General features: G+C 69.4%; 50 protein-coding genes and 2 pseudogenes (2 of these 52 only partly in view). 22 read left to right on the top strand and 30 right to left on the bottom strand.

The annotated features are described in order from the left end of the window. Positions 1–605, bottom strand: partial view of a response regulator transcription factor gene (locus FHR38_RS09050; RefSeq protein ID WP_184534256.1) — the 5' portion only. 52 nt of this gene lie to the left of the window's left edge; 605 of the gene's 657 nt are visible here — the first part of the coding sequence; it begins with the start codon at positions 603–605; its stop codon lies off the left edge, out of view. Between the two features lie 127 nt (positions 606–732). Here FHR38_RS09050 and FHR38_RS09055 point away from each other — a divergent pair, with 127 nt between their 5' ends. Genes FHR38_RS09055 through FHR38_RS09070 form a run of 4 tightly spaced genes read left to right on the top strand, consistent with a single transcriptional unit; the run spans position 733 to position 4284 of the window. Further along, positions 733–1290 carry a hypothetical protein gene (locus tag FHR38_RS09055; protein WP_184534257.1) on the top strand — a complete coding sequence of 186 codons (558 nt, stop codon included), beginning with the start codon at positions 733–735 and terminating at the stop codon, positions 1288–1290. Next, positions 1287–2369, top strand: coding sequence for a peptidoglycan-binding protein (locus FHR38_RS09060; protein ID WP_221448963.1), 1083 nt, complete (start codon positions 1287–1289; stop codon positions 2367–2369). The genes FHR38_RS09055 and FHR38_RS09060 overlap by 4 nt, the downstream gene beginning before the upstream one ends. Positions 2370–2374: 5 nt before the next feature. After that, positions 2375–3028 carry an ABC transporter ATP-binding protein gene (locus tag FHR38_RS09065; protein WP_312882531.1) on the top strand — a complete coding sequence of 218 codons (654 nt, stop codon included), beginning with the start codon at positions 2375–2377 and terminating at the stop codon, positions 3026–3028. A 32-nt stretch (positions 3029–3060) separates the two neighbouring features. Beyond that, entirely contained in the window at positions 3061–4284 is a 1224-nt protein-coding gene (locus tag FHR38_RS09070; protein ID WP_221449542.1) for an ABC transporter permease, read from the top strand. Positions 4285–4362: 78 nt separating this feature from the next. Here the strand turns inward: FHR38_RS09070 and FHR38_RS09075 are convergent, their stop codons facing one another. The 3 genes from FHR38_RS09075 to FHR38_RS09085 all read right to left on the bottom strand — a co-directional run bounded on the left by FHR38_RS09075 (position 4363) and on the right by FHR38_RS09085 (position 6935). Further along, entirely contained in the window at positions 4363–4761 is a 399-nt protein-coding gene (locus FHR38_RS09075; protein ID WP_184534259.1) for a VOC family protein, read from the bottom strand. A 185-nt stretch (positions 4762–4946) separates the two neighbouring features. Next, the gene (gene mdh / locus FHR38_RS09080; protein WP_184534260.1) at positions 4947–5897 is read right to left on the bottom strand and encodes a malate dehydrogenase; all 951 of its coding nucleotides are present in this window, start codon (positions 5895–5897) and stop codon (positions 4947–4949) included. Positions 5898–6071: 174 nt separating this feature from the next. Next, positions 6072–6935 (bottom strand): bifunctional methylenetetrahydrofolate dehydrogenase/methenyltetrahydrofolate cyclohydrolase, encoded by an 864-nt coding sequence (locus FHR38_RS09085; protein ID WP_184534261.1) that lies wholly within the window; start codon positions 6933–6935, stop codon positions 6072–6074. A gap of 179 nt (positions 6936–7114) precedes the next feature. Here FHR38_RS09085 and FHR38_RS09090 point away from each other — a divergent pair, with 179 nt between their 5' ends. Next, entirely contained in the window at positions 7115–7648 is a 534-nt protein-coding gene (locus tag FHR38_RS09090) for a hypothetical protein (protein WP_184534262.1), read from the top strand. A gap of 49 nt (positions 7649–7697) precedes the next feature. Here FHR38_RS09090 and purH read toward each other — a convergent pair whose 3' ends face one another. Together purH and purN are read right to left on the bottom strand one after the other, a co-directional pair. Beyond that, positions 7698–9278: a bifunctional phosphoribosylaminoimidazolecarboxamide formyltransferase/IMP cyclohydrolase gene (purH, locus tag FHR38_RS09095; RefSeq protein ID WP_312881994.1), complete on the bottom strand. Its 1581-nt coding sequence runs from the start codon at positions 9276–9278 to the stop codon at positions 7698–7700. Beyond that, complete coding sequence (gene purN, locus FHR38_RS09100; RefSeq protein WP_184534264.1) at positions 9275–9895, bottom strand: phosphoribosylglycinamide formyltransferase; 621 nt, start codon at positions 9893–9895, stop codon at positions 9275–9277. The genes purH and purN overlap by 4 nt, the downstream gene beginning before the upstream one ends. A gap of 229 nt (positions 9896–10124) precedes the next feature. On the opposite strand from purN, the gene FHR38_RS09105 reads away from it, so the two are divergent. Together FHR38_RS09105 and FHR38_RS09110 are read left to right on the top strand one after the other, a co-directional pair. Continuing rightward, complete coding sequence (locus FHR38_RS09105) at positions 10125–10418, top strand: CD225/dispanin family protein (RefSeq protein ID WP_184534265.1); 294 nt, start codon at positions 10125–10127, stop codon at positions 10416–10418. Between the two features lie 30 nt (positions 10419–10448). Beyond that, the gene (locus FHR38_RS09110) at positions 10449–11048 is read left to right on the top strand and encodes a DUF4190 domain-containing protein (RefSeq protein WP_184534266.1); all 600 of its coding nucleotides are present in this window, start codon (positions 10449–10451) and stop codon (positions 11046–11048) included. Between the two features lie 54 nt (positions 11049–11102). Here FHR38_RS09110 and FHR38_RS09115 read toward each other — a convergent pair whose 3' ends face one another. From FHR38_RS09115 to icmB, 5 genes are all read right to left on the bottom strand, one after another. Continuing rightward, positions 11103–12422 (bottom strand): cell division protein PerM, encoded by a 1320-nt coding sequence (locus FHR38_RS09115; RefSeq protein WP_184534267.1) that lies wholly within the window; start codon positions 12420–12422, stop codon positions 11103–11105. A gap of 210 nt (positions 12423–12632) precedes the next feature. Next, positions 12633–13520, bottom strand: coding sequence for a succinate--CoA ligase subunit alpha (gene sucD / locus FHR38_RS09120; RefSeq protein ID WP_184534268.1), 888 nt, complete (start codon positions 13518–13520; stop codon positions 12633–12635). 1 nt (position 13521) lies between these two features. Then, on the bottom strand, positions 13522–14700 hold the full coding sequence (gene sucC / locus FHR38_RS09125) for an ADP-forming succinate--CoA ligase subunit beta (protein WP_184534269.1): 1179 nt from the start codon (positions 14698–14700) through the stop codon (positions 13522–13524). A gap of 215 nt (positions 14701–14915) precedes the next feature. Next, complete coding sequence (locus FHR38_RS09130) at positions 14916–15734, bottom strand: hypothetical protein (RefSeq protein WP_184534270.1); 819 nt, start codon at positions 15732–15734, stop codon at positions 14916–14918. A 325-nt stretch (positions 15735–16059) separates the two neighbouring features. Next, positions 16060–16464: a coenzyme B12-dependent isobutyryl CoA mutase small subunit gene (gene icmB / locus FHR38_RS09135; RefSeq protein ID WP_184534271.1), complete on the bottom strand. Its 405-nt coding sequence runs from the start codon at positions 16462–16464 to the stop codon at positions 16060–16062. A gap of 201 nt (positions 16465–16665) precedes the next feature. On the opposite strand from icmB, the gene FHR38_RS09140 reads away from it, so the two are divergent. From FHR38_RS09140 to FHR38_RS32825, 3 genes are all read left to right on the top strand, one after another. Continuing rightward, positions 16666–16965 (top strand): hypothetical protein, encoded by a 300-nt coding sequence (locus FHR38_RS09140; protein WP_184534272.1) that lies wholly within the window; start codon positions 16666–16668, stop codon positions 16963–16965. Between the two features lie 157 nt (positions 16966–17122). Beyond that, entirely contained in the window at positions 17123–17851 is a 729-nt protein-coding gene (locus tag FHR38_RS09145) for a M23 family metallopeptidase (RefSeq protein WP_184534273.1), read from the top strand. A gap of 358 nt (positions 17852–18209) precedes the next feature. After that, the gene (locus FHR38_RS32825; RefSeq protein ID WP_184539428.1) at positions 18210–18959 is read left to right on the top strand and encodes a M23 family metallopeptidase; all 750 of its coding nucleotides are present in this window, start codon (positions 18210–18212) and stop codon (positions 18957–18959) included. Positions 18960–19048: 89 nt separating this feature from the next. Here FHR38_RS32825 and pcrA read toward each other — a convergent pair whose 3' ends face one another. After that, positions 19049–21469 (bottom strand): DNA helicase PcrA, encoded by a 2421-nt coding sequence (gene pcrA, locus FHR38_RS09155; RefSeq protein ID WP_184534274.1) that lies wholly within the window; start codon positions 21467–21469, stop codon positions 19049–19051. Between the two features lie 163 nt (positions 21470–21632). Here pcrA and FHR38_RS09160 point away from each other — a divergent pair, with 163 nt between their 5' ends. Next, positions 21633–23474, top strand: coding sequence for a bifunctional metallophosphatase/5'-nucleotidase (locus FHR38_RS09160; protein WP_184534275.1), 1842 nt, complete (start codon positions 21633–21635; stop codon positions 23472–23474). Positions 23475–23733: 259 nt separating this feature from the next. After that, on the top strand, positions 23734–24135 hold the full coding sequence (locus tag FHR38_RS09165) for a chorismate mutase (RefSeq protein WP_312881997.1): 402 nt from the start codon (positions 23734–23736) through the stop codon (positions 24133–24135). Positions 24136–24275: 140 nt separating this feature from the next. Here FHR38_RS09165 and FHR38_RS09170 read toward each other — a convergent pair whose 3' ends face one another. From FHR38_RS09170 to FHR38_RS09190, 5 genes are all read right to left on the bottom strand, one after another. Continuing rightward, entirely contained in the window at positions 24276–25289 is a 1014-nt protein-coding gene (locus FHR38_RS09170) for an ABC transporter ATP-binding protein (protein WP_184534276.1), read from the bottom strand. Further along, positions 25282–26310 (bottom strand): ABC transporter ATP-binding protein, encoded by a 1029-nt coding sequence (locus tag FHR38_RS09175; RefSeq protein WP_312882532.1) that lies wholly within the window; start codon positions 26308–26310, stop codon positions 25282–25284. Before FHR38_RS09175 ends, FHR38_RS09170 begins: the two co-directional genes overlap by 8 nt. A 17-nt stretch (positions 26311–26327) precedes the next feature. Continuing rightward, on the bottom strand, positions 26328–27311 hold the full coding sequence (locus FHR38_RS09180; protein WP_184534278.1) for an ABC transporter permease: 984 nt from the start codon (positions 27309–27311) through the stop codon (positions 26328–26330). Beyond that, entirely contained in the window at positions 27304–28230 is a 927-nt protein-coding gene (locus FHR38_RS09185; protein ID WP_184534279.1) for an ABC transporter permease, read from the bottom strand. Before FHR38_RS09185 ends, FHR38_RS09180 begins: the two co-directional genes overlap by 8 nt. A 148-nt stretch (positions 28231–28378) precedes the next feature. Then, positions 28379–30016, bottom strand: coding sequence for a peptide ABC transporter substrate-binding protein (locus FHR38_RS09190; protein WP_184534280.1), 1638 nt, complete (start codon positions 30014–30016; stop codon positions 28379–28381). A gap of 449 nt (positions 30017–30465) precedes the next feature. On the opposite strand from FHR38_RS09190, the gene FHR38_RS09195 reads away from it, so the two are divergent. After that, complete coding sequence (locus tag FHR38_RS09195; RefSeq protein ID WP_184534281.1) at positions 30466–31200, top strand: PIG-L deacetylase family protein; 735 nt, start codon at positions 30466–30468, stop codon at positions 31198–31200. 119 nt (positions 31201–31319) lie between these two features. On the opposite strand, the gene FHR38_RS09200 is transcribed toward FHR38_RS09195, so the two are convergent. Continuing rightward, positions 31320–32003: a response regulator gene (locus tag FHR38_RS09200; protein WP_184534282.1), complete on the bottom strand. Its 684-nt coding sequence runs from the start codon at positions 32001–32003 to the stop codon at positions 31320–31322. Further along, the gene (locus tag FHR38_RS09205) at positions 31996–33240 is read right to left on the bottom strand and encodes a PspC domain-containing protein (RefSeq protein ID WP_312882533.1); all 1245 of its coding nucleotides are present in this window, start codon (positions 33238–33240) and stop codon (positions 31996–31998) included. Before FHR38_RS09205 ends, FHR38_RS09200 begins: the two co-directional genes overlap by 8 nt. A 225-nt stretch (positions 33241–33465) precedes the next feature. Here FHR38_RS09205 and FHR38_RS09210 point away from each other — a divergent pair, with 225 nt between their 5' ends. The 3 genes and pseudogenes from FHR38_RS09210 to FHR38_RS09220 all read left to right on the top strand — a co-directional run bounded on the left by FHR38_RS09210 (position 33466) and on the right by FHR38_RS09220 (position 36848). Further along, the gene (locus FHR38_RS09210; RefSeq protein ID WP_184534284.1) at positions 33466–35103 is read left to right on the top strand and encodes a PspC domain-containing protein; all 1638 of its coding nucleotides are present in this window, start codon (positions 33466–33468) and stop codon (positions 35101–35103) included. Further along, positions 35100–35351 (top strand): annotated as a pseudogene (locus tag FHR38_RS33185) (hypothetical protein); the annotation flags it as partial. The gene FHR38_RS09210 and the pseudogene FHR38_RS33185, both read left to right, overlap by 4 nt. A 243-nt stretch (positions 35352–35594) precedes the next feature. Next, positions 35595–36848: a phosphatidylserine decarboxylase gene (locus tag FHR38_RS09220; protein ID WP_184534285.1), complete on the top strand. Its 1254-nt coding sequence runs from the start codon at positions 35595–35597 to the stop codon at positions 36846–36848. A gap of 193 nt (positions 36849–37041) precedes the next feature. Here FHR38_RS09220 and FHR38_RS09225 read toward each other — a convergent pair whose 3' ends face one another. From FHR38_RS09225 to FHR38_RS09235, 3 genes are all read right to left on the bottom strand, one after another. Beyond that, a complete protein-coding gene (locus FHR38_RS09225) occupies positions 37042–38073 on the bottom strand; it encodes a CDP-alcohol phosphatidyltransferase family protein (RefSeq protein WP_312882534.1) in 1032 nt (343 codons plus the stop codon). A 267-nt stretch (positions 38074–38340) separates the two neighbouring features. Next, positions 38341–39297 carry an NUDIX hydrolase gene (locus FHR38_RS09230; RefSeq protein WP_184539434.1) on the bottom strand — a complete coding sequence of 319 codons (957 nt, stop codon included), beginning with the start codon at positions 39295–39297 and terminating at the stop codon, positions 38341–38343. A gap of 148 nt (positions 39298–39445) precedes the next feature. Further along, the gene (locus FHR38_RS09235; protein WP_184534286.1) at positions 39446–40393 is read right to left on the bottom strand and encodes an NUDIX domain-containing protein; all 948 of its coding nucleotides are present in this window, start codon (positions 40391–40393) and stop codon (positions 39446–39448) included. A 234-nt stretch (positions 40394–40627) separates the two neighbouring features. Here FHR38_RS09235 and FHR38_RS09240 point away from each other — a divergent pair, with 234 nt between their 5' ends. Then, a complete protein-coding gene (locus tag FHR38_RS09240) occupies positions 40628–41002 on the top strand; it encodes a PspC domain-containing protein (RefSeq protein ID WP_184534287.1) in 375 nt (124 codons plus the stop codon). A 15-nt stretch (positions 41003–41017) separates the two neighbouring features. Here FHR38_RS09240 and guaA read toward each other — a convergent pair whose 3' ends face one another. Further along, the gene (gene guaA, locus FHR38_RS09245) at positions 41018–42571 is read right to left on the bottom strand and encodes a glutamine-hydrolyzing GMP synthase (RefSeq protein WP_184534288.1); all 1554 of its coding nucleotides are present in this window, start codon (positions 42569–42571) and stop codon (positions 41018–41020) included. A gap of 265 nt (positions 42572–42836) precedes the next feature. Between guaA and FHR38_RS09250 the strand changes: the two genes are divergently transcribed. Beyond that, a complete protein-coding gene (locus FHR38_RS09250; RefSeq protein ID WP_184534289.1) occupies positions 42837–43991 on the top strand; it encodes an LCP family protein in 1155 nt (384 codons plus the stop codon). Positions 43992–44051: 60 nt separating this feature from the next. Here FHR38_RS09250 and FHR38_RS09255 read toward each other — a convergent pair whose 3' ends face one another. Then, positions 44052–45725: an FAD-dependent oxidoreductase gene (locus FHR38_RS09255; RefSeq protein WP_184534290.1), complete on the bottom strand. Its 1674-nt coding sequence runs from the start codon at positions 45723–45725 to the stop codon at positions 44052–44054. A gap of 33 nt (positions 45726–45758) precedes the next feature. Beyond that, positions 45759–47195, bottom strand: a complete 1437-nt coding sequence (locus FHR38_RS09260) for a M1 family metallopeptidase (protein WP_184534291.1) — start codon at positions 47193–47195, stop codon at positions 45759–45761. A 141-nt stretch (positions 47196–47336) separates the two neighbouring features. On the opposite strand from FHR38_RS09260, the gene FHR38_RS09265 reads away from it, so the two are divergent. Both FHR38_RS09265 and FHR38_RS09270 read left to right on the top strand, forming a co-directional pair. Next, positions 47337–47945, top strand: a complete 609-nt coding sequence (locus FHR38_RS09265; RefSeq protein WP_246446394.1) for an NUDIX domain-containing protein — start codon at positions 47337–47339, stop codon at positions 47943–47945. Positions 47946–48025: 80 nt separating this feature from the next. Then, entirely contained in the window at positions 48026–50497 is a 2472-nt protein-coding gene (locus tag FHR38_RS09270; protein WP_184534292.1) for a low temperature requirement protein A, read from the top strand. A 29-nt stretch (positions 50498–50526) separates the two neighbouring features. Here FHR38_RS09270 and FHR38_RS09275 read toward each other — a convergent pair whose 3' ends face one another. The 3 genes from FHR38_RS09275 to guaB all read right to left on the bottom strand — a co-directional run bounded on the left by FHR38_RS09275 (position 50527) and on the right by guaB (position 54283). Beyond that, positions 50527–51384: a hypothetical protein gene (locus FHR38_RS09275; RefSeq protein ID WP_184534293.1), complete on the bottom strand. Its 858-nt coding sequence runs from the start codon at positions 51382–51384 to the stop codon at positions 50527–50529. Positions 51385–51576: 192 nt separating this feature from the next. Then, on the bottom strand, positions 51577–52695 hold the full coding sequence (locus tag FHR38_RS09280; RefSeq protein WP_184534294.1) for a GuaB3 family IMP dehydrogenase-related protein: 1119 nt from the start codon (positions 52693–52695) through the stop codon (positions 51577–51579). 31 nt (positions 52696–52726) lie between these two features. Continuing rightward, positions 52727–54283 (bottom strand): IMP dehydrogenase, encoded by a 1557-nt coding sequence (gene guaB, locus FHR38_RS09285; protein WP_446685669.1) that lies wholly within the window; start codon positions 54281–54283, stop codon positions 52727–52729. 214 nt (positions 54284–54497) lie between these two features. On the opposite strand from guaB, the gene FHR38_RS09290 reads away from it, so the two are divergent. Then, a complete protein-coding gene (locus FHR38_RS09290) occupies positions 54498–54899 on the top strand; it encodes a DUF5319 domain-containing protein (protein ID WP_184534295.1) in 402 nt (133 codons plus the stop codon). A gap of 49 nt (positions 54900–54948) precedes the next feature. Here FHR38_RS09290 and FHR38_RS33545 read toward each other — a convergent pair. Then, positions 54949–55137 (bottom strand): annotated as a pseudogene (locus FHR38_RS33545) (response regulator transcription factor); the annotation flags it as partial. A gap of 1325 nt (positions 55138–56462) precedes the next feature. On the opposite strand from FHR38_RS33545, the gene FHR38_RS09305 reads away from it, so the two are divergent. Next, positions 56463–56858: a WhiB family transcriptional regulator gene (locus FHR38_RS09305; RefSeq protein ID WP_184534296.1), complete on the top strand. Its 396-nt coding sequence runs from the start codon at positions 56463–56465 to the stop codon at positions 56856–56858. A gap of 132 nt (positions 56859–56990) precedes the next feature. Here FHR38_RS09305 and groL read toward each other — a convergent pair whose 3' ends face one another. After that, positions 56991–57671: the end of a chaperonin GroEL gene (groL, locus tag FHR38_RS09310; RefSeq protein WP_184534297.1), read on the bottom strand. It continues 966 nt past the right edge of the window; 681 of the gene's 1647 nt are visible here — the last part of the coding sequence; its start codon lies off the right edge, out of view; the stop codon is at positions 56991–56993.

Raw genomic sequence — 57671 nt, forward strand, 5'->3', positions numbered from 1 at the left:
CCGAGTTTGCGCCGCAGCTTGAGGATCGCCATCCGTACCGCGTGGGTGAACGGGTCGGCGTGTTCGTCCCAGGCCTTCTCCAGCAGTTGTTCGGCGGAGACCGCGGCCCCCTCGGCCCGTAACAGCTCGGCGAGGACGGCGAACTCCTTCCGGGACAACGGCACGTACCGGCCATCCCGGTAGACCTCACGGCGATGCGGGTCGAGCCGGATTCCGGCGCGGTGCAGGACCGGCGGCGCGGCCGGTCGGGCACGCCGCCCCAGGGCCACCACCCGGGCGGCCAACTCCCGGAATGCGAAGGGCTTGGGCAGGTAATCGTCCGCGCCCAGGGCCAGCCCGGCGACCCGGTCGTCGATGTCGGCGGCGGCGGTCAACATCAGCACCCGGGTTGACGAGCCGGTCTCGACGATCTCCCGGCAGACCCGATCGCCGGGGACGACCGGCAGGTCACGGTCGAGCACCACCACGTCGTAGTCGTTGACCCCGATCCGCTCCAGGGCGGAGCCACCATCGTGCACCACGTCGACCGCGTGCGCGTCACCCCGCAGCCACCGAGCCACCGCGTCGGCGAGCAACGGCTCGTCCTCGACCACCAGTATTCGCATTCCCCCATGGTGACCGACAGTCACGTCACTTCGGCGTCAAGGTTTTCGATGACGGCCGGGAAACACGTCACCCCCGCTAATAGGGGTACGGCCGGGAGGCACCCGGCCGGCGATGAGGAGACGATCGATGCGTTTCAGGAGAGCGCTCGTACTCGGTCTGCTGACCCTGGTGGCGGTGGCGGGCTGCGGCGGCAACGACGACGGCGACGGGGTGGCCACCGCCGGTGGCCAGGCCAGCGCCAGCGCCAGTGCCGGCGCGAAGGCCGGAACCGGCCCCGAGAACGAGCGGGAGAACGCCCTCAAGTTCTCGCAGTGCGTACGGGAGAACGGAGTGCCGAACTTCCCGGACCCGGAGCTCAAGGAGAACGGGGACATCTCCCTGAGCCTGCCGGAAGGGGCGGACCCGGCCAAGGTCAAGGCGGCCGAGGAGAAGTGCAAGCAGTACCAGCCCAACGGTGGTGAGCCGAGAAAGGCGGACCCACAGGTGCTGGAGCAGCTACGACAGTATTCCAAGTGCATGCGGGAGAACGGTGTTCTCCACTTCCCCGATCCAACCGACCAGGGCCTGCAAATCGACAACAACGTGGTGAACCCCGAAGACCCGAAGGTCAAGGCCGCCGAGCGGGCATGCAACAAGCACATACCGCCACCGCCCCCGGGCTCGCTGAACCGGAGTGACGGATGACCGGCGTCACCGGACGACGGCGACGGAGGGCGCGAGTGGTGGCCGTGGCGGCGGCCGTGGCCACCATCGGTGCCGCCGTCGCGGTGGCCACGGGGTTCGGCTGGCCGGAGAGCGAGAACGCTGATCCGACGCGCGGCGGTCTCCCCCCGGCGACCGCCGAGGTCACCCGGCAGACCATCGTCGAGACGCGGACCGAGAGTGGCGAGCTGGGCTACGGCGACCCGATCAAGGTGTACGGGCGACTCCCCGGAACCGTCACGGCGCTACCGGCCGTCGGTGCGAAGCTCGACCGTGGACAGGTGCTCTACCGGGTCAACGACACGCCGGTGGTGCTCCTGCAGGGCACGATTCCGGCCTACCGCACCCTTTCCACCGGCGTACGGGGTGCCGATGTCAAGCAGTTCGAAAAGAACCTCCACGCGTTGGGCTACCGGGGGTTCACCGTGGACGAGACGTACTCCAGCTCGACCGCCAGCGCGGTCCGGAAGTGGCAGGGCGATCTTGGCCTGCGGAGGACCGGCACGGTGGAATCGGGGCGGGTCGCCTACGCGACCGGGGCGGTACGGGTGGACAGCCTGACGGCCGCGGTCGGCGAGGCGAGCCAGCCGGGCCAGGCGGTGCTCGCCTACACCGGGACGACCCAGGTGGTCACCGTGGAGCTGGAGATGTCCGACCAGCGGTTGGCCCGTAAGGGCGTCGGGGTGGAGGTCACCCTGCCCGATGGCAAGGCCGTGCCCGGGAAGGTCAGCCGAATCCTGACGACGATCACACCAGCCGAGGGGCAGAACGCCGCGAAGACGACACTGCGGGTCACCGTCTCGGTCGACGATCAGCAGGCACTGGCCGCTCTCGCCCAGGCGACGGTGACGGTGGGCTTCACCGCCGCCCGGCAGGAGAACGTGCTGACCGTACCGGTGGCCGCGCTGCTCGCCCTGGCCGAGGGCGGATACGGGCTACAGGTGGTGGAGGAGTCGGCGACCCGGATTATCGCGGTGCAGACCGGACTGTTCGCTGGTGGTCGGGTCGAGGTCTCTGGCTCGGAGCTGACCGAGGGCATGACGGTGGGGATGCCGGCGTGAGCGCGGTGGTGGAGTTGGCGGAGGTAGGTAAGACCTACCCCGGCGGGGTCGTCGCACTGCGGGAGGTCACCCTCGCCATCGGGTACGGCGAACTCGTGGCCATCGTGGGCCCGTCCGGCTCGGGCAAGTCCACCATGCTGCATCTGCTCGGCACGCTGGACCGCCCCTCGTCCGGGGTGGTACGCGTCGACGGTCACGACGTCGCCGCCCTCTCCGACCGGCAACTGTCCGCGCTGCGGGCCCGCCGGATCGGCTTCGTGTTCCAGCAGTTCCACCTGACGCCGGGGCAGCCGGCCCTGGACACCGTCGCGGACGGGTTGCTCTACACCGGCGTACCGATGCGGGAGCGCCGACGGCGGGCGGAGGCCGCGCTGATCCGCGTCGGTCTCGGTAACCGGGTCGACCATCGACCGCATGAGCTCTCCGGTGGGGAACGGCAGCGGGTGGCCATCGCCCGGGCGGTCTCCGGTGAGCCGGCGCTGTTGTTGGCCGACGAGCCGACCGGAAACCTCGACTCCGCGTCTGGGGGTGCCGTGGTGCGGCTGCTCCGAGAGCTGCATGAGAGCGGCACCACGGTACTGGTCATCACCCACGATCGGGACCTCGCGGCGAGCCTGCCGCGCCAGATCTCGATGCGCGACGGGCAGGTGGTCCCGTGACCGGGTCACCACCACAGGTCGTTCCGGACGACCTGCCGCCACCGGCCAGGTCGAACGCGCGGGATCTCTCGCCAGCCCGGCTTCGCCCCCGGGACGTGCTGCGGGTCGGTGGTGCCGGGCTCCGCACCCGGCCCCTGCGGGCAGTCCTCTCCGCCCTGGGCATCGCGATCGGCATCGCCGCGATGATCTCGGTGGTGGGGATCTCGACGTCCAGTCGGGCCGATCTGGACCGGCAACTCGCCGCGCTCGGCACCAACCTGCTGACCGTGGCACCGGGTAGCTCCCTCTCCGGCGGGAACGCCACACTACCCGCCGAATCCGTTCCGATGATCTCTCGAATCGGGCCGGTGACCGAGGTCGCCGCGACCGGCAAACTACCCGAGACCCACGTCTACCGCCACAACCGGATCCCCGCCGCGGAGAGCGGCGGGATCTCGGTACTGGCCGCGCATCTCGACCTACCGGCCACGGTTGCCGCCTCCATCGCACACGGCACCTGGCTGAACGAGGCGACCGCCCGGTATCCGGCCGTGGTGCTCGGCAACGCCACCGCCCGACGGTTGGGCATCGGGGCCGCCGGAACGGATGTCCAGGTCTACGTCGGCGGCAGGTGGTTCACTGTCGTGGGCATCCTCGATCAGGTGCCGCTGGCCCCCGAACTCGACTCGGCCGCCCTGGTGGGGTGGCCGGCCGCGACGGCGTACCTGGACTTCGACGGCCACGCCACGACCATCTACACCCGCGCCGCCGATGCCGATGTGACGGCGGTACGCGACGTCCTGGCCGCGACCGCCAACCCGCAGGCACCCAACCAGGTCAAGGTGTCCCGCCCCTCGGACGCGCTGACCGCGCGGCAGGCCGCCGACCGTTCCTTCGCCGGGCTCCTCCTCGGGCTCGGTGCGGTGGCCCTGCTGGTGGGCGGGGTGGGGGTGGCGAACACGATGGTCATCTCGGTGCTGGAACGCCGTTCGGAGATCGGGTTGCGCCGATCGCTCGGTGCCACTCGTGGCCAGGTCCGGGTCCAGTTCCTGGCCGAGTCGCTGCTGCTCTCCGCCCTCGGGGGTATCGGTGGCGTGGCCGTCGGCATCGTGGTGACCGCCGGGTACGCCAGCACCCGGTCGATGCCGACGGTGGTACCCGGGTGGGCGATGGTCGGTGGGTTGGGGGCCACCCTGCTCATCGGCGCGGTCGCGGGCCTCTACCCGGCGATCCGCGCCGCTCGGCTCTCCCCCACCGAGGCCCTCGCCACGCCGTAGCGGTGTCGTGATGGGAGGGCGGTCGAGGACGGCCATATCGGCACCCATCCTCCCCGCCCTCCCACCGGTTCTCGGTTGCTACTCCTGGGTGGTCGGTTGGGTCATCCACTGCACGAGTTGGACGACGACACCGTTCGGGTCGGTCACCTGGAAGTAGCGCTCGCCCCAGGGCTCCGTCTCGATCGGAGTGGTGATCTCCACCCCCTCACGCTGGACGCGTGTGTACTCGCCGTCGATGTCCGCCACCACGAAGGCCAGGATGAGCCCGGCCGCGGGCTGGTCACGCAGGCTGTCCGGCTTCAGACTGGCGAGACCGGTACGCAGAAAGATGACGTTGAAGCCCAGGTCGTCCCGGGCGAGCGAGACGAACCCGTCGGCCGCCATCTCCTCCCGGAACCCGAAGTGCTGCTTGAGGAAGGCGGCTGAGGTGGCCACGTCGTCGACGTTCAGTGAGATGGCGGCACCGGTGATCTGCAACAGGATCTCCCTTGGTCGAGAACTCTTCGAGGCACGGGACCCCGTTTCCCCATACATTGTACACCATACGCCGTAGAGAGTTTAAAATTCCGGCGTGATCCGGAACGCAGATCGCCCCGCCACCTCAGCTGAGATGGCGGGGCGATCTTTCGACTCACACGGCTCGGCCGCGTCCGTCGTACGGGTCAGAGGTTGGCGACGTCGCCCTGCTTGGCACGAACCGCCTCGGCGGCCTCCTTCAGGCTGGCCAGCTCGTCGGCGTCCAGGTCGGTCTCGACGACCCGCCGTACGCCCTCAGCGCCGATCTCCGCCTCGACGCCCAGGTAGACGCCCGAGATGCCGTACTCACCGTCGACCCAGGCGCAGACCGGCAGGACGTCACCGGAGTCGGTCGCCACGGCCTTGGCCATCCGGGCGGCGGCGGCGGACGGGGCGTAGTACGCCGAACCGGTCTTCAGCAGCGCGACGACCTCGGCACCACCGTTGCGAGTACGGACGACCAGCTCCTCGATCTTCTCCGCCGGCATGACGTCACGCAGCGGCTTGCCGTCGACCGTGCTCTTGGACGGAACCGGGACCATGGTGTCGCCGTGCGAGCCCAGGGTCAGCGTCCTGACCGAGCCGACCGGCACCGAGAGCTCCTCGGCCACGAAGTTGCTGAACCGGGCGGTGTCGAGCATGCCGGCCTGGCCGAGCACCCGGTTCTTCGGGAACTGGGTGGCGAGCTGCGCCATCGCGGTCATCTCGTCCAGCGGGTTGGAGACGACGATGACCACGGCGTTCGGGGCGTACTTGGCGACGTTCTCGGCGACCTGGCGAACGATCTTGGCGTTGGTCTCCAGCAGGTCCATCCGGCTCATGCCCGGCTTACGGGGCAGGCCAGCGGTGATGACGACGACGTCCGAGCCCTCGATGGCCTCGTAGCCCTCACCGTTGCGACCGGTGGTCTGGCCGACGACCTTGGTCTCGAAGCCCTCAATCGGCCGCGACTGGTTGATGTCCAGCGCCAGCCCTTCGGGCTTGCCCTCCACGATGTCAGTGATCACCACGGTGTCGAAGACGTCGTACTCGGCCAGGCGCTGTGCGGTCGTCGAGCCGTAGAAGCCAGCGCCGACGACAGTGACCTTTTTGCCCATGGTCGTCCCACTCCCTGATACCAGTCGGGTTTTCCGGACCGTATCAGTCATGTTCGCACCGTTCGGGGCAGGGCCGGTGACCGTTGGCCGGATCACCACCCCCCGTTAATGCAAGGAAGGGCTCCTTCTTGTCGGTTTCTGCCGTGAAGGGGCCCTTCCCCACACAGAGCGCGGTCAGAGGTCCCGCTCGGCGCGCTCCACCACGTTGGCCAGCAACATGGCCCGGGTCATCGGCCCGACACCGCCCGGCATCGGCACCAGCGCGCCGGCCACCTCGGCCACCTCGGGGTCGACGTCCCCGGTGTAGCGGCCCTTGCCGTCCGCACCGATCACCCGGGTGATGCCCACGTCCACCACCACCGCTCCCGGCCGGACCATGTCGGCGGTGAGCAGCCCCGGTACGCCCGCGGCGACGATCACGATGTCCGCCTGCCGGGTGTGTGCGGCCAGGTCCAGCGTGCCGGTGTGGCACAACGTCACGGTGGCGTTCTCGCTACGTCGGGTCAGTAGCAGCCCCATCGGGCGACCCACGGTGTTACCCCGCCCGACCACGGCGACCTCAGCCCCACGAAGTGCCACGTCGTGCCGGCGCAGCAACTCCACGATGCCGCGCGGGGTGCAGGGCAGCGGGCCGGGATAGCCGAGCACCAGACGACCGAGGTTGACCGGGTGCAGGCCGTCGGCGTCCTTCTCCGGGTCGATCAGCTCCAGCACCCGCTGGGTGTCGATCTGGGCCGGCAACGGAAGCTGGACGATGTAGCCGTGGCAGGCCGGATCGGCGTTGAGTTCGGTGATGACGGCATCCACCTGCTCCTGCGTCGCGTCCGCCGGCAGTTCCCGTCGCAGCGACGCGATACCGACCTCGGCGCAGTCCCGGTGCTTGCCGTTGACGTACGCCTGCGAGCCCGGATCCTCGCCGACCAATACCGTACCCAGACCCGGGACGATGCCCCGTTCCGCGAGTGCCTTCACCCGTACCCGCAGCTCATCCTTGATTTCCGCCGCGGTCGCCTTGCCGTCCAAGAGGGTCGCCGTCACACCACGAATCGTCTCACGTCCCCAGGATTCTCGTGATCAGGGACCAGATCCGACGGTTTGCCGGTGTCGTGCCATCAGCTTCGCACGCACGAGGATCGCGACCCGCGATTCCCGTCGCCTGCCGATCGTCTGCCAGTCCGGTCTTCCGATCGATCCTCAGGGCTCGATATCTTGCTGGCATGTCCACGAGACGTGCAGCCGCCCTGATATCCGGGGCACTAACCGGAGGCGCCCTGTTGGCCGGGTGTAGCCCGGCGACGCCAGCCGGTGCCCCCGCGCCGTCCTCGACCGGGCCGGCGACGACCTCGACCAGATCGGCGGCAGCGGCGACCAGCCCGTCCTGCCCACCCTCCGCCACCTTTCCAGTCGACCCGATCACCAGGACCCCGGAGGCACCGGGAGTTGGCAACGGCGTCAGCCTGTGGGCGATGTTCTTCCCGAGGGAGGGGGAGAGGGAACTACAGGCCACCGAAGAAACAAAGATCGTCTGGCGGATGACCGGTACCGGCGATCTGCGCATCCGGGCCACCGGCCCGGACGACGTCACGGTGACCCCGATGTGGGGACCGGAACTCCACACCGGGAGCAACTGGTCGCGTCCCGGCACCGAATGGGGCACCGGCTGGATCTTCCCGACCGCCGGCTGCTGGACGGTGCAGGCCGACCGCGACAACGGGGCAACAGCGATGCTGACCCTACGAGTCGCGCCGTGATCTGCGCCCCGGGTACGCGGTCACCGGGGCGCAGATCGCGGCGGAACGGTCAGTGGAAGAAGTGCCGGGTCCCGGTGAAGTACATGGTGATCCCGGCGGCCTGCGCGGCGGCGACGACCTCCTCGTCACGTACCGAGCCGCCGGGCTGCACCACGGCCCGTACGCCCGCGTCGATCAGCACCTGCAACCCGTCGGCGAACGGGAAGAACGCGTCCGAGGCGGCCACCGCGCCCCGGGCCCGCTCGGCGCCGGCCCGAGTGACGGCGAGGTGCGCCGAGTCGACCCGGTTGACCTGCCCCATGCCCACCCCGACGGTTGCGCCGTCGGCGGCCAGCAGGATCGCGTTGCTCTTCACCGCGCGTACGGCCCGCCAGGCGAAGGCCAGGTCGCGCAGGGTGTCCGGGTCGGCCGCCTCGCCAGCCGCCAGCCGCCAGGTGGTCGGGTCGTCGCCGGGAGCGTCCACCCGGTCGGCCATCTGTACAAGTACGCCGCCGCTGACCTGCCGCCACTCGGCCGGCTGCGGCGACCAGGCGGGGGCGCGCAGCAGCCGGATGTTCTTCTTCGCGGCCAGCACCTCGACCGCGCCCTCGGCGTAGTCCGGGGCCACGACGACCTCGGTGAAGATCTCCGCCACCTGCTTGGCCAACTCGACGGAGACCGGCTGGTTGACCGCGATCACCCCGCCGTACGCCGACACCGGGTCGCAGGCGTGTGCCTTGCGGTGTGCCTCGGCCACATCCGAGCCGATCGCGATGCCGCACGGGTTGGCGTGCTTGATGATCGCCACCGCCGGAGCGTCGGCGAAGTCGTTGGCCGACCGCCACGCCGCGTCCGCGTCGACGTAGTTGTTGTAGGACATCTCCTTGCCGTGCAACTGCTCGGCCTGGGCCAGCCCGGCCGGGGTACCGGCGTCGACGTAGAGCGCCGCCTGCTGGTGCGGGTTCTCCCCGTAGCGCAGGGTCGCGGCGGGGCGCAGGGCGAGCCCGGCGAACCCGGGCCACGCCTGACCTTCCTCGCTCATCGTCACCGCGCACCAGTTGGCGACGGCCACGTCGTACTCGGCGATGTCAGCGAAGGCGCGGGCGGCGAGCGCGCGGCGCTGCGCCAGCGTGAAGCCGCCGTCGGCCACGGCCGCCAACACCAGGGGGTACGCCGAGACGTCGGTGACCACCGCCACCGAGGCGTGGTTCTTGGCGGCGGCGCGCACCATGGCCGGACCGCCGATGTCGATCTGCTCGATGCAGCTGTCGAAGTCGGCGCCGGAGGCGACCGTCTCGGTGAACGGGTAGAGGTTGGACACCAGCAGGTCGAACGGCTGTACGCCGAGCTCGTCGAGCTGGGCGACGTGACTGTCCAACCGTAGGTCGGCCAGAAGTCCGGCGTGCACCTTCGGGTGCAGGGTCTTGACCCGGCCGTCGAGGCACTCGGGGAACCCGGTCACCTTCTCCACGGGCGTGACCGGCACCCCGGCCCGCTCGATGGTCGCGGCGGTGCTGCCGGTCGACACGATCTCGACCCCGGCGGCGTGCAGCGCCTGGGCCAGCTCGGTCAGCCCGGTCTTGTCGTACACGCTGATCATTGCGCGACGCACCGGGCGTCGACCGTCTACTGCGGACCCGCTCTGGCTCACGGGATGGTGACCTTTCTTCCGATAATCGTCCAACCCTCGCGGACCAGCCGGCCGATCTGTTCGACCAGCTGACGCCGTTCGGCTTCCTTGATGCGTTCGGTGAGGGTCTCCTCGTCGTCGTCGTCGAGCACCGGTACCGCCACCTGGGCGACGATCGGACCGGTGTCGACTCCCGCGTCGACGAAGAACAGGGTGGCCCCGGTGAGCTTGACGCCGTAGGCGAGCGCGTCCCGGGGGCCGTGGATGCCCGGAAACGCGGGCAGCAGGGTGTTGTGCGTGTTGAGGTAGCGATCGCCGAAGGCGGCGAGGAAGTGTGGCCCGACGAGTTTGAGGAAGCCGGCCGAGATGACCAGGTCGGGACGATGCTCCGCGATGCGCGCCGTGAGTGCGCGGTCCCAGTCCTCGCGGCTCGGGTACGCCCTGACTGGCTCGACGAAGACCGGCACGCCGGCTGCGGCGGCCCGGTCGAGGCCGGCTGTCCCGTCCCGGTCCGCGCCGACGGCAACCACCTGCGCGCCGTAGGCCGGGTCGGCGCATGCGTCCAACAACGCCTGCAGGTTGCTGCCGGAGCCGGAGATGAGGACGACGAGGCGGGCGGCCGCCGCAGGCTCAGTCACGACAGCACCCTATCGGGCAGGTCGGAGGGCCCTTCCGGCCCCTCCACCGGCAACCATCACAATTTCTGACCGATGTGACAACTGCTCGGCAAGTTGCCAGCGCAGCACCCCCCCGGTGTCGCTTGCATTCGGTACGCTGCCGGACGCTCCGGAGTTTGGTCTCTCGATGAACGGCCGCTCTCCGTAGCCCTCCACCCACGAGAGACGACGGCACAAGGAGTCCACCACCATGCAGCCCGGCTACCCCTCGCAACAGCCGCAGCAGATCGACAACAACATGACGATGTCCATCGTCGCGATCTTCCTGTTCTGGCCGCTGGCCATCCCGGCCATCATGGCCGCATCCAAGGTCAACCCGCTGCTTCAGCAGGGTAACTATGCTGCTGCCCAGGCAGCCGCCGCCGATTCCAAGAAGTGGTCGAAGCTGGCCCTGATCATCGGCCTCGTCCTCTGGGCCATCAACATCATCTGCTGCGTCATCTGGTTCATCATCAGCTTGTCGGCAGCCTCGACCAGTGTCTGAGCGCATCTAAGTTCCTGACAGGAGTCACACATGCAGCCCGGCTATCCCGACCAGGACCCGTACGGTCAGCAACCACCGCCCCAGGATCCCTACGCGCAGCCGCAGCAGCCGTACGGGCAGCCCACCTCGGGTCAGCCGGGATACGGGGACCCCACCTCGGGCCAGCCGTACGGGCAGCCCACGTCGGGCCAGCCGGGATACGGGGACCCTGTTTCCGGTCAGCCGTACGGGCAGCCGGTGTACCCGGATCCGTACGGGCAGCAGCCCAGCTCGGGCCAGCCGTACGGTGCTGGTCAGCCATACGGTGCTGGTCAGCCATACGGTGCGGCGGGATACCCACCGGTTCCGGGCTACCCGGCACCACCTGCCCAACAGCAGAACACGCTCGGTCTGCTCTCGATGATCCTCGGTATCGTGGCCATCCCGACGTTCTGCTGCTACCTCGGCATCCCGCTGGGTGTCGCGGCGGTGGTGATGGGTTTCCTCGGCAAGCAGAAGGCGGACCAGGGGCTGGCCGACAACCGGGGTCAGGCGTTGGCCGGTCTGATCTGCGGCGCGGTCGCCGTCGGGCTCAGCATCCTCCTCATCATCCTGCAGTTCGGATTGGCCCTCGTGCCGACCACCTACTGAGTAGGTCGGCCACGTGTTCGGGGCGCTCCGGAACTTCCGGGGCGCCCCGCCGCGTCAGTGGGAACGGTCGGTGAAGACCCGGGCAGCGGTGATGCCGATCATGGTGCTCGCCACCAGCACGAGCGCGGCGATGGCCGCAACCAGCCAGGGCACCGGCCCCATCTGCACCAACCGGCCGCCGCCGAGCGGCCCGCCCGAGACCATGGCGGCGAACCCGAGCGACGCACCGGCCACCGGTCCGGCAATCGCCGCCGCCGCGAACAGCCGAAGCCAGCCGACCGGTGTGCGATCCCGAGCGGCGATGCGCAGCGTCCGGCGGGTGCCCAACCAACCGGCGGCCATACCGGCGAGCACCGGTATGGCGAGCAACAGCGCACCAAAGCCGCCGACGGGTCCGCTCGGGAGACCGGCGACCAGGGGTATGGCGGGCAGCGCGCCGACCGTCACCTCGGTGGTGCGTACGGCGGTGTCGGTGCCGACTGCGAACCCTGGCCCGAGCAGGTAACAGGCGGCCCAGATCGCGGCGTTGGGCGCGTAGGCGACGCTGACCAGGGTGATACCCGCCTGCCCAGCCACCCCGGTCCGATAGGCGCCGAGCATGTCGCTGGCCTCGCCGCCGCCGGTGGCCACGGCGAGTCCCGCCACGCCGGCTCCAGCCCCGAGTACGAGCAGTGCGGCTACCAGCCCGGTACGCACCCCGTCCCGCAGGGCGGCGGGAGTCTGCCCGGCCAACACCCCCAGGGCACGGGTGCTGCGTGCCGCGCCGAGCAGCGCCGACAGGGCACCGAAGGCGGCGAAGGTCAGGCCCGCCCGGGGCGGGGGGACGGTGATCCCGCTGAGGTCGACGGCGACCGCTGCGAGGGCACCGAGCACGCCGTACCAGAGGCCGACCGTGCCCGCGACGGCGAGTGCCTGCCGGGGCGAGCCGCGCCGCTGCGCGCCGATGGCCCGGCTGGTGTGTACGCCGGCCCGGGCGACCCGCCATGCCGCGAGAGCGCCGAGGGCCAGCGGTGCGAGGCCGATCGGACCAGCGCTGGTGCCCAGCGGCACACCGTGCCCCAGCAACCAGCCGGCAAGGCCGATCCGGATGGCCCCGGTGAAGGTGGCCGCATCCTCGGTGAGCTGGGCCAGGGCCAGGACGGTGGCGACCGGGAGGAACGAGACGAGCGCCGCCCAGCACGTGTTGACGCCGGCAGCGACCGCCAGTGGAGCCCGACGGCGGGGACGCGGTTCCACACCGGACCGCTGCACGGGTGGGCGACCGGTCCGGCGGGGCGGTACCTCGACCGGCTCGACCCCGCGGTCGAGCGGGTCGGTGTCGCCAACCTCCGAATGAGCGGAACGGTGCGGCGGATCAGGGGGGACGGGTGGCATCAGCGCCTACTCTGACACGTCCGCGAAACGGCCGCTGGCTGACACCACCGCTGGTCGCACCACCAGTTTCGTGATATGCCCACATATCACGCTTACCAGACGCATCCTCGGAGGACCACCGCGTTCACCAGGACCAGGGAACGAGACCCCCGGGTACGCAGACGAACGGGGCCGGCCGCACACCGCGGCCGACCCCGTCACGGGTGGTACTCAGTTACCGGTCATGATCTCCCGCATCAGGCGGGCGGTCTCGGTCGGCGTCTTGCCGACCTTGACGCCGACCGCCTCCAGCGCCGCCTTCTTGGCCTCGGCGGTGCCGGACGAGCCGGAGATGATCGCCCCGGCGTGACCCATCGTCTTACCGGGCGGCGCGGTGAAACCGGCGATGTAGCCGACCACCGGCTTGGTCACGTTGGCCTTGATGAACTCGGCGGCCCGCTCCTCGGCGTCGCCACCGATCTCACCGATCATCACGATCGCGTCGGTCTCCGGGTCGGCCTCGAAGGCCGCGAGCGCGTCGATGTGGGTGGTGCCGATGATCGGGTCGCCACCGATGCCGACGCAGGTGGAGAAGCCGATGTCGCGCAGCTCGTACATCATCTGGTAGGTCAGCGTGCCGCTCTTGCTGACCAGGCCGATCCGGCCGGAGCCGGTGATGTCGGCCGGGATGATGCCGGCGTTGGACGCACCGGGCGAGGCGATGCCCGGGCAGTTGGGGCCGATGATCCGGGTCTGCTCACCCTTGGCCACGTTGTAGGCCCAGAACGCGGCGGTGTCGTGCACCGGCACGCCCTCGGTGATCACCACGGCGAGGTCGATGCCGGCGTCGATCGCCTCGATCACGGCGCCCTTGGTGAACTGCGGCGGTACGAAGATGACCGTGGCGTCCGCACCGGTGGCCTGGATGGCGTCGGCCACGCTGGCGAAGACGGGCAGCTCGGTGCCGTCGAAGTCGACCGTCTGACCCGCCTTGCGCGGGTTCACGCCGCCGACCACGTTGGTGCCGGCCGCGAGCATCCGCCGGGTGTGCTTCATGCCCTCGGAGCCGGTCATCCCCTGGACGATGACCTTCGAGTCCTTGGTCAGCCAGATTGCCATCTCAGACCCCCGCAGCCGCGAGCTCGGCGGCGCGCTCGGCCGCTCCATCCATGGTGTCCACCCGCTCGACGAGCGGGTTCGCGGCGTCGTTGAGGATCGCCCGACCCGCCTCGGCGTTGTTACCGTCCAGCCGGACGACGAGCGGCTTGGTGACCTTCTCGCCCCGCTGCTCCAGCAGTTCCAGGGCCTGGACGATGCCGTTGGCCACCTCGTCGCAGGCGGTGATTCCGCCGAAGACGTTGACGAAGACGCTGCGCACCGCCGGGTCGGACAGGACGATCTCCAGCCCGTTGGCCATCACCGCCGCGCTCGCGCCACCGCCGATGTCGAGGAAGTTCGCCGGCTTGACCCCGCCGTGCCGCTCGCCCGCGTACGCCACCACGTCAAGGGTGGACATGACCAGGCCGGCACCGTTGCCGATGATGCCGACCTCGCCGTCGAGCTTGACGTAGTTGAGGTCCTTCTCCTTGGCCCGCTGCTCCAGCGGGTCCACGGCAGCCTGGTCGACCAGGGCCTCGTGGTCCGGGTGCCGGAACGCGGCGTTGCCGTCCAGCGTCACCTTCGCGTCGAGGCAGAGCACCGTGCCGTCCGCGGTCTTGGCCAGCGGGTTGACCTCCACCAGGGTGGCGTCCTCGGCGACGAACGTCTGCCACAGCTTGACCGCGATGGCGGTGATCTGGTCGGCCACCTCGGCCGGGAACTTGGCGGCGGCGACGATCTCCCGCGCCTTCGCCTCGTCCACCCCGACGTTGGCGTCGATAGCGATCTTGGCGACCTTGTCCGGGGTCTCCGCCGCGACCTGCTCGATGTCCATGCCACCAGCCACGCTGGCGATGCAGAGGAAGGTACGGTTGGCCCGGTCGAGCAGGTACGAGAAGTAGTACTCCTCGGCGATGTTCGCGGTAACCGTGATCATCACCTTGTGGACGGTGTGACCCTTGATGTCCATGCCCAGGATGTCGCCGGCCCGAGCCGTCGTCTCCTCGGTCCCCTCGGCGAGCTTCACCCCGCCGGCCTTGCCACGGCCCCCGACCTTCACCTGCGCCTTGACGACCACCCGGTCACCGAGGCGCTCGGCGATCGCCCGGGCCTCCTCCGGGGTCGTGGCGACGCCGCCGGCGAGCACGGGCAACCCGTGCCGCTCGAACAGGTCACGCCCCTGGTATTCGTACAGGTCCACGATTGTGTGTCCCGTCCCGTCTCCGCGACGCGCCGTCGCGCCGCCGCCAGCGTGAATTGAGTTGACGCCTGTCGTCAGATGAAACAGGCCATCGGCCGCAGCCTAGCGAGGTGGGCACCGCCGGCAACCGAGCGGGTGCGCGGTGTGCGGTAATGCACAGACCGACCGGAGCGCCGGCTTGTTCGGAGCGGTCCCGACCACCCGCCGGGACCGCCCTAGCTTACCGGGCACCGACCGGCCGAGAAGTGGCCGATGGCCTGCATGATCTCTGCTTCGGGCCGGTCCGCGAAGTTGACGGTGGCGGTCAGACCGGTGCCGAAGACCCCCTGCATCATGCTGCTGTCTACGGCGGTGTACGCCCCGAGGTTGCCAAGCATCCGGGGATCGCGGAGTTTGACGCAGACATACTTGTTGAACGTCCAGCGACGGCGGTAGACCTGCTCGACCGCCTCCCAGGGCAGCCAGATCGCCTGTCCCCGGGTGGGCCGGGTCTTGATCCACATTCCGGCCGGCCCCACCGCCAGCACCGGCCCGCCCGAGGCGACCATCCAGTACTGCAGGCCGAACAGCCCTCCGAAGGTCACGAGGAAGATCCCGATCCCGATCGCGGCCATGTCGAAACTGCCGGCCATCGCCATCAGGCCCAACGGGCAGGCACCGATCAGGAGGGCGAAAGCCATCAGCCCACCGAAGAAGAGCAGGTGTTTGCGCCCGCTTGGCCGTACGACGAACGGTTGGTCCTCGGGAATTCGCTTCACCACCGGTGCCGGCGCGGGCGGGGGTTGCTGCTGCCACCCGCCGGGCCCAGCCGGCTGCTGCTGGGGCCACGCGTGCTGCCCTGGCTGGGCGGGGCCGCCCGGCTGCTGGGGCCACGCGGGTGGGGCCGGCTGGGCGGGGCCGCCCGGCTGCTGGGGCCACGCGGGTGGGGCCGGCTGGACAGGACCGACTGGCTGCTGGGGCCACGCGGGTGGGGCCGGCGGCTGCTGCGGCCATCCGCCGGACGTGGGGGGCGGCTGGTGCGGGGGAACGGTCATGACTCGGCTCCTGAGGGCGGCGGTACGGCCTACGGGTCATGGGGTGACGCGCACAGGCTACGGCCGGGAGCCACTCGATGGGAAAACTGTCGACTCTTTTCGGCCGTCGCGTAACCCAGGCCGGAGGGCGTCGTTGAGTCAGATGTCAGAGCGCGAACGAGCGCGATGGCGGGAGCGGCCGATGCCCTGTCGGTCGAGGGGTGGCGGCGGGGCATCGTGCATAGAGAGGCCGGACGTGTGAGGGGTGCGTCCGGCCTCTCCCCCCGTCTTCGGACATCGCCGCCACTGTCGCCCGGCCACCGATGAGCCGCCCGCTCGCAGCGACTCAGGCGACCTGTTGGGCCACGTTCTGGTTGACCCAGTCCACGATTGACCTGGTCGTCGCGCCGGGCGTGAAGATCTTCGCCACCCCGAGCCGCTCCAGCTCCGGGATGTCGGCCTCCGGAATGATGCCGCCGCCGAAGACCATGATGTCCTCGGCGTCTCGCTCGGCCAGCAGTTCCAGCACGCGCCGGAAGAGCGTCATGTGCGCCCCGGAGAGTACGGAGAGACCGATGATGTCGGCGTCCTCCTGGATGGCTGCCTCGACGATCTGCTCCGGCGTCTGGTGCAGCCCGGTGTAGATGACCTCCATGCCGGCATCCCGCAGCGCGCGAGCAACCACCTTGGCACCACGATCGTGCCCGTCCAGCCCCGGCTTGGCCACCACGACCCGAATTCGAGAGCTCATCAGCGCAACACCTTTCAGGGCGGCATCCGCGGCAACTACCTTAACGAACGGTAACCTGCCTCCCGCGTACTCCGGAAGCCGGGAGTGGTTAGCCCCTCAGCGGCCAACGTCGACGTGAGCATCGACGGCGTACCCGGTCGGACGACAGCAGATCGGCATCACCATCGGCCCGTACCCGCCACCCGCCGGCACAGTGGACCGATGCTGCGGATCCTCACCCCGCGGCGGTGGGCGACCTCGGCCACGGGCCGGCTACGGGTGCTGGGGGCGCGCCCTGACCGTCAGCCGGCCCGACCGTCAGCCAGCCCGACCGCGACCCGCACCCGCACCCGCACCCGCACCGATCTGACCTGGCTTGCCCCGCAGGATCCCACCAGCGCCCCGGACAAGGAATATGACGATCCGCTGCCGGTCACAGACGGAACGCTACTAACGAAGGTATCCGCAAAACGTTACGACCTAGGCTATTCCATAGCGGACAGCCGCACTCCGTATCAGTGATTTGCGCGGTGCGGCTTGTGAGTCGTCTGGGGGTTGGCTACCGTGTCCAACGGTTGCCATCAGGCCCACAGCCGGGTGACGACGCGGTGATCCAGCGTTCATCTCCTGATACGACGCTGGTGAAGCCGCCTTATTGACCCGATAACGGAGGATGTGCGTGCGCCAGCGCTTGTCGTCTGAGCCGGACCGATATCGCGGTCGGCGTCGCGTCCCCACTCCTCCCCGCAGCCGCTACGCCGCAGTCGTCACCTCCGCATTCGTTGGCGCGGGCATCGTGGCACTCGGTGCCGGGGCCATGCCGGACGCCAAGACGGTCAACCCCAACACGCTCGCCGCCCAGCTGGAGAGCGAAACCCAGATCAACGCCGACGCCGCAGCCCGCGCCGCCGACGCCGATCGTGCCTCTCGTGACAACCCCCGCAGCAGCGTCGACGCGTCGACGACCGACGAGTCCGGCAACGTCTGGCTCCTGCCCCTACGCGGCTACCAGTTCACCACCCCCTACGGGATGCACTGGGGCAAGCTGCACACCGGCATCGACCTTGCCGCCCCCGAGGGCACCCCCTACCAGGCCATTCACGCCGGCACGGTGACCAAGGCGGGCTGGTTCGGCGGCTACGGCCATGCCGTGATCATCAAGCACGCCGACGGTAGCGAGGCGATCTACGGTCACTCGTCCAAGCTGATGGTCAAGGAAGGCCAGCAGGTGAAGGCTGGCGACCAGCTCGGTCTGGTCGGCAGCACCGGGCACACCTATGGACCTCAACTACATCTCGAGGTCCATGTCAATGGCGAGCCGAAGGACCCGATTCCGTGGCTCCAGGAGCGGGGAGTGGACATCAAGCTGGAAATGCAGCCAAGCTTCGCCGATGTAACCAGCTCCTGACTCTTTGCGCTGTCCAACCTACCGCCCGAACCTTACGGTTCGGGCGGTTTTTCGTTGATCACTCTCCGTCAAAGTTTCCTACGCCACAACAGGCGGTGTGAGCGACACCACGCCCCCACCGCACCTGCCTGTCGGTCAGTAACCGGCGATACCCGGACAACGGCCCCGACCGCAGCGGCTCACCGGTCGCCCATCGACGACCGACCTTCTACCCCTTTTCCCTGGTCAGAGGTGCGGCAAACAAATATTTGCCAGTCCGTGCCCCTCGACCACGAAGGTTCCCCCCGTGCAGGAAAACGAGTCGCTCGAGAACCACCACGACGCCCCTGAACGCGACGCCGAAGTGGGCCGCCACCGGATGCGCGGCAGGCTGACCACCGGCCGCACCCCCTACCTCGCCACCGCCCTCGTGGCGCTGGTCGGCTTCGGTATCGCCGGCATCTCCGCCGCCGTCACCCCGGACAGCCAGGACACCGCCGAGCCCACCGCCGTGGCCCTGGACGAGCGGACCCGGGCCGAGGCCGCCGACCGCGCCGACCGCTCCTCGCGGGACGACGCCACCGCTACCCCGACGTCGACCTCGTCGGCACCCAGCCCCTCGGCCACCACCGAGGCACCCGCGACCGACACCCCCAGTGCGGAGGCCACCACCCCCACCAAGGCAGCGACGCCTGCGGCGAAAAAAGCCACCACGGCGGCCAAGCCCAAGGCGGCCTGGGTACACCCGATGCCGGGCGCACCCACCACCTCCTGCTACGGGCAGCGGTGGGGCACCCTGCACGCCGGCATCGACCTGGCCATGCCGGAGAACACCGCGATCCACGCCGCAGCGGCCGGCACCGTCGTCAACGCCGGATGGGCGTTCACCGGCTACGGCATCTCCGTCGTCATCGACCACGGCAACGGCTACCTGACCCACTACGCCCACATGAACAAGACCGCGGTGAACGTGGGCCAGAAGGTCACCGCCGGCACCGTCATCGGGTACGAAGGCTCCACCGGTGACTCGACCGGCCCGCACCTGCACTTCGAGGTGCACAACGGCCTGTGGAACCAGGTCGACCCCGGTCCGTGGATGCGGGCCCGGGGCGTCGACCTCGGCTGCTGAGACGCTGCCCGTACCTCCCCCACACGAAGCCCGGCCTGGCAGTTGCCAGACCGGGCTTCGTGTCGATGTACGGAATCCGAGAAATCAGGTCAGAGCTTCTCGATCGGCGCGTGCCGCAGCACGAGCCACAGCTTCTGGTCGCCGAAGTCGATCTGGGCGCGCGCACCCGGGCCATGCCCCTCGACCGTGACTACCCGACCCAGCCCGTAGCGCTGGTGGTTGACCCGGTCCCCCGCCTCCACCTTGGGCGCCCGGGGCAGTTCGCTGGCGGTGGCGAGCCGGCTGCCATCGACCCCGAGGCGCTGGGCCAACTGGGCCGCCTTCGGCGTACCCCCGGCGAAGCCGCTGCCCCGGCCCGCCGGCTGCCGGTCGGCATCGGCCCGACCGCCCACTCCGCCGCCAGTGCCCGACCAGGACGTGTAGGAACCGCCGGTGCGCTCCCAGCGCACCAGGTCGGCCGGAAGCTCGTCCAGGAACCGCGACGGCGGGTTGTAGGAGGGCTGCCCCCACGCCGAGCGGGTGACCGCGCGGGACAGGTAGAGGCGCTGGCGGGCCCGGGTGATGCCGACGTAGGCCAGTCGCCGCTCCTCCTCCAGCTCCCGGGTGTCACCCAGCGAACGCAGATGGGGGAAGACGCCGTCCTCCAACCCGGTGAGGAACACCACCGGGAACTCCAGTCCCTTGGCGGTGTGCAGGGTCATCAGGGTGACCACCCCCTGGTGGTCCGGGTCGTCGGAGGGGATCTGGTCGGCGTCTGCGACCAGCGCCACCTGCTCCAGGAAACCAGCCAGGGTCGCCCCCTGCCCGTCCTCGGTCTGGGCCTCGATCCGCTCGGTGTACTCCCGGGCGACGCTGACCAACTCCTGGAGGTTCTCCACCCGGCCGGCATCCTGCGGGTCCAGGCTCTCCTCCAGCTCGCTGAGATAGCCGGAGCGGGTCAGTACGGCCTCCAGCACCTCCTCGGGCAGCGCGGTGGCGGACATCTCGCGAAGGCCGTCAAGGAGAGCGACGAAGTCCGCGATGCCGTTCGCCGCGCGGGTGGAGATGCCGGGTGCGTCCACCGCCCGACGCAGCGCCGCGCCGAAGGAGATCCGGTCGCGGGCGGCCAGCGCCTCCACGCACGCCTCCGCCCGGTCACCGATGCCCCGGCGCGGCGTGTTGAGAATGCGGCGCAGGCTCACCGTGTCGTCGTCGTTGACCACCGCCCGCAGGTAGGCCAACGCGTCGCGGACCTCCTTGCGCTCATAGAAGCGCACCCCGCCGACCACCTTGTAGGGAAGCCCGACCCGAATGAACACCTCCTCGAAAACCCGGGACTGGGCGTTGGTGCGATAGAACACCGCCACCTCACCCGGACGAGCCTCGTCGTCGTCGCAGAGTCGGTCGATCTCCCGGGCCACCCAGTCCGCCTCAGCGTGCTCGGTGTCGGCGACATAGCCGACGATCTGCTCACCGGCCCCCTGCTCGCTCCACAACCGCTTCGGTTTCCGGGAGGCGTTGTTGTCGATCACCGCGTTGGCGGCGTTGAGGATGGTCTGGGTGGAGCGGTAGTTCTGCTCCAGCAGGATGGTCCGCGCGTCCGAGAAGTCCCGCTCGAACTCCAGGATGTTCCGGATCGTCGCGCCCCGAAACGCGTAGATCGACTGGTCCGCGTCACCGACCACGCACAGCTCGGCCGGGGGCAGGTCGACGTCACCGCCGCCCACCAGCTCCTTGATCAACACGTACTGGGCGTGGTTGGTGTCCTGGTACTCGTCCACCAGTACGTGCCGGAACCGCCGACGGTAGCTCTCCGCGACGTGCGGGTGCGCCTGGAGCAGGTGCACCGTCGTCATGATCAGGTCATCGAAGTCGAGCGCGTGCGCCTCCTTGAGGCGCTGCTGGTAGCGGGTGTAGACCTCTGCCAGGGCCCGCTCGTTGGGGCCCTTCGCCCGACCGGCGAACTCCTCCGGATCGACCAGCTCGTTCTTCAGGTTGGAGACCTGGGCCGCCAGCCCTCGCGCCGGATAGCGCTTCGGATCCAGGTCGAGCTCACGCGCCACCATCTGCATCAACCGACGCGAGTCGTCGGCGTCGTAGATGGAGAACGTCGACTTCAGCCCGGCGTGCTCATGCTCGGCACGCAGGATACGTACGCAGGCCGAATGGAAGGTCGACACCCACATCAGCCGGGCCCGGGGACCGACGAGAGCGGTCACCCGCTCCTTCATCTCCGCCGCGGCCTTGTTGGTGAAGGTGATCGCGATGATCTCGCCCGGATGCACCTCCCGGGCGGCGAGCAGATAGGCGATCCGGTGGGCCAGCACCCGGGTCTTGCCCGAGCCCGCGCCCGCCACGATCAGCAGCGGCGTGCCCCCATGGGTCACCGCGTCCCGCTGGGGCCCGTTGAGACCGGCCACCAGGGCCTGTGGATCCAGCCCGGCTGGCGGCCTAGGGCGTGGTGACGACTGGGACGGGGAGGACGACGACGGTGGGTCGCCGATGGGCGGGATTTCGAAGAGAGCATGCATCGCGTGGCGAGTCTATGTCGCCGGTAGGACATCTCCACACCGCCGTCTCCCCCGATCGACGTCGAGCCGTCATGTGACAGGGTCTGGCGTGTTCGTCCCCGGCCGAGAACGATGACCGGGTAACAGCCTTGAACCTCCCCGTACCCCCACTTGGGAGCAGAACATGAGCCAACCGCGCTCGCGCGGCCGGGTACTGCGTCGCCTCGCGGTGCCCGCCCTCGCGCTGGCCCTCGTCGGCGCCCTGCCGATCGCCAGCGGCCCGACGCCGGCAGCCGCCAGTCCGACCACCAACCTGACCCCGATCTCGATCTCCTACGGGCACTCCCCGGCCGGATCGGTCCGGGGCAACTTCCTCAGCTACAACGACTTCCACGGCGCGATCGACCCGCCGACCGGCAGCGGAGCCACCGTCAACGGCACTCCCGCCGGTGGAGTCGAATACCTGGCGACCTGGCTGAAGAAGCTGCGCGCCGAGGCCCGTGCCGAGGGCCGCAAGACGACCACCGTCGGCGCCGGCGACCTGATCGGCGCGACGCCCCTGGTCAGCGCCGCCTTCCACGACGAGCCGACGATCGAACTGATGGACCAGATCGGGCTGGACATCAGCTCGGTCGGCAACCACGAGTTCGACGAGGGCGTCGACGAGCTGCTGCGGCTCAACCGGGGTGGCTGCCACCCGGTCGACGGCTGCCAGGACGGCGACGGTTTCGCCGGGGCGAAGTTCACCTACCTGGCCGCCAACACGGTCGACAAGCGGACCGGACTCCCGATCCTCCCGCCCGTGGCCATCCGGCACGTCGGCGGCGTACCGGTCGGCTTCGTCGGGGTGACCCTCGAAGGCACCCCGGGCATCGTCAACCCGGCCGGCATCACCAAGGTCGAATTCAAGGACGAGGTCGAGACCGCCAACAAGTGGGCCGCCCGGCTCAAGCTGCTCGGTGTCCGGGCCATGGTGCTGCTGATCCACGAGGGCGGTGCCCAGTCGCCGCCGCCGAGCACCCCGGGAGTCTCCGACTGCGCCAACTTCTCCGGCCCCATCGTGCCGATCGTGTCCGGTCTGCGCCCCGAGTTCGGCCTGGTGGTCTCCGGGCACACCCACCGGTTCTACTCCTGCTCGCTGCCGAACTCCTCCGGGGCGCACAGCGTCGTCACCAGCGCCGGCACCAACGGACAGCTGATCACCGACATCGACTACACGCTGGACCGGCGGACCGGCCGGTTCACCGAGATCACCGCGCGTAACGTGATCGCCGAGAACGGGGTACGCAACCCGGACGGCAGTTGGCAGGAGACCACGCCGGGCAGCTACGTCCGTAACCCGGACCTGGTCGATCCGGGCGCCAAGGCGCTGGCCGACAAGTACCGCCGGGCGGTCGCCCCGATCGCCAACCGGGTCATCGGCCGGATCACCGGCGACATCGTCCGCGACGTCCAGCCCAACCAGGAGAGCCCGATGGGCGACGTCATCGCCGACGCCCAGCTCGCCTGGACCACCGCCAACGACGCACAGATCGCCCTGATGAACCCGGGCGGCATCCGGGCGTCCCTGCCGTACGCCGCCTCTGCCGGGGACGAGGACCCCGGCGAGGTGACCTACGGCGAGGCGTTCACCGTCCAGCCGTTCAACAACCTGGTGGTCACCCAGACCCTGACCGGGGCGCAGCTCAAGAACGTGCTTGAGCAGCAGTTCCCGGGCTTCGGCGGGCAGACCACGCAGCGCGTCCTCCAGATCTCGGCCGGCTTCACCTACTCGTACGACACGACGAAGCCGGCGGGTGAGCGGGTCAGCGACCTGAAGCTGGGCGGTACGCCGATCGACCCGGCGGCCAGCTACCGGGTCACCACCAACGACTTCCTGGCCAACGGTGGTGACGGGTTCACCACCCTGCGGGAGGGCACCGCCCGCTCCACCGCGCCCGGCTTCGACGTCGACGCCCTGGTGGCCTACCTCGGCGCGGCGCCGGTGGCTCCCGGGCCGGCCAACCGCATCACCCGACTGGGCTGAACGGAAGGGTCCCTTCCTCTCGTTTTCCGTGCAGGAAGGGACCCTTCCTAACCGGAATGCTTGCGCGAGGCCAACCCACTCGGCATACTCGACCGCGTGATCGAGCAGGTGCGTGCCTACTTTTACTACGGCTCCGGGAGTCCGGCAGCCGTAGGTCGCGCCTGATCAACTGACCTACCGAAAGCCCCGGGCTCCTGGAGCCCGGGGCTTTCTGCTTCGGGATCCGGACACCGTGGCCTGTCTGACGAGGGAGTGCCCGATGATTACCAACATGGTGGAACAGCCTGCCGATCGCCTGGCCAACACGCCACCCGGACCGTCCGCCGAGCCTCACGCCAACACACCACCCGGACCGTCCGCCGACGCCCCCCAAGCCAACAGTGGGGCAGGCACCCAAACCGGCACGGATGCTCCGGGTGCGGCGGAACGTATCGCCGCCATCCGCGAGCGGATCGACGAGATCGACGACGCGCTCATCGCGCTCTGGCAGGAACGGGCGTCCCTGTCCCGGCAGGTCGGTGCCACCCGGATGGCCTCTGGCGGGACCCGACTCGTGCTCTCCCGGGAGCGGGAGATCGTCGATCGCTTCCGGGAGGCGCTGGGAGCCGACGGTACGCAGCTCGCCCTGCTCCTGCTGCGGGCCGGCCGCGGTCCCCTGTGAGCATCGCGCCGACCAGTCGCCACGCACAACCGGCGAGATCGGCGCGCCGTGTACCGGTGGTGGGAAGAACGCAGCGGGGCTTGCCGGAGTCGATCCTCCGGCAAGCCCCGCTGACCCAGACCTGTGTGGTGCGGTGTCGATCAGGCCTCGTGGGTGACGACGATCTCCCGCTTCTCGGCGAAGTGGCAGGCGCTGTCGTGGTCGGAGCCCGGACGCTGAATCAGCATCGGCACCTCCTTGGCACAGATGTCCTGCGCCTTCCAGCACCGGGTACGGAACCGACAACCCGACGGCGGGTCCACCGGGCTCGGCACGTCACCGGTCAACCGGATGATCGCCTTGTTCTCCCGGCTGGTCGGGTCCGGCACCGGCACGGCAGAGAGCAGCGCCTGGGTGTACGGGTGGGTCGGGCGCTCGTAGATCTCCTCGTCGGTGCCGACCTCGGCGACCCGCCCCAGGTACATGACCGCCACGCGGTCGGAGAGGTGGCGAACCACGGAGAGGTCGTGCGCGATGAAGATGTACGACAGCCCGAACTCGGCCTGAAGCTTGCCGAGCAGGTTCATCACCTGTGCCTGGATGGAGACGTCGAGCGCGGAGACCGGCTCGTCACAGACGATGACCTCCGGCCGCAGGGCCAGGGCCCGGGCGATCCCGATCCGCTGCCGCTGGCCGCCGGAGAACTGGTGCGGGTAGCGGTTGATGTGCTCCGGGTTGAGCCCGACCACGTCCAGCAGGTCCATGACCTTGCTCCGCCGGCTGCCCTTCGGAGCCACCTCGGGGTGGATCTCGAACGGTTCGCCGATCAGGTTACCCACGGTCATCCGAGGGTTGAGCGAGGTGTACGGGTCCTGCATGACGAGCTGGATCTGCCGGCGCATCCGGCGCATCTCGCTGCCCTTGAGGCCGAAGATGTCCTGCCCCTTGTAACGCACCGAGCCTGCGGTGGGTCGCTCCAGGTTCATCAGCACCCGGGCCAGCGTGGACTTGCCACAGCCGGACTCGCCCACCACACCGAGGGTCTCGCCCTGCTTCAGGTCGAGCGACACCCCGTCCACGGCCTTGACGTGCCCGATGGTCTTCTTGAAGACGATTCCCCTGGTCACCGGGTAGTGCTTGACCAGGTCACGGACTTCGAGGATGTTCTCAGTCACGGTTCACCAGATCCTCAGCGAAGTGGCAGGCACTGGCCCGGGTGGGGCCGACCTGCAGCAGCGGGGGCAGCTTCTCCCGACACACCGACTGCGCCATCGGACAACGCGGGTGGAACGGGCACCCGGACGGGATGTTCAACAGGCTCGGCGGGAGCCCCTTGATCGTCCGCAGCTCCTGGCCCTTCTCGTCGATCCGCGGGATCGATTCCAGCAGGCCGATCGTGTACGGGTGCGACGGCTTCGCGTACAACTCGTGCACGTTCGCCTCTTCGACGATACGCCCCGCGTACATGACCGCGATCCGGTCCGCGACGTCGGCGACCACACCCAGGTCGTGCGTGATCAGGATGAGGCCCATCTGCCGCTCACGCTGCAGTTCGGCGAGCAGGTCCATGATCTGCGCCTGCACGGTCACGTCGAGCGCGGTGGTCGGCTCGTCGGCGATCAGCACCTCGGGGTCGAGCGCGAGCGACATCGCGATCATGACGCGCTGCCGCATACCACCCGAGAACTGGTGCGGATAGTTGTTGATCCGCCCCTTCGCGTTCGGGATCTGCACGAGGTCGAGCATTTCGATGGCGCGCTTCTTGGCGTCGGCGCGACTCATGCCCCGCCGGAACCGGAACTGCTCGGCGATCTGGAACCCGACGGTGAAGACCGGGTTCAGCGCGGAGAGCGCGTCCTGGAACACCATTGCGATGCCTTCGCCGCGGATCCGCCGTCGCTCCTCGACCGACATCTTCAGCATGTCGCGGCCGTGGAACCGGGCCTCGCCGCCGGTGACGAAGCCGGGCGGGGTGTCGAGGATGCCCATGATGGTCTGCGCGGTCACGCTCTTGCCAGAGCCGGACTCTCCCAGCACGGCAAGCGTCTCGCCCGCGTCGACGTGGTAGGTCACCCCGTTGATGACCTTGGCCACGCCATCCCGGGTGCGGAACTCCACCCGGAGGTCCTCGACCTCAAGGAGGCGGCCGGAAGGACGTCCGGAGGCATCCGCTGCGGACCGCTCGGAAACGAGTATGTCGGACACAGGATCTCCTACCGGAGTTTCGGATCGAGAGCCTCGCGCACTGCCTCACCGAGGGTGACGAAGCTGAGTACGGCGGCGACGAGGAATGCGGAGGGGAAGAGCAGCAGGTGCGGCGCGACCCGGATCAGGTTCCGCGCCTCGCTGATCATGATGCCCCAGGACACTACCGGCGACTTCAGACCCACACCGAGGAACGACAGGGTCGCCTCGGCACCGATGAACGACCCGATGAGGATCGTCGAGTAGACCAGCAGCGGGGCCATGCAGTTCGGCAGCAGATGCTTGAAGATGATCCGCCCCGACCCGGCCCCCAGGGCCCGGGCCGCCACGACGTAGTCGGCGTCCTTGGTGGCCAGCACCGCCGACCGCATGATCCGCATGGAGACCGGCCAGGTCAGCACCACCAGGGACATGATGACCAGTCCCATGATGCGCCACTCGTTGTTGTCCGACCCAGGCGCGTTGAAGGTGAAGAGGATCACGATCGCACCGAGGACGAACGGCAGGCCGAAGAAGATGTCGGCGATCCGGGACAGGACCGCGTCCACCCACCCGCCCTTGAACCCGGCGACCATGCCCATCGCCCCACCGATGAGGACCGTGCCGATGGTGGAGAGCAGCGCGACGATGATCGAGGCACGGGCACCCCAGATCACCCGGGCGTAGACATCCTGGCCCTGGATGTCATAGCCGAACCAGGCGTCGCCCGACGGCTTCGCCAGACTGTGCGCCAGCTGGCCGTAGGCCGGGTCCTTGCTGGTGAACAGCCAGGGGAAGGCGGCGATCACCACGAAGAAGGCGATGAACACCACGGAGATCCAGAAGAGCGGCTTGCGCCGCAGGTCCGTCCAGGCGTCGCCCAGCAGCCCTCGCGGCTTCGCCTGCTTGGCGTTGGCGGGCAGGCCGGCGTCCGGCGGCGCGGTGCCACCCGCGACGGTGGGTGCTTCTGCCGGCGGAGTCGTGACTGCCGATCCGATCGTGGGGTCACTCATAGCGGATCCTCGGGTCCAGGGCGGCGTAGAGCAGGTCAACCACCAGGTTCATGAGCAGATAGACGAGCACCAGGATCACGACGATGGAGACCACCGTCGCGCCTTCCTTGGTGACGATCGCCCGGAAGACCTCTCGACCAATTCCGTTGATATTGAAGATACCCTCGGTTACGATCGCGCCACCCATCAGTGCGCCGAGGTCGGTACCGAGGAACGTGATCACCGGAATCATCGAGTTACGCAGCAGGTGGACGCCCACCACCCGACGCATGGGCAGCCCCTTGGCGATGGCGGTCCGTACGTAGTCGGCGCGGCGGTTCTCCGCGATGCTCGTCCGGGCCAACCTGGCGATGTACGCCATGGAGGTGCTGCCGAGGACGAAGCCGGGTATCAGCAACTCCGAGAAGGGTACGTCGCTCGAGACCGTGGGGTTGATGATGCCCCACTTCACACCGAACAGGAACTGCAGCACGAAGCCGGTGACGAAGGTGGGAATCGCGATCAGGAACAGTGTGGAGACCAGGACCAGGTTGTCCATGAAGCCGTTGCGCCGTAGACCGCTCAGCACGCCGGCGGTGATGCCGATCAGGGCCTCGACGGCCAACGCGACGATGGCCAGCTTGAGGGTGTTGGGGTACGCGGCGGCGATCAGCTCGTTGATCGACCGGCCACCGTACGTGGTGCCGAAGTCCCCCTGGAGCATGTTCTGCATGTACTTCAGGTACTGCACAGGCCATGGCTGATCGAGCGCGTATTTCTCGGTCATGCCGGCGATGTAGGAGTCTGGGCAGCGGCGGTCACCGCATTTTCCAGCAAAGGGGTCGCCGGGCACCGCCCAGACGAGCCAGTAGATCAGAAGTGTGGTCCCGATGAAGACGGGAACCAGTTGGAGCAGCCGCCTCAGTACATAACGGCCCATGGGTCCTCCAGACGGGGGGGCGCGTCGGGCGCCCGACACGGGTAGCAGATGCGCGCCGGAAACGTGGCAGACGCACCCCGGCGATACCGCCCCGGGTCGGGCCGCCAAGGAACCGGCGGCCCGACCCGGGGTCGGAACTAGTTACTTACTAGAGCTCGACCGAGGAAAGGTCGATCTCACCGACGTTGGTGACCTCAACCTTCTTCAGCTTCTCCGAGTGCCCCCACTGCTCGTTGTAGAAGTACACCGGGATGCTCGGGGTGTCGGCGTCGACGAGCGCAACGGCCTCAGCGAACTTGGCGTGCGCGGCGTCGATGTCGGCGGCCGCGGTGCCCTCCTTGTAGAGCCGGTCGACCTCCTTGTTGCTGTAGAGGCCGTCGTTCGAGGAACCACCGGTCACGTACAGCGGGCCGATCCAGTTCTCCACGTCCGGGTAGTCCTGCTGCCAGGCCGCCCGGTACGGGCCCTTCATCTCGTGGTTGTTGATCATCTGACGGAACACCGCGAAGGTCGGGATGCCCTCGGCGCGGGCGTTGATGCCCAGCGTGTTCTTCACGCTCTGCGCGACGGCCTCCATCCACTCCTTGTGGCTGGCGTCAGCGTTGTAGTAGAAGACCATCTCGCCCTGGAAGCCACCGGCCTTCTCCAGCAGCTTCTTGGCCTCGTCCGGGTTGTAGGCGCAGGAGGTGCAGTTGCCCTCCTTGTTCCCCGGCGCGAGCGGGTTGGCCCAGCTGTTGGACGGCTTCTTCGAGTTGAAGAAGACCTTCTCGGTGATCTCTGCCCGGTTGACCGACATCGAGACGGCCTTGCGCAGGTCAGCGTTCTGGAAGCGCTTGTCGTACATCGGGAAGGCGATCAGAGCCGAGGTCGGAACCGGCACGTTCTTGGCCCGGGTGCCCAGGTCGCTCTTCCACTTGTCACCGGCGAGCGACGAGTTCGGCACCTGCTCCATGAAGTCCAGCTGACCGGAGAGCAGGTCGTTGTAGGCGGCGGTGTCGTCCTGGTAGATCTTGACGGTCAGGTCCTTGAACTTGACCTTGTCTTCCAGGGTGTAGTCGTCGAACCGGGTCAGCTTGACCTCGACGTTGTCCTGCCACGAGACGAACTTCACCGGGCCGTTGCCGATCGGCTTCTTACCGAAGGCGTCCGAGGTCGAGGTGAAGAAGGCGTCCGGCAGCGGCATGAACGCGCTGTAGCCGAGCTTGGTCGGGAAGATCGAGAACGGTGCCGCCAGCGTGACCTTGAAGGTGTGGTCGTCAACGACCTCCAGGCCCTTCATCGTCTTGCTCGTCGGCTCCGGGGCCTTCTGCGGGCCGTCCGCCCCGTCGGGGTCCTCGGTGTGGACGTCGGCGTAGCCGTCGATGTCGCTGAAGAAGCTGGCGCCCTGGACCGCGTTCGGCGAGTAGGCGTTCCAGTTCCAGGCGTCAACGAAGTTCTTCGCCTTGACCTCGGTACCGTCGTGGAACTTGGTACCCTTCTTGATCTTGATGGTGTAGACCTTGGAGTCGGTGGTGTCGATCGACTCGGCAAGGGCCTTGACCGGGTTGCCACCGTCGTTCGGGTACCGCACCAGACCGGTCCACATGAAGTCGATGATCTTGCCGCCACCGGTCTCGGTGGTGTTGGCGGGGACCAGACCGACCTCGGGCTGGGTGCCGTGGATCGTGATGGCGCCATCGGTGCTTCCGCCCGAGTTGTCGCCTCCGTCCCCACTGTTGCAGCCAGCAGCGACGAGCACGACAGCCGCGCTGACCGCGACCGCGCCCGCGCGCTTCGAGACTCTCATTACTGGGGCCTCCTCTTTCATTACCTGGGTCTTCGCCGTGTGGTTCTACACGTCGTAGGGGTGACGCCGACCGGCCGCCCGAAGGTTGACACGGACCGCCGGAAAGCTACCGCAGGGAATCGGGACACCCCAGATGCACCGATGATCCGCCGGGCTCGCCCACCCACCGCACGCCGCCACCGCAACCGGTTTCCTTCGCTCCGGGCGGCCTGGGACAGGCCTTCGGGGAACGTCGGACGCGCCAGCCGGGTGACCCACGCAGGGGGGTGGAGCGCTTGCAACTGTGACACCGCCTGGCCTGTTGCGTGAAGGTGCCGTTATCAAGACGTTAGTTGCCTGGTGCGCTGCCGATACTGAAGAAAGATCGTTTTTCGCCCCGGAAAGGCGGCCCTGACCAGCAATTCCGTCATAGCCGCCGATACCTCGCCCTGCGCGTAGGCTCAGCTTTCATGAGCTTTCCCGCCTCCGCACCACCACTTTCCGACGTACGACGCACACTCGCCGTATTCGCCCATCCGGACGATATAGATTTTGGCTCCGCGGGCACCATTGCCAGCTGGGTAGCCGAAGGTATCGAGGTCACGTACCTTCTCATCACCCGGGGGGATGCCGGTGGGTTCGACGACACACCACGCGACGAGTTGCCCCTGATGCGAGAACGGGAGCAGCGAAGCGCCGCCGCCGCCGTCGGCGTACACGAGGTGTATTTCCTCGATGGTTACTCGGACGGCACCCTCTCCCCCACCCTGGCCCTGCGGCGGGACATCACCGCGGCGATCCGCCGGACACGACCGGACCGGGTGCTGACCAGCTCACCACTGCGCCGCTGGGAGCACCTCACCGGCCCAAGTCACCCCGACCATCTCGCCGCAGGGGAGGCGACCACCTGCGCCATCTACCCGGACGCGCGCAACCCGTTCGCCTTCCCGGAGCTACTTCGGGAAGGCCTGGAGCCGTGGGTGGTCCGCGAGGTGTGGTACGCCGGAGGGCCCGACCCGGATCACGCGGTGGACATCACCGACCATTTCGAGCAGAAGGTAGCGGCATTACGGGCGCATACCTCGCAGACCGCCCACCTTGACCTGGAAAGCTGGCTGCGTGACTGGCTCGGCGCCACGGCCCGGTCCGCCGGGCTGCCAGAGGGTCGGTTGGCGGAATCGTTCACCGTCCTCCGCACGGAGTGAGGCCACGAGACCATGCTCCGTATGGAGTGAGGCCACGAGACCATGCTCCGGCACGGAGTGGGGCCACCGGACAGTCATGCCGGTTCGGCCGATCGAGATCAACCGAACCGGCCCAAAGTTCAGACCAGTCGGCGATCCGCAGCCCAGCGGGACAGCTCATAGCGATTGGACATCTGGAGCTTGCGCAGGACGTTCGAGACATGTGTCTCCACCGTCTTGATGGAGATGTACAACTCCTTGGCGATCTCCTTGTAGGCGTACCCCCGGGCGAGCAGCCGCAGCACCTCCCGTTCCCGGTTGGTGAGCTGGTCCAGTTCCGGGTCGGCGACCGGGGTGTCCGGACGGGCGGCGAAGGCGTCCAGCACGAAACCGGCCAACCGGGGACTGAACACCGCATCGCCATCGGCCACCCGCCGGATCGCCGCGGCCAGTTCGTCCGGCGAGATCGTCTTGGTGACGTACCCCCGGGCACCGGCCCGGATCAGGCCGATCACGTCGTCCGCCGCGTCGGAGACGCTCAGCGCGAGAAACCGGACCTGCGGATGGCTGCGACGCATCGCCTCCAGCACCGCCCGACCACCCCCGTCCGGCATGTGTACGTCGAGCAGCACCACGTCCGGCTCCAGCGCGGCGATCCGGGTGACCGCCTCGACCACGCTGCTCGCCTCGCCGACCACCTCCACGTGCGCGCCCAGTTCGGCCCGGACCCCGGCCCGGAACATGGCGTGGTCGTCGACCAGGAACACCCGCAGCTGACGGGGGATGTCGACGTTGATGGCCGCCTCGCTCGGCTGGTCAGTCATGATCTTTTCCTGTCCTTCCTGCGGTGCCGGGAGTCGGCAGAGTCAGTCGCACCTCGGTGCCGCTGCCCGGTTCGCTGCGGATCTCCGCTCGCCCGCCGTGCCGGTCCATCCGACCGATGATCGAGCCACGTACCCCGTGCCGATGGTCCTCCACCGTAGTCGGGTCGAAACCCGCGCCCCGATCGCGGACGAAGACACTGATCTGCTCCGGCTCGACCTCGGCGTAGAGCGACACCGTCTGGACCTTGGCGTGCCGGGCGGCGTTGACCAACGCCTCACGTGCGGCGGCGATCAGCGCCCCGACCCGTTCGTCGGTCTCCCGATCACCCACCACCACCGTCTCCACGGTGACCGCATAGGTGTCCTCCACCTCTGCCGCAGCCTGCTCCAGCGCGGCGGCGAGCCGTTCGGTCGGCGAGGCGGTGGGCTTGTACAGCCAGTTACGCAACGAACGTTCCTGGCCCCGGGCCAGCCGCTGCACCGTCTTCACGTCGTGGGCGTTACGCAGGATGAGCGCTAGGGTGTGCAGGACCTGGTCGTGCACCATGGCGGCCAACTCGGCCCGTTCCTGTTCCCGGATGCGCCCCTCGCGCTCCGCGCGAAGTTGGTTGAAGGTCCGCCAGAGGGCGGGCGCGGCCACCACCCCGACTCCGGCGAGCCCGACCAGCGCGAAGATCACGCCGTTGAGTACCGCGTCGAAGTTGTCCTGCGGGGAGTAGACGGCGACCACGCCGATGATGCCGACGGCGACGAGCACCCCACCGCCGATGAAGCGCAGGACGAAGGCGCGTCGGTCGCTCTCCTCCACCACCGCGCCGAGCCACGGCACCGACATCGACTCGCTCCACTGCTGCCGACGTCCGGGCGTGGACTGGTGCCAGATCACCCCCGCGCCGACAGCGATGATCGCCACCAGCCAGCCGGCGGTGCTGGCCACACCGATCGAGTCGAACACCAGGGCCTGCACCATGATCATGCCGAGGCCGATGGCCACGAATGGCAGAAGCTGGAAGAAGTCCCGCGGCGGGGGCGTCTCGGCGGTGTCCGACCGAAGCGGGACGACCGCCCAGAAGGCCGCGTAGAGCAGCACACCGAGCCCGCTGAGTCCGAGCAGCACGGCGAACGCGACCCGGACCCGGACCACCGAGATGCCCAGGTGCTCGGCGATGCCGGAGGCCACGCCGGCGACCATCCGGTGGTCCCGGGAGCGGTAGAGGCGCGGAGGTTCGGTGGGGATGCTGATCGGGGAACTCCTTGTCCTGCCGGCCTGTCGGCCGGTCTCCGTGGGCCTGCCTGCCGGCCTGCCCGGCCGACTACACACCGCTGGTCATTCGATCGTCACACGGGCCCGGTTCCCTCGGCTACGGGGTAAGTCCCTGGTCGTTGGGTGGGCAGATCTCAGGGTGGGCTCAGGGTCGGGTCCCGAGGCCGGTCAGGTGGTCGACGAACGAGGATTTGGAGTATGACCGACGCAGCTGCCGACCCCCACCGGTCGGCCATGGGGGAGGGCACGCCGGGACCAGCCGGCCCGCCGCCAGCCGGCGGACCAACCCCGCCTCCCCACTCCGGGTACGGTCCGTCGTCCGCCCCGCCCCCACCACCGGGAACCGCCGGCTTCACCTCCCGGTACGGCCTGGTCCGGCCCCGACAGGGCCGCTACCTGGCCGGGGTCTGTGCGGCGATCGGCCGAGCCACCAACACCGACCCGATCCTGTGGCGGGTACTCCTCGCCGTACTGGGCTTCTTCGGGGGAATCGGCATCCTGGTCTACATCACCGCGTGGCTGATCATCCCCGGTGAGGGGGACACCGCGTCCCCGGTGGAGGCGATGCTGGGCCGGGGTCGGTCGAGCACCTCGCCGGTCACAGTGCTCGTCCTCAGCATCCTCGTCGCGGTGGGCTTCGGCTACGTCGTGACCGACGCGTTCCGGGCCGTCCTGCTCGGTGCGGCGATCCTCATCGGTGGAGCACTTCTGATGAACCGAAACAGCAACCGGGACCGGGCCGCCGAAGCGGGGAACCCAGCACCCGTCGACCCGTCCACTGCCCCCGGGCCTGATCCCGTCCAGCCGCAAGCGCCGGTATCGGCCAGCGAACAGCAGCCACCGGCGGTTCCCTCCCCGCCACACCAGCCGTCCCCGCCACACCAGCCGACCGGGCCACACCAGCCGACCGGGCCGACGACGACCGGTTCCTCGGCCGGTCTCGCCACCGAGCCGCTGTCGCCGTACCCCAGCCCACCGTTGCCGACCGAGCCGGCCACTGCGGCAGCGCCAACAGCGCCGCCGACCCAGGCACTGCCGGGCTGGCCGGTCAGCACCTCACCGGCACCGATGTTCCCGCCGCCAGCGGTCAGCCCTCCGCCGGCCGGACCGCTGCCCCCGGCTGGCGGATACCGACCGCCTTTCGCGCCGCACGGCCCGTACGCGGCCACCGCCACGTACCCGCCGGCCGCGACGCCCAAGGCTCCCAAGCCGCCCAAACCACCGAAGGAACGGTCGCCCCTCGGCGCCGCCACCTTTTCGATGATCTTTGTGGTTCTCGGCCTGCTGGCAGTACTCGACCTCAGCAGCGTCCTCGACGTACCGCCATCCGCCTACTTCGCGGTGGCGTTGGCCACCATCGGAGTCGGCCTCCTGGTCGGTACGTGGTTCGGTCGGGCTCGCTGGCTCATCGCGCTCGGTCTGGTGGCCGCCACCGCCCTGGGGATGGCCACCCTCGCCGAGTCCTACGATCGGGTCCGCAACATCGAGGGCGACGTCACCTGGGCCCCGACCAACCCGCGCGACCTGGCCAACCGGTACGAGAACAACTTTGGCGACGCGGTACTGGACCTCACCCGGATCGAGTTCACCGGCTCAGAGACCCAGGTGACCGCAGAGGTCAATTTGGGCAGTCTGACCGTGCGCGTACCGCCGAACACTGACGTGACGGTTACCGCGAACATCAATGCCGGCGACGCGACGGTCTTCAAAACCCGGTGGAGCGGTATCAACACCAACCGGCGCGATCTGACCGATCTTGGTCCGGACGGTGCCGGCGGCGGCAAGCTTCGGCTCTTCCTGTACGTCAACGCGGGCAACCTGGAGGTGACCCGATGAAGCCACACCGTACCGACGGGGTGTCCCTCGTGTTCGGACTGCTCTTCCTGGGGCTCGTCGTCTGGTGGTTGCTCGCCCAGATCTTCGACCTGGCGCTCCCCCCGATCGGCTGGTTCGCTGCCGGCGGGCTGATCCTGCTCGGTGTCCTGGGTCTCCTCGGCGCGCTACGCGCCAACCGGAACCCGCCACCCGCGCCGCCGGTCCCCGCGTCCGCACTGCCGGCCTCGGTGTCCGCGCCGCACGGGGGCGACGACGACCTGACCGCGCCGATCACCGGTCCGCCGGCCACCGGCCTGGGCTACGACGGGACGGGCTACGACGGGCGGGGCTGACACGGGCATATGCGGCGGGGTCGGAAAGCCGCATATGCTGCCCGATGGAGGTTTCCACCTCCAGCCGGTCCGCGTTGTGGGCGGTGGTGACGACTCCCCTCACGAGAGCCCCCGCCACCACCCACGTCCCACCACGACCTCGCGAGGAGCCCGCCCGACATGACGCAGTCCCCCGCCACGCACACCACCGGGGCACCCGGTCCGGTGCGCCTCGGCGAGCGCGCCGCCCGTACCCTCATCGCCGAACTCGCCCGGCACCAGGCCCCGAAGTCCGCCCTGTTGGTCGGGGTCACCGTGGATTCCTCGGTGCTGGCCTCGGTGTTCGACACCCTGCTGCCCGGCGACGCGGTCACCGTCGTACCGACGGACCCGCTGGCCGCAGCGGGCCTCCGCGCACACGTCACGGCCCAGGGACAGTGGGTCGCTGACCGGGTACGCGTCGTCGACACCCTGGCCGAGGCGGACGCGGCGGACGTGGTGGTGGCCGCCGAACCGTTGACCGGTACCGCCGAGGAGGCGCGGGCCACCGTGGAAGGGCTCGCCAAGTACCTGACCGAAGGGGCGGTGCTCTCGGTGGCGGTACCCGCCGTGCCGGGACGCACTCCGGGGGCCGCCGCTGAACTCGACCGGCAGGGTGCGCTGTTCGGCGTGGGCACCGATCTGGTCCTGCTCAACCAGCCCCCGGTACGGGTGTATCGGCTGCGGTACACCCCGGCCGCCGTGGCGACGGCAGCCCGACTCGCACCGGCCTTCCGGCCGTCGAGCGTGCCGTTGACCCGCACCATGCACATCGACTCCAACGGGGTCGCGGCAGCCGGCATCGCCCTGGGTGTGGCCGCCCTGACCCGGGTCGTCCGGCCGAAGTCCAAGCTCTGGCTGTTGCCGGCGCTGGCCGCCGCACCGGTGGCGGCGTTCTTCCGGGACCCGGAGCGGGACGTGCCCGACGACGCGTCAGCGGTGGTCGCCGCCGCGGACGGCAAGGTGCTGTCGGTGCAGCGGCTGCACGACGAACGCTTCGGTGACGGCGAGTTCCTCCGGATCGCGGTCTTCCTCTCCGTCCTGGACGTCCACGTCAACCGGGCACCGGTCGCCGGCAAGGTGGTGGACTACTTCGTCGCCGACGGCGGCTTCGCGGCAGCGATGAAGCCGGACGCGGAACACAACGTGGCCGCGTACACGACCCTGGAAACCGACCACGGCACGGTGGTGGTGGCGCAGCGTACCGGGCTGATCGCCCGACGGATCGTGCACCGCACGCCGGTCGGGGCGCTGCTGGCCCGGGGCGAACGGTTCGGGCTGATCCGGTTCGGCTCGCGCACCGACGTCTACCTACCCGCCGACGCGGCGGACCCGCTGGTGGGGCCCGGCGACCGAGTCGTCGGTGGCTCGTCCGTGATCGCCCGTTGGCGCTGACCACCGGCCGATGATCAGCCGACGACGATGACGAAAGGGCGGCTCCCGGAGTTCCGGGAGCCGCCCTTTTACTCGGCCGCTCATTGCTCGTTGTTCGTCGGCCGACTGGCCGTCCGTTACTCGGTTGTTCGTCGGCCGACTGGCCGTCCGTTACTCGGTTGCTCGTCGGCCGACTGGCCGGTCCGTCGGCTGGTTACGCCGCGCGGCCTGGGCCGTGCACGGTGGCACGCTGACGCAGCCAGAGCAGCGGGCCGCTGACCAGGTAACCCACGACCACCAGCGCGAAGGTGAGCCGGATGTCGACCAGGGCACCGATCACCGGGGCCAGCCAGAGCCACGGCGGCAGCTTGATCAGCCGGGCCAGCTTGGCGTACGGGAAGCTGGAGACCATCGCGAAGGCCAACAGGCCCACCCCCGCGACCACGGCCTTGCCCGGTACCGGAAGCCCGATCAGCACGGTGATCGCGAGCACCGCTGCGGCCATCGTGGTCGGGACGCCGCAGAAGAACCGGCCGTCCTTGGGCGAGACGTTGAAGCGAGCGAGTCGGATCGCGGCGCAGGCGGCTACCAGAGCGGCGGCGACCGCGGCGGCAGCGGTCGACACCGAGCCAGCCAGCGACGCGTAGACGACCACGGGTGCGGCGAGGCCGAACGAGCACATGTCGGCCAGCGAGTCCATCTGGGCCCCGAATGGACTCGCCACTCCCAGTTTGCGGGCCAGTGCCCCGTCGAGGCCGTCGAAGACCACACAGGCGATCAGGCAGGCGGCCGCCATGCGGACGTTGCCGTGCATCGCCAGGAAGATGGCGAAGAGGCCGAGCATCAGGCTGGCCACGGTGCAGGCGTTCACCACCGCGAACTTGATCCGGCGGGCGACGGTACGCTCACCGGGAAGCAGCGGGATGGTCGCGCCGGGGGCGGTCTCCTCCGGCACCGGGCTGACGGATCCCACCGCCGGACTGACCGGCATGACAGCCTCGATCTCCGCTTCGGTCAGTCGGTCGACCCGGTACGAATCGGCCGACCAGCGACCACCGGAGTGGTGGAAGCGCTCGGGCAGCATCTCGTCGGGCACGCCGTCCGATTCCTGATTGCGACGACCGACCCGGACCAGGAGCACCTGCCGGGCGAAGGTTCCACCCCGACGTAGTTGCCCGGCCCAGCGCCGACCTGCCGGGCGCGGGCTGTCCGTGGTACGACGCCGACGCCAAGGGGTCCTCGGCACGTTCTCCTCCATCACCGGATCGGTCACCTCCACCTTCGCGAAGGCCATCCGGCTCGTCGTGCCAGCCCTGAAAGGTGACCGGCAACCTGTTTTGCGGCCTACACCATCGCACAAACGTTGTGCGTTGGCGATAGTCAGCGATTGGACATCCTTCCACAAAGCGCCCGAACCACCCAGAGGGCCTAAACCGACGTAGCTAACCCCTCAACCCCGGCTCAGCCTCTTCACAGATTTTACCCGGGACATCTATATCGATCAGTCACGTGTCTACTTGCTGCCCAGTTGCCCCAATGCAGCCACTGTGACCTCGGTCAACGGAAGGTTCAACGCATCACGGACCGAAAACCATGCCGCCCGCGCGGTGGAGCCACCCGCCGCCTCGGTCACCTTCGGCTCGGTGGGTACGTCGACCGCCACCCGGTAGACCGCCCGGACACCGTGCCAGTCGATTGGCACGCCCTCTGGCCCCAGCTCAGCCGGGCTGTACCGGTGCGAGACGCTGAGCAGGTCGGTGACCCGACCAAGCTGACCGGACTCCTCCACGAGTTCCCGCAGCAACGCCGCCTCCGGCTGCTCACCGTGATCTGTACCACCGCCGGGAAGATGCCACCGCCCCGCCCCTGGATACCCGGGTGCGATCAGTGACAGCAGCACCCGATCGGCGGGGTCGGTGGCCAGGCCGTACGCGGCGAACCGCTGTCGCCGACCGGGCGGCAGCCCGGCCGGCGGGGACCCGGCCAGGTCGGCCTCCGGCAGGGGAACGACAGGTACGCCGAGCAGCTGCGCCGTGAACGGCATCAGTGACAGCCCCGGCAACTCAAGCGGCCCCACCCAGGCGATCCGATCGGTCGTACCCTCCCGTTCGTGGCGCAACGTCCCGCCAATCGGGGTGACGTCGTATATCACCCGGTCGGTGTGCACCACGAGGCTGTCCTGGTACGGCAGTCGAATCACGTCAGCGACGACGTTCCGCAGCCCGCTCACCTCGACTTCGAGGCCGGTCTCCTCGCCGAACTCGCGTACCACCGTGGTCGCCGGATGCTCTCCGTGGTCGACCCCACCGCCGGGAAGCTGCCACCTACCGGGAAAGGCCACGGTCCGGGCCGCTCGGGCAAGCAGCACCCGGTCTCCGTCCCGACACAGGCCGTACGCCGCAATCCTCCGCCGCTGTTCGGTCACCAACCGCTCCCCGTCGCTGTCCCACGTTTCCTGCCCCCGGCCCATGCTCCATCGGCGGTCCACGCTCCGTCGATCATGAACTTATCGTCGGCGGAGGATGCTCTATCCGACAACCTTCATGATCGACCCGGGATGGACGGGTCATCGAGGCGGGGCAGGGCAGGGCATCGGACTGGGTACCGAACTGGGTGCCTCAGGCCAGGCGGGCGGCCTGCACCGCCTCCGCGGTCACCTCGGTGAGCCGCTCTGCGGGCAGCGCCCCCAACTCGTCCGGGCCGAACCAGCGCGCCTCGCAGGTGGAGCCGCCCACGTCGTACACCATCGGGGGCACCGGCGAGTCGACCACCACCCGATAGAAGGCGCGTACGCCGTGCCAATCGATCGGGTATCCCTCGGGGCCCAGCGAGGCAGCGTCCCGGTGACTGGCCACGCCGAGCAACTCGACCAGCCGGCCCCGCTGGCCGGTCTCCTCGACCAGTTCCCGGATCAGCGCCGTGCCCGGCTGCTCGCCGTAGTCCGTACCGCCGCCGGGCAGGTGCCAGCACCCCGCACCGGGGTAGCCGTCGGAGACCCGGGTCAGCAGCACCCGGCCGTCCGGGTCGGTGGCCACGGCGTACGCCGCGAAGCGCTGCGCCCGGTGCAGCCCGTCCGGACCGGGCACCGCGTAGAAGGACGGAAAGTCCGGCGCCTCCTCGGGGCAGAGGTCGATCGAACCGGGCGGCAGGCCCAACGCCCGAGCCGTGAACGGGCGTAGCGGCAGTCCTTTCGCCTCGTCGAGGGTGCACCACTGGACCAGGTCGGTCGGCTGGTCCACCCGCTCGCAGATGGTCCCACCCCGTACGAAGACGTTGTAGAGCAGCCGATCGGTGTGCAGGGTGATGCCGCGTTCCGGCAGCGCCCGCATGTCGGCCAGGACGTCCCGGAGACCGGAGACGGTGACGGAGAGCCCGGTCTCGGCGGCGGTCTCACGTACCACGGTGTGGTTGGGGTCCTCGCCGTGGTCGACCGCACCGCCGGGCAGCGACCAGATGCCGGGGGTGCCGGACCGCGAGGAGGCGCGAACCAGTAGCACCCGGTCCGCCGAATCGGTACAAACTGCATATGCCGCGATCTTGCGAAGTGGCTCTAGTGCTGCTGTCACAGGGCGGAATTCTCCCCGCGCCAGCCAAGCCGACCACGAGAAGAGTCGGATTCCTGACAGTCGATCGGGAAACTGGCGACAGAAGGTTGACATGCGCCGCCAGGAAGGACCCTGCCAAAACAAAAGCGATAGGAAGGGGCTCTTCCTAACCCCGCCGCCAATCAGGGGGCGATCAGGGTCGGACTCCGGGCGGTCACCGAGGCAGTCGTCGAGCCGGACGCGGACCGTGGAGACATGACACAGAGTGCCCCACACCAGCCCCCGTACCGGCAGCTCCGCCGCCCCGTCACCGACCGCATGGTGGCCGGGGTGGCCAGCGGAGTGGGCCGCTACTTCAACGTCGACCCCACCCTGGTCCGGGTGATCTTCGCCGTAGCCACGGTGCTCACCGGCGGCCTCGCGCTGCTGGCGTACCCGATCATGTGGTTCGTCATGCCGGAGGAGCCGGCCGACGCTCCCGCCTGGCCGCACCCGGCAGGGGAAGCTACCTGGCCGCACCCGGCACCGGCTGGCCAAGCCACCTGGCCCCAGCCGGCAACGGCGGATGCGCCCCCGTGGCAGTCCGACCCGGCGCACCGACAGCCGCCGAGCGCGCCGCCTACCGCGTGACCCGGACCGGTGGGATCACTCCCACTCGATGGTGCCCGGCGGCTTGCTGGTCACGTCCAGCACCACCCGGTTGACCTCGGCCACCTCATTCGTGATCCGGGTGGAGATCCGGGCGAGAAGGTCGTAGGGCAGCCGCGACCAGTCGGCCGTCATGGCATCCTCGCTGGAGACCGGACGCAGCACCACCGGATGCCCGTAGGTGCGGCCATCGCCCTGTACACCCACGCTGCGCACATCGGCCAGCAGCACCACCGGGAACTGCCACACGTCCCGGTCGAGGCCGGCGGCGGTCAGCTCCTGCCGGGCGATCAGGTCGGCGGCGCGCAGCAGGTCGAGACGCTCGCGGTCGACCGCACCGATGATCCGGATGGCCAGACCCGGGCCGGGGAACGGCTGCCGCCAGACCATCGCCTCGGGCAGGCCAAGCTCGATCCCGAGAGCCCGGACCTCGTCCTTGAAGAGGGTGCGCAGCGGCTCGATCAACGAGAACTGGAGATCGTCCGGCAGACCGCCGACATTGTGGTGGGACTTGATGTTGGCGGTTCCGGTCCCCCCGCCGGACTCGACCACGTCCGGGTAGAGCGTGCCCTGGACCAGGAACTCCACATCACCGGCGGCGGCGACCTCGCGGGCGGCGGCCTCGAAGACCCGGATGAACTCCCGTCCGATGATCTTCCGCTTCTGCTCCGGATCGGTCACGCCGGCCAACTCGCCGAGGAACCGGTCCTGCGCGTCGACCACCTTCAGCTTGATCCCGGTCGCCGCGACGTAGTCCTTCTCCACCTGCTCGGCCTCACCGGCCCGCAGCAGCCCGTGGTCGACGAAGACGCAGGTGAGCTGGTCACCGACCGCCTTGTGCACCAGCGCGGCGGCCACCGCCGAGTCCACCCCGCCGGAGAGGCCGCAGATGACTTCCTTGTCGCCGACCCGGGACCGGATCTCGGCCACCTGCTCCTCGATGATGTTCGCCGGCGTCCAGGTCGGCTCGATCCCGGCGATGTCGTAGAGGAAGCGGGTCAGCATCTCCTGCCCGTGCGCGGTGTGCCCCACCTCGGGGTGGAACTGCACCCCGGCCCGGCGGCCGGCGAGATCCTCGAACGCCGCCACGGGTGCCCCGACCGACTCGGCGGTCACGGTAAACCCGGCGGGCGCTTCGGTCACACAGTCACCGTGGCTCATCCAGACCGGCAGCTCGGCGGGAAGTTCGCGCAGCAGCACGCCGGCCTCCGCCCGGGGCCGCAGCGGCGTACCGCCGAACTCCCGGTTACCGGTGTGTGCCACCGTGCCGCCCAGCGCCTGGGCCATCGCCTGGAAGCCGTAGCAGATACCGAAAACCGGTACGCCGGCCTCGAACAGGGCCGCATCCACCTGCGGTGCGCCAGGCGCGTAGACGCTGGCCGGGCCGCCGGAGAGGATGATCGCCGCCGGATCCTTCGCCAGCATCTCGGCGACCGGCATCGAGTGCGGCACGATCTCCGAGTAGACCCTCGCCTCGCGTACGCGTCGCGCGATGAGCTGGGCGTACTGGGCTCCGAAGTCGATCACGAGGACGGGGCGCGGAGTGCTCATGGAGAAAGCGTACCGAGCGTGATGGGGGCACCCGCTCGCGGCTGTGCCACACCTCACCGGTGGCGCGACCCGGGGAATAGGTCGGTGATGTCAGGAAGGGCCACTTACCCCCGTACTCGTAACTCCTTGTAGGGGTAGCCGCGTTCTCTACACAGAGAACCCCCAGCATGTGCCCGGACCCGCAAAAGCGGCGATGCGGCCAGCCGATGACAGACCACGCTGGGCGGCGCAGGCCGCAAGTAGTGCCACGGGAAAGGGTCGAAGGATGACAGACACCGGGCAGGATCGGCCGGGCCACAGCCACCGGTGGCAACCCAACAGACGGGCCCGCAGCCGACAGCTCGCGGTGATCGTCACGGTCGTCGCACTGCTGGCTGGCACCGCGTACGCGACCAGTGCGCTCCTCTCCGGCAGCGACGACGGCCAGCCGTCCACCGATACCACCGCCTCGACCACATCTGGGCGGTCGACTCCATCAGCCAGCCCCACCCCGGAGCCCGGTGCCGGCATCACCGGACCGCTCAACCTCCTCCTCGTCGGCGTCGACACCCGGGTCAGTGAACCGAGCTGGGAACCGCACGGCGACGCCGTACTCGTCATGCACATCCCGAAGGGACTGGACCGGGCGTACCTCTTCTCCCTCCCCCGCGACCTGGTGGTGGACATCCCGGCCTTCCCCAAGGCCGGCTTCTCCGGGGCACGGACAAAACTCACCCACGCGATGAGCTACGGCAGCCGGGACCCGGCCGGCCGCAGGCCACCCAACACGGCCCAGGGTTTCGAACTGCTCGCCACCACCGTCAGCCGGTACACCGGGATCAACCGGCTCGACGCCGGTGGCGTGCTCACCTTCGGCGGCTTCGACAACCTGGTGGACGCGGTCGGCGGCGTGGACCTCTACATCGACCAGCGGGTGGTGTCCCGGCACCGTCGACCGGACGGCACCCACCGAGCCAGCGGACCGGGCGGCTACGTCGGCCCGCAGATGGTCTACGAGAAGGGCCAGCGTCACCTGACCGGCTGGCAGGCGCTGGACTATGCGCGACAGCGCTACATCAACGGCGGCGACTACTCCCGCCAGCGCCACCATCAGCAACTTGTCAAGGCCGTCACCCGAAAGATCCTCAGCCAGGACCTGACCCGCGACCCCGCCCGGCTCGACCAGGTGATGAACGCCGTCGGCAGCGGCTTCACCTTCCAGGGAAACGGCCGACGCGTGGTCGACTTCGCGTTCGCGCTCAGTGGGCTGTCGGTCGAGGCGATGACCCTGGTCGAGTTGCCCGGACACTCGGTGAGTGACGGCAGCGGCTATCTGGGCGAGCAACTCGACGACGTCAGCCGACGGTTCATCGCCGAGTTGCGCGCCGGTCGGGTCGCGGACTTCCTGGCGGCCAATCCGACGCTCGTCGTACCGCGCTAGACCCCCATGAGGGGCAGGCAGGGGCCCCTGCCAAGGCGGAAGGCGATAGGAAGGGGCCTCCTAACACCCGAGTGGGGTGTGCGGTGCCACCGGGGCGATACGGGCATACGGCCCGTCGGGGGCCGGCCGAGGGTCCGGGTCACCCCGATTGGGCCAGAACGACATCGCCCGCTCGGCCTGGGCGGTGATGGTCAGGGACGGGTTGACGCCGAGGTTCGCCGACACCGCCGCCCCGTCCAGCACGTGCAGCCCCGGGTAGCCGAACACCCGGTGGTACGCGTCGACCACCCCGTCCTCGGCCGACCGGCCGATCGCCGCCCCGCCGAGGATGTGCGCGGTCATCGGCACGTTGAACGGCTCGGAGATCGATCCGCCGGGGATCCCGCCGATCTCGTCGGCGAGTCGCCGTACCGCCTCGTTGCCCGGCGGAATCCAGGTCGGGTTGGGCGTGCCGTGCCCCTGGCTGGTGACCAGCCGCCGCCGACCGAACCAACCCCGGCGGTAGTGCGTGATCAGCGAGTTGTCGGCCGACTGCATGACCAGGGCGATGATGGTACGCCGGGACCAGTCCCGCACGGAGAGCAGCCGCAGGTAGGTCAACGGGGACCGGACCAGGGTGCCCAGCCAGCGCCGGAACCGGCGGGGTCCACCGTCCACAAGTGCGGTCTGGAGCAGTCCCATCAGGTTGGCACCGGGACCGTACCGGACGGGCTCGATGTGGGTCTGCGCGTCGGGGTGGAAGGAACTGGTGATGGCCACCCCGTCGGTGAAGTCCACACCCCGGCGGCGGGCGGCCGGTCGCGGCACGGCCGCACCGAGGATCGCCTCGGAGTTGGTCCGGGTCAGCGCGCCGACCCGGGGCGAGAGCTTCGGCAGCGCGCCGGTAGCGCGCAGCTTGTGCAACAGCCGCTGGGTGCCGAGCGCCCCGGCGGCGAAGACGACCTGGTTGGCGCGGAAGGTCCGCTGGCGGACGGGCAGCCAGGTGCCGGTGCGTACCGTCTCGATCTCGTAGCCGGCCCCGTCCGCTGCGGGCCGTACGCTCGTCACGGTGGTCGATGGGACCACCTGCGCGCCACGCTCCTCAGCCAACCACAGGTAGTTCTTCACCAGGGTGTTCTTGGCCCCGACCCGGCATCCGGTCATGCATGATCCGCAGTGGGTGCAGCCGGTGCGGTCCGGACCGAGGCCACCGAAGTAGGGGTCGGCGACCTGTTCCCCGGGCCGACCGAGGTACACCCCCACCGGGGTGGGGCGGACGGTGTGCCCGACCCCCATCTGGTCGGCCACCGCCCGCATCGCCCGGTCCGCGCTGGTCTGCACCGGGTACGTGGTGACGCCGAGCATCCGTTTCGCCCGCGCGTAGTGCGGGGCGAGTTCGGCCTGCCAGTCGGTGATGTCCCGCCACTGTGGGTCGGCGTAGAAATCGGGCAGCGGTTCGTAGAGGGTGTTGCCGTAGACGAGGGAGCCACCACCGACCCCGGCTCCGGAGAGCACCAACACCCCCGCCTCCCGCCGGGTGGCCGAGCGCAGCAGGGTGATCCGCTGGATGCCGTGGCAGCCCAGCTTCGGCGCCCAGAGGAAGCGCCGGAGCCGCCACGACGTCTTCGGGAACTCGTCGTCGGTGAACCGGCGACCGGCTTCGATCACCGCGACCGAGTAGCCCTTCTCGGCGGCCCGCAGCGCGGCCACGCTGCCGCCGAAGCCGGAGCCGATGACCACCACGTCGAAGCGCATGAGCAGCGATATTACCGGCGGGTAGGAGCGTGTCTACCCACCCGGTACGGGCGGCGCGCTGGTCCCGGACAGCCAGGTGCCCAGCACGGGACGAAGCGGTTTACCCGCCACCCGTTCGGCAACGGTGAAGAAGTCGTCGGTGGTCACGATGCCGTCACGCTTCTCCGCCGTCCAGGTCTTGAGGATCCGGAAGAACGCCTCGTCGCCGACGGTGAGCCGCAGTGCGTGCACCACGAGCGCACCCCGCTTGTAGACCGCCCGGCCGAACAGCTCCGTCGGACCGGGGTCGAGCGCCGGTCGCGCCCAGTCCGTGTTGGCGTACTCGGTGGTGAAGTTCTGCTGCACCGAGCGGCCACCGGCATGCTCCTCCCAGAGCCACTCGGCGTAGCTGGCGAAGCCCTCGTTGAGCCACATGTCGCTCCACCGGCGCAGCGAGACACTGTCGCCGAACCACTGGTGGGCCAGTTCGTGGGCGACCACGCCCAGTTCGGGGCCGCCACGGAAGAACACCGAGCCGTAGACCGGCCGGGACTGGGTCTCCAGGGCGTACCGGATCCGGTCGTCGTCGACCACGATCCCGCCGTACGCCTGGAACGGGTACGGCCCGAACTGGCTGACCAGGAAGTCGGCCACCTCCCCGGTGCGGGCCATCGCCTGCTCGGCGGCACCCCCCTTGGGCAGGCTCGACGCGACCGCGGTCACCATCGGCTTACCGCCGTGCGTACCGGTGACCACCCGGTAGTCACCGATCACCAGGGTGGTCAGGTAACTGGCCATCGGCACCCGCTCGGCCCACCGCCACGTGCTCCACCCGTCGGCGGTGTCGACCCCGAGCGGTATCCCGTTGCTCAGTGCGCTGAGCCCCGCCGGCACGGTGGCCTCGATCTCGTAGGTGGCCTTGTCCGAGGGGTGGTCGTTGACCGGGAACCAGGTGCTGGCCGATTCGGGCTGACCGAGGGCGATCGCCCCGTCCGGGGTATCGCTGAAGCCGTTCGACCCGAGCGCCGGGTTGGTGATCGGACGGGGCTTGCCACCGTAGTCGACCTTGACGGTGAACCGTTGGTCCTTGGCGATCGGCTGGCCGGGGATGACGACGAGTTCGTTGTCCCGGCGCTCGTTGCCGGCCTTGGCACCGTCCACCTCGACCGACTCGACGGTGAGGCCGGCCAGGTCGAGGTTGAACCGGGACAGCGCCTCGGTGGCGGTCGCGGCGATGGTGGCGACCCCGGTCAGCACGTCGCTGGCCGGGTCGTAGCGCACCTTCAGCGCATAGCTCGCCACGTCGTAGCCACCGTTGCCGTACGAGGGAAAGTAGGGGTCACCGATCCCGTCGGCAGCGGACGAGGAGCTTGAGCCGGTGGGGTCGGGCCGCGCGGTCGGGTCGGTGGAACCCCGACCACCGGTGCAGCCGGCCACCGCAAGCACCGACACCAGCAGCGCGGCGATCGCCGTACGCCTGGACCTGCTCATTGTCCTCCCCACGCTCTCGCCCACCGCACCTCCGCGCGTCGTGGTACGCCGGGGCGGGGCAGGACCAGAGTATTCATTGGGTGTCTCGCCTCCGCGCCACTACCGTGATCCCGACAGCGGTACGGACGAAGGAGTTCGACGATGCCCGGCAGCGAGTTGATGTCTCCGCTGGTCGATGCCCTGTCCCGCCATCGATCCGAGACGGCTGCGGAGACCGACGACGTCGAGCGGGTCCGCTCGCTGCTGTCGTCGGCCGACGATCCGTGGCACCGGTCGACGCCACTGCATTTGACCGTGTCGGCGGCGATCGTGCATCCACCGACCCGTCGGGTGCTGCTGCGCTGGCACGTACGCCAGCAGGCCTGGCTGCTGGTCGGCGGGCACGCCGACCAGGGCGAGACGGACCCGATGGTCGTCGCCCTCAGGGAGGGGCAGGAGGAGACCGGCCTCACCGACCTCACCCCCTGGCCCACCCGGGACGCCCGGGACGCCAGGGACGCCAGGGACGCCAGGGACGCCGCGCCGATCGTCCACGTCGTCGTCGTGCCGGTCGCACCGAACGCCACCGAGCCGGCCCACGAGCATGCCGACCTGCGGTTCGTGCTCGCCACCGACACACCGGACGCGATCCGGCTGGAGAACCCGACGGCGGAACTGCGCTGGCTGTCCGTCCCGGAGGCAGTGGCGACGGCCACGAAGCCCAACATCCGCGAGACGCTGTCCCGGGTCGGCCGACTGCTCGGCGACTGACCGTCGCCCCGCCGGCACCGAAGATCCCTCGGCTTGCCGGATCGTCCGCCATCCGCCAGCGGCGTTGACAGAGTGATTGGATGACCAGCAGCGGATCGGCGATGCCCCGCAGGCCGATCCGTGCCAGGATCGCCACGCAGATCCAGCTTGCCACCGGTGGCGGCGGCGTGACCCGGTTGGAGCTCTTCCTCGACCTGGTCTTCGTGTACGCCTTCCTCAACGTCACCAACCTGATGTCGGAAAACCTGAATCCCCGCGGTCTGCTTCAGGGGGCGTTGGTGGTGCTGCTGCTCTGGCGGTGCTGGATCTCATGCGCCTGGCTCGGCAACGTCATCCAACTGGATCGCGGTCTACTACCACCGATCATGGTCATGCTGACCACGGCGATCCTACTGATCAGCATTGCCATCCCGGAGGCGTTCACCGACCAGCCCGGCGGCCTGCCTGGTCCGCTCGTCTTCGCCATCAGTTTCCTACTGGTGCGCCTGGTCGTACTGGTGCTCGCGACGGAGGCGCAGCGGGACAGCATGCATAGGCGTGGGTCCCTCCTACGGGCCTGGACGCCAGTGGCAGGCAGCGCGTCGTTGCTGCTGCTCGCCGCCCTGCTGCCCGCGCACCTGCCCCCGAGCAGCAACCGAGAGCAGATCCGGCTGGCACTCTTCCTGGCTGCCACTGTCGTCGACTACATCAGCACGTGGAACGTTGGTGCGGGCAGTTGGCAGGTCGTCTCGACGCGACACTGGGCCGAACGGCACAGCCTGATCATGCTGATCGCGCTGGGCGAGACGATCATCTCGATCGGTACCAGTCGCGGTCTGGTCGGGGATCCGCCGATCACCTGGTCGGTCATTGGCGGCTCACTGCTGGCCATCGTCATCGTGGCCGTGCTGTGGTGGACCTACTTCGACATCGCCAGACCCGCCGTCGAGCAGGCGCTGGAACAGGCGTCTGGAGTCGCCAGATCACTGTTGGGTCGCGACGCCTACGTTCTGCTGCACCTGCCGATGATCGGTGGCCTCATCCTGCTTTCGCTCGGCTTCAAGCATGGCCTGAGCGCGACCGAGGGCACCACCGCACACGACTGGGACGCGTTGAGCACGGTCATCCTCTACAGCGGGGTCGGTCTCTACCTGCTCGGGCTGTTCGCCCTTGAGTGGCGTTCCATCCGCCTGGCCGGGCGTAGTCCGTTGCTCGGCATCGTTCTGGTCTCCGCTCTGCTCCCACTCGCCATCCGCCTGCCCGTGTTGGGTGCCCTGGCGCTGCTGGCGGCGGCCACCACCAGCCTGGTGGTGGCCGACCGCACCGTCTTCCGCCGCCGGCACCGCTCACTACACGAAGTGATCACGCCTACGGAGATCCAGGGCACCGACATCACGCCCAAGGAACTCTTCTTCGACCTGGTGTTCGTATACACGTTCATCCAGGTCATAGTCCTCATGGCCCGGCAACCATCCGTGGTCGGGTTGGTCCACGGGTTGACGGTCCTCGCTCTGTTGTGGTGGGTGTGGTGTCACTACGCCTGGTTGGGCAGCGCGGTACGGAGCGAGTCCGGCCCGGTACGGCTGGCGGTGCTGGTCATCGTGGCGCTGACCCTGGTGCTCGGGCTCGCCATCCCGCAGGCGTTCAGCCACGTCTCGGGCGGGCTACCCGGTCCGCTCATCGTGGTGACCTGCTACCTGCTGCTCCGCATCCTGCACATCAGCTCGTTCTGGCTGGTCGCACGGCGGAATCCGGGGTTACGCAGAAAGGTGTTGCGGGCCGCCGTCCCGGCGGCAGTGGCCGTGGCCCTGCTGCTCTACTCCGTACTGGCCTTTCCGCCGGCAGACGAGCCCGCCTCGATCAGTCCGATCGGGACGGTCCTCTGGGTCACGGCCGCCCTCGTGGAACTCGGTGGAGGTTACCTGGTCGGACGCACCAACTGGCAGATCCGCTCGGTCGAGCACTGGACCGAGCGGTACGCCCTGATCATCCTCATCGCGTTCGGCGAGGTCGTCATCTCGACGGGACTGGCCGTGGCCGATCAGCCGATCTCCGGGCCGGTCACCATCGCCATCACGCTCAGCGTCCTCATGTTGTCCACCCTCTGGTGGGTGTACTTCGGCATCGATGCCATCCTCGGACAGCGGATCATCGAGACCCGGACCGGCCTGGCCCAGTGGGCGCTGGCCCGAGACGCCTACACCTACCTACACCTGCCCATGGTCGTCGGGTTGGTGTCGTTGGCCTACGGTCTGCGCACCACCCTGGCACTGGTGGCGGACCGGCCCGACGCGGGATCGACGCCCTTGGGGCACGTCACCCTCTTCGGTGGAGTGGTCGTCTATCTTCTCGCCGACCAACTGTTCTGGTGGCGTATCCAACGTCCGGTGCGTTGGGTGCGCGTGGGCGGGGCACTGCTCGTGGCGACCCTGACGCCGGCAACGATGCCCCTGCCTGCGCTCTGGGCACTGGGCCTGCTCACCACCGTCAGCATCGGCCTCGTCATGATCGACTCGATTCGTTCCACCGGGCTTCGCCGGGCACTGTACGAGCCGCCCACCCAGACCCGATGAACGACGCCGTCCACGCCGACATCACGTGATCATCTGGCGCGTCCGTGTGCCGCGAGGGTGGCGAGGGCGCGCAGCGTGACACTGCCCCGCCACTCCACACGCTGTCCCGGGGACCAGTCGAGCCAGTCGAACATCCAGCCGCCGTCCGCCAGTTGGTCAGTCTCAAGCCGGTCCAACTCCGCGTCGATGTGCTCCGGTGCAAACAGGGCCCGGCTGCGCAGGTGCGGCCGTGGCGAAAGCACGAGCGCGGTGAGGCGCTCGTCCTCGGTGCCACCGGGGACGGGGATGGTGCCGTCGTTCCCAATCTTGGGCCGGAGCGATGCGATGGCCGCACGGGCGCGATCCTCGTCCGGTTCGTGGTCGAGGAAGTCGAGAGCGAACTTGACCCAGTAGGCGTCGAGCTGGTCCGGGCGATCGATCCGGGACCAGCACCAGGACCTTGCGACGTCGAGCCAGGGGGTCTGGACGCCGGCTCGGGTCAGGATGGACGCGACCCCGAACGTGATGAACGAACCGTCCGGGTTCGGTGTCATCCAGGGTGCGTGCGGATGGTCGGCCGCAGTGGGCAGGACGAAGGGCAGCGCCCCGTCCGGACGGGCGTTGCGGGCGGCCCAGTTCGCCGCCTGGATCACCATGGAATCATCCAGGGCGTCGACCTCGGCGAGCACCTCGAGCGCGTGCAGCGTGGCAGTCGGCTGGCTCGCGGGATCCCGGACGTCGGGTTCCAGAGCATGGCCGAAGCCGTGGTCGGGGTTCTGATAGGCGCGTAGTGCCGTGCGCACCGGTTCGACCGGGGCACCGTGAAGAAGCACCGCGAGTCGGTGCCGGTCCAGCAGACGGGCGGTGTCGTGGATGAACCGTTCGGCAGCAGCGATGTCGGTGGGCATGACACCCAACACTAGGCGGATCCGTCTGTTGGATCTTGAAAGATTCGGACAGGCGGCGGGCCGGTGATTTGAGCACGCGCTGCGTCAGTCCATCCGGACGTCCCGACCCCAGACACCGACGGCCGAAGACGCCGACGGCCGGCGACCCGCTCTCGCTGACGCGAACGACGGGCTGCCGGCCGGGAACGGACGTCAGCGGTCAAGGACGAGCCCCACCTTCTGGAACTCCTTCAGGTCGCGGTAGCCACACTTGGCCATCGCCCGGCGCAGCCCGCCGAAGAGGTTGAGCTGGCCGTCCGGCTCGTCGGCCGGGCCGTAGAGCAGCTTCTCCATCGACCCGAGCGGCTGGTCGGCGGTGCCGAAGGCACCCCGGGGCAGCTTCGGGTGGCTAGCGGCCGGGTGCCACCAGGCACCGCCCGCCGGGGCCTCCTCGCAGAGCGACAGCGGCTCGCCGAGCATCACCGCGTCGGCACCACAGCCCAGCGCCTTGGCGATGTCGCCGGAGGTACGCAGGTCGCCGTCGGCGATCAGGTGCACGTAGCGGCCACCGGTCTCGTCGAGATAGTCACGCCGGGCCGCCGCCGCGTCGGCAATGGCGGTGGCCATCGGCACCCGGATGCCGAGTACCGACTCGGTGGTGGACCACTCGTCGCCGCCCAGGCCGACGATCACGCCGGCCGCACCGGTCCGCATCAGGTGCAGCGCCGTCTTGTAGTCGGTACACCCACCGGCGATGACCGGCAGGTCCAGGTCGGCGATGAACTCCTTGAGGTTGAGCGGCTCGTCGGTGGTGGAGACGTGCTCGGCGGAGACGATCGTGCCCTGGATCACCAGGATGTCGACCCCGGCGTCGAGGATCACCGGGGCGAGCGCGAGGGTGTGCTGCGGGGAGACCCGTACGGCGACCGTGCCGCCGCCCTCGCGAAGCTGACGTACCCGCTCGGTGATCAGCTCGGGCCGGATCGGCTCGGCGTACACCTCCTGCAACCGACGGGTGGCCGGGGCCTCCTCGGGCAGGGCCGCCAGCTCCTCCAGGATCTTGGTCGGGTCCTCGTAGCGGGTCCAGAGACCCTCGACGTTGAGCACCCCGAGCCCGCCGAGCTGGCCCAGCCGTACGGCCGAGGCCGGGCTCATCGTCGCGTCGGAGGGATGCCCGACGCAGGGGATTCCGAACGGGTACGCGTCGAGCTGCCAGGCCGTGGAGACGTCGTCCACGTCCCGGGTCCGGCGGCTCGGCACGATCGCGACATCGTCCAGGTGGTAGCCGCGTTGCGCGGTCTTCCCCAGCCCGATCTCTACCACGTCACGCATGAGTCACTCCAGGTGTGAGGGGGGCAGTGGTTCAGCGGGTGTGGTAGTTGGGTGCCTCGACGGTCATCTGGATGTCGTGCGGGTGGCTCTCCTTGAGCCCGGCCGCCGTGATCCGGATGAGCTGACCGCGTCGGTGCAGCTCGGGAATGCTCTCCGCGCCGGCGTACCCCATCGCCAGCCGCAACCCGCCGACCAGCTGGTGGGCCACCCGGGACAGCGGGCCCCGGTAGGGCACCTGGCCCTCCACGCCCTCGGGGACCAGCTTCTCGTCACTGGTCACGTCCTGCTGGAAGTAGCGGTCCTTGGAGTACGACCGGGCCTGGCCCCGCGACTGCATCGCGCCCAGCGAACCCATCCCCCGGTACGCCTTGAACTGCTTACCGTTGATGAAGATCAGCTCACCGGGGCTCTCCTCGCAGCCGGCGAGCAGACTGCCCAGCATCACCGAGTCGGCACCGGCCACCATCGCCTTGGCGATGTCGCCCGAGTACTGGATACCGCCGTCGGCGATGACCGGCACACCGGCCGGACGGCAGGCCCGGGCGGCCTCCATGATCGCGGTGATCTGCGGCACGCCCACCCCGGCGACCACCCGGGTGGTGCAGATGGCACCCGGTCCGACACCGACCTTGACGCCGTCGGCCCCCGCGTCGACCAGCGCCTTCGCCCCGGCGTAGGTGGCGATGTTGCCGCCCACGATGTCGATCGTGGCGTCCTTCTTCAGGGTGCGGACCATGTCGAGCACCGCGCGTTGGTGACCGTGGGCGGTGTCGACGATCAGCACGTCCACTCCGGCGTCGATCAGCGTGCGGGCCCGCTTGTAGGCGTCGTCACCCACGCCGATCGCGGCGGCGACGCGCAGTCGGCCGGCGGCGTCCTTGGTGGCGTCGGGGAACTGCTCGCTCTTGGTGAAGTCCTTGACGGTGATCAGGCCCCGGAGCCGACCGGCGGCGTCGACCAGGGGCAGCTTCTCGACCTTGTGCTGACGCAGCAGGGTGAGCGCCTCCGCCTTGGAGACCCCCTCCCGCGCGGTGATCAGCGGCATCCGGGTCATGATCTCCCGGACCGGGGTGTCGCCGTCGGAGACGAAGCGCATGTCCCGGTTGGTGACGATGCCCACCAGGGCCCCGTCGGCGTCGACCACCGGCACTCCGGAGATGCGGTATCGACCGCAGAGCGCGTCCACCTCACGCAGGGTGTCGTCCGGGTTGCAGGTAACCGGGTTGGTGATCATCCCGGACTCGGAACGCTTCACCAGGTCGACCTGCATCGCCTGGTCCTCGACCGAGAGGTTGCGGTGCAGCACACCGATGCCGCCCTGACGGGCCATCGCGATCGCCATCCGGGCCTCGGTCACCGTGTCCATGGCGCTGGAGAGCAGCGGAAGGCTGAGCGTGACGTTGCGGGTCAGTCGGGTGATCGTGTTGACCTTGCTCGGCACGATGTCCGACTCGCCCGGCTGCAACAGCACGTCGTCGAAGGTCAGGCCGAGCGGCACCGTCAGGGGTTGCGCCGCAGCCAGGTCGGCGGCGTACGCATCGGTGTCGACCAGACCCGCCGGAAGATCGTTGGTCGGCAGATTGTCCACGATTTCTCCCCTGAGCTGGTCGGAACGACGGCATCACGTGCCGTAGTGGATCATCGCCCGGCCGGAGCGGGCGACGCGATGGTTCATCGTACCCAGTGAGCTGGGGCGCGTCGGCGGGCGGCAAGGCCCGCCGACCGGTGGGGCTGGCTCCGACGCCACGGGCACCCGACCGACGGGTACGCACACCAGCCGGGGTTACGACTACGGTGGGGGGGTGCACGACGAGCCGATCGATCCGTTCAACGGCGACCCCGCCGATCCGTCAGCGGGCTTGGACGACGCCGTCGGCGACGCCCCGCTCGAACCACTGACCGAGAGCGAGCGGCAGGACGTACTGGAGGACCTCGCCGACCTGGAGGTCTACCAGGCGCTGCTGGGTCCATCCGGCATCCGTGGACTGGTGATCGAGTGCGAGGACTGCCGAGAGCCACACTACTTCGACTGGGATCTGCTGCGCGGCAATCTCCGGCATCTGCTCAACTCGGGCCGCCCCCGAGTGCACGAGCCGGCCTTTGATCCGGACCCGGACCACTATGTGAGCTGGGAGTACGCCCGCGGCTACGCCGACGGCGTACACGACACCCTGGCCGAGGGCACCGACGACGGCGAGAGCTGATCCGAGACTTCCGGTGTGCCGGCACCAAGGCACCGCGGGCCACCGACGGTCAGGCGACCAGTCCGGCCCGGAAACCCGCCGCCACCGCGTGCGCCCGATCCCGGGCCCCGAGCTTGCGGAACAGTCGACGGGCGTGCGTCTTCACGGTGTCCTCCGAGACGTAGAGTTCCCGGCCGATCTCCGCGTTGCTCTTACCGTCGGCCATCCCCAGCAACACCTGCATCTCGCGCTCGGTCAGCACCAGGTGCCGAGCGGCAGGCGTACCCTGCTCGGACCGGCCGACATCACCGGCGGCGGGGTTCTTCCCGACACGGGCGGCGCCGGACCGGCCATCGGCAGCGGTGGCCTGGGGTTCCGCCGCCCCGGCCGACGACGGACCGACTTCTGCCGGGTGTTCACCGTCACTGCCGGGGTCGTCACCCCGCTGGACCGGTACGACTCCGGGCACCCCCGGTTGACCGCCGCCGGCCTTGCCCACCGACCCGGCCCCCGCCCCCACCGGCGGGCCGGCCCGCCCGGGCAGATGAACGTTCGCCGGATCGGTGCCGACGGGCGGGACGGCACCGCCGCGCGGCGGTGTACCGGTTTCCGAACCGATCGCCCCCGGGCGGGCCACCACCCAGGCCACGGCCCCTGGCCGCTGTTCGGTGCCGGGCCGCTGGCCGGCGTCCGGGCGCTGCTCGGCAACGGATCGGCCGGCGTCCAGACGCTCGTCCCCGCTCAGACGCCGGGCGGCATCCGGACGCTGGCCGGTGGTGCGGGCCCGGGCCGCCGGGTTGGCGAGTTCGCCCGGCACCGCCGCCCCGGCGACGGTGGGCAGCGCGGCCCCGTCCCGGCCGGTCCCGCGGATGGCCCGGCCCCGGGCGGCGAGCAGCATGATGGCCTTGGCCACCACGCTGACCAGGTCATGGTCCCCGCCCTGGATCAGGCCCCGCGCCCCGGCGGCGATGGCGGCCGAGGCCACCCCTGGCTCTTCCGTGCCGAACAGCAGAATCGCTGCTCCGGGAGCCCGGGCCAGGACGCGTCGGGTGAACCCCACACTGTCCGGCCGGGTGAGGGCGGTGTCGGCCAGGACCACGTCAGGTGGTCGCTCGGCGAGCCGCAGCATCACCTCGGGATCAGACACTGCGGTACGGACAGCGGCGGCCAACCCGAGCCGGGCGGCGGCGGAAGCGACATTCTGCGCCGCGAGCGATGTCCGGACGCAGACGAGAACTGTACGCACGGTGCTCTCCTCTCCTCAAGGAGGAGACCACGGCAGGCTTTGATCATGACGAGTTTCCGCGCGATGAACGACAGAATTTTCGGCCTTTGCGCACATCAGCCAGTTTTCAGCCGATTCGTCAGTAGATGCACCGGTTGCTGGCATCGTTTTCTTGGGCGGCTGCGCGGGTTCCCGGCGGAGACGTGTGAGCCGGCGGCGTACTGGGTAACGCGAAGGCCAGCCAGGAAAGTGTCGCCGGACCAGCCAGGAAGTCGGTACGCGCCCCGCGCGGGCCGCCGTCCCGGCATCCCGACCTCGGGTCGCCGGGGTCCCGCGCTCACCGTCGAAGGAAGGTGCTGATGTCGGACGTACGCAGACTGCCCGGACCCATCGTTGACCTGTGGGAGTGGCAGCGGCTCGGTGCCTGTCGGGGCCGGGACAGCGCCCAGTTCTTCCACCCGGACGGCGAGCGGGGCGCCTCCCGCAACCGCCGGGAGACAAACGCGAAGACGGTCTGTGTGACCTGCCCGGTACGCGCCGAGTGCGCCGCGCACGCGCTCGCCGTGCGGGAGCCGTACGGCGTCTGGGGCGGGTTCAGCGAATCGGAACGACTCCGGTTGCTCGCCATGGGCTGGGAGGATCTCGCCGACCGGCGGCGTAGCCGGGTGGACATCGCCCGGCTGGAGGCACGACTGGGCAGGCCCCACAAGGCCACGATCCCGGTGCAACGGCAACTACAGGAGCGATCCGCCTGACCAGGGCGATCCCACGATCGAACGGATCCGCGTGATCAGGGGCTCCGGACACGCCAGCGCGTGCCGGAGCCCGTTTCCGATTACGCGGATCCGGTCTTGCTCGTACCTCGGGTCAGAAGCTCGTACCTCGGGTCAGAAACCCGGGCCGTGCTGGTGCCCGTGGCCGTGGCTGTGGCCGTGCCCACCCGCCGCTGCGGCGACCGGCTTCTCCGGCTTCTCCACGATCAGGCTCTCTGTGGTGAGCAGCAGTCCGGCGATCGACGCGGCGTTGACGACCGCGTTACGGGTCACCTTCACCGGGTCGACGATGCCGGCCTTGGCCAGCTTGACGTACTCGCCGGTGGCGGCGTCGAGGCCCTTGCCCCAGGGGCTGGAGGCTACCTTCTGCACCACCACGTAGCCGTCGTGCCCGGCGTTCTGGGCAATCCAGCGCAACGGCTCGACCAGTGCCTTGCGGACGATCGACACGCCGATCTTCTCGTCACCGGTGAGCCCGATGCCGTCGTCGAGCACCGAGGCGATCTGCGCGAGGGCGGCCCCACCGCCGGGCACCGTACCCTCCTCGACCGCGGCCTTGGTCGCGGCGATGGCGTCCTCGATGCGGTGCTTGCGCTCCTTCATCTCGACCTCGGTCGCCGCACCGGCCTTGATGACCGCGATGCCACCGGAGAGCTTCGCCAGCCGCTCGGCCAGCTTCTCCCGGTCCCAGTCGGAGTCCGAAGCCTCGATCTCCTTGCGGATCTGGCCGACCCGGTCGGCCACCTCGCTCTTCTGACCCCGGCCGTCGACGACCGTGGTGTTGTCCTTGTCGAC

It is taken from the genome of Micromonospora polyrhachis, from assembly GCF_014203835.1.
GTDB lineage: Bacteria > Actinomycetota > Actinomycetes > Mycobacteriales > Micromonosporaceae > Micromonospora_H > Micromonospora_H polyrhachis.

Coding starts and splice junctions, on each gene's coding strand:
- FHR38_RS32825 (WP_184539428.1), top strand. CDS start 18,210: ATGCGCGGCAGGCTGACCACCGGCCGCACCCCCTACCTCGCCACCGCC.
- sucD (WP_184534268.1), bottom strand. CDS start 13,520: ATGGCAATCTGGCTGACCAAGGACTCGAAGGTCATCGTCCAGGGGATG.
- FHR38_RS09090 (WP_184534262.1), top strand. CDS start 7,115: ATGTCCACGAGACGTGCAGCCGCCCTGATATCCGGGGCACTAACCGGA.
- FHR38_RS09220 (WP_184534285.1), top strand. CDS start 35,595: ATGACGCAGTCCCCCGCCACGCACACCACCGGGGCACCCGGTCCGGTG.
- FHR38_RS09055 (WP_184534257.1), top strand. CDS start 733: ATGCGTTTCAGGAGAGCGCTCGTACTCGGTCTGCTGACCCTGGTGGCG.
- FHR38_RS09165 (WP_312881997.1), top strand. CDS start 23,734: ATGATTACCAACATGGTGGAACAGCCTGCCGATCGCCTGGCCAACACG.
- icmB (WP_184534271.1), bottom strand. CDS start 16,464: ATGAGCTCTCGAATTCGGGTCGTGGTGGCCAAGCCGGGGCTGGACGGG.
- FHR38_RS09200 (WP_184534282.1), bottom strand. CDS start 32,003: ATGACTGACCAGCCGAGCGAGGCGGCCATCAACGTCGACATCCCCCGT.
- FHR38_RS09280 (WP_184534294.1), bottom strand. CDS start 52,695: ATGCGTGACGTGGTAGAGATCGGGCTGGGGAAGACCGCGCAACGCGGC.
- FHR38_RS09185 (WP_184534279.1), bottom strand. CDS start 28,230: ATGGGCCGTTATGTACTGAGGCGGCTGCTCCAACTGGTTCCCGTCTTC.
- FHR38_RS09180 (WP_184534278.1), bottom strand. CDS start 27,311: ATGAGTGACCCCACGATCGGATCGGCAGTCACGACTCCGCCGGCAGAA.
- FHR38_RS09105 (WP_184534265.1), top strand. CDS start 10,125: ATGCAGCCCGGCTACCCCTCGCAACAGCCGCAGCAGATCGACAACAAC.
- FHR38_RS09240 (WP_184534287.1), top strand. CDS start 40,628: ATGACACAGAGTGCCCCACACCAGCCCCCGTACCGGCAGCTCCGCCGC.
- FHR38_RS09160 (WP_184534275.1), top strand. CDS start 21,633: ATGAGCCAACCGCGCTCGCGCGGCCGGGTACTGCGTCGCCTCGCGGTG.
- FHR38_RS09250 (WP_184534289.1), top strand. CDS start 42,837: ATGACAGACACCGGGCAGGATCGGCCGGGCCACAGCCACCGGTGGCAA.
- pcrA (WP_184534274.1), bottom strand. CDS start 21,469: ATGCATGCTCTCTTCGAAATCCCGCCCATCGGCGACCCACCGTCGTCG.
- FHR38_RS09265 (WP_246446394.1), top strand. CDS start 47,337: ATGCCCGGCAGCGAGTTGATGTCTCCGCTGGTCGATGCCCTGTCCCGC.
- FHR38_RS09255 (WP_184534290.1), bottom strand. CDS start 45,725: ATGCGCTTCGACGTGGTGGTCATCGGCTCCGGCTTCGGCGGCAGCGTG.
- FHR38_RS09270 (WP_184534292.1), top strand. CDS start 48,026: ATGACCAGCAGCGGATCGGCGATGCCCCGCAGGCCGATCCGTGCCAGG.
- FHR38_RS09110 (WP_184534266.1), top strand. CDS start 10,449: ATGCAGCCCGGCTATCCCGACCAGGACCCGTACGGTCAGCAACCACCG.
- FHR38_RS09060 (WP_221448963.1), top strand. CDS start 1,287: ATGACCGGCGTCACCGGACGACGGCGACGGAGGGCGCGAGTGGTGGCC.
- FHR38_RS09140 (WP_184534272.1), top strand. CDS start 16,666: ATGCTGCGGATCCTCACCCCGCGGCGGTGGGCGACCTCGGCCACGGGC.
- FHR38_RS09260 (WP_184534291.1), bottom strand. CDS start 47,195: ATGAGCAGGTCCAGGCGTACGGCGATCGCCGCGCTGCTGGTGTCGGTG.
- FHR38_RS09230 (WP_184539434.1), bottom strand. CDS start 39,297: ATGGGCCGGGGGCAGGAAACGTGGGACAGCGACGGGGAGCGGTTGGTG.
- FHR38_RS09195 (WP_184534281.1), top strand. CDS start 30,466: ATGAGCTTTCCCGCCTCCGCACCACCACTTTCCGACGTACGACGCACA.
- FHR38_RS09210 (WP_184534284.1), top strand. CDS start 33,466: ATGACCGACGCAGCTGCCGACCCCCACCGGTCGGCCATGGGGGAGGGC.
- FHR38_RS09130 (WP_184534270.1), bottom strand. CDS start 15,734: ATGACCGTTCCCCCGCACCAGCCGCCCCCCACGTCCGGCGGATGGCCG.
- FHR38_RS09305 (WP_184534296.1), top strand. CDS start 56,463: ATGTCGGACGTACGCAGACTGCCCGGACCCATCGTTGACCTGTGGGAG.
- FHR38_RS09115 (WP_184534267.1), bottom strand. CDS start 12,422: ATGCCACCCGTCCCCCCTGATCCGCCGCACCGTTCCGCTCATTCGGAG.
- mdh (WP_184534260.1), bottom strand. CDS start 5,897: ATGGGCAAAAAGGTCACTGTCGTCGGCGCTGGCTTCTACGGCTCGACG.
- FHR38_RS09275 (WP_184534293.1), bottom strand. CDS start 51,384: ATGCCCACCGACATCGCTGCTGCCGAACGGTTCATCCACGACACCGCC.
- FHR38_RS09190 (WP_184534280.1), bottom strand. CDS start 30,016: ATGAGAGTCTCGAAGCGCGCGGGCGCGGTCGCGGTCAGCGCGGCTGTC.
- guaA (WP_184534288.1), bottom strand. CDS start 42,571: ATGAGCACTCCGCGCCCCGTCCTCGTGATCGACTTCGGAGCCCAGTAC.